Raw genomic sequence first — 57671 nt, 5'->3', positions numbered from 1 at the left:
CCTTTTTTACGCATGAGCCCTATCACCGCGGCGATGACCGCGCCGACGTAGCCTGCGAGAAGTACATGTGTCCAGTTCATCGGTATTGGTATTCCTTGCCCTGAAAAAGAGACATTTTTCACTGCCCACGTCGGGATGTCACCTTGCGGCGGGCAGAACTACCGAAATTAAGAGGCGACGGGGACACCGCTGTGAAAGCGAAACTCGTTGTCCGGCGAGACGATCAGCGCCGCTTCCACGTCGCCAAAATAGCGGACGCGGGGAGAAATATCTTCCTGCGAAACCTGTTGCGCCAGCGCCAGATAGTCCTGATAGTGGCGCGCTTCGGATCGCAGCAGCGACAGATAGAACTTTTGCAGATCGTCATCGAGAAACGGAGCCAGCGCGGCGAAGCGTTCACAGGAGCGCGCTTCGATGTAAGCACCGCAAATCAGCTTATCAATCAGCGTCAGCGGCTCGTGCGTGCGTACCGCTTTCAGCATCCCTTTCGCGTAGCGACTGGCTGTGGTCTTCACGTAAGGAATGTTGCGGGCCTGCATCGCTTCGCGCACCTGCCAGAAATGGTGCAATTCTTCCTTTATCAACAACACCATGCTGTCGATAAGCTGGCGGCCCCACGGATCGTCCGTTTCCGGCATTACGCTTTTACCAATCTGTTTATGGAGCGCAACAAAGTCCGGTTCCGGCCCTTCCCGGAAGGCAAAGGCTTCATACGGCTGTAGCCAGGCGAGCAGCGCATCCGCACCCGGTTTATCCGCTACATACTTACGCACCAATAGCATCGCCGTTTGTGCCGCCTTGAGTTCGCATATCAGATGATCGGTGAGCAGCAGAGGGAGGTTTTGCGGATCGCGCGCCTGGTCAATCCATGCCTGCGGGGTCGGACAGTGCAGAAAGTTAAGCACCGGAGAAAGTATTTGCGGGTAGTTCATGAGTAACCTGTTGGAAGAGTACGACAGCAGGCGCTGCCGTACTTTTTAACGCCTGGTAATCTTAGTGGCGCACGCCGTCGTCATCTTCGTCGACGTAGTCTTCGTCGTCGCCCTCTTCACCGTCTTCACCGTTCGGATCTTCAAAGTAGGTGCCCCAGCCATCGTATTCGACGTCATATTTCTCGGCCAGGTTCATCAACTGTTCAACCTGCGCGTCGATAAGGTCAGCTTTCAGCGCACATTCACTGAGGATATCGCAGCAAATCACAGTGTCGCCTTCTTCAACTTCCAGCTCTTCTGGCTCAGTGACTTCGTAGCCGAGTTTAAACGCTTCTACCGCCGCTTTTTCCAGGGTTTCGAAATCGTCTGCGGAAAGGTGATGTTCGATGGTGTACAGCGCGTCCGGGTCGCTACCATCATCCAGTAATTCTTCAATAATCAGGCGCGTCTCTTCACGCTGCTCTTCCAGTAGTTCCGGGTTTGCCATGGCTCGTTCCTCATAATGTCCTGCCGATACTCTTATTGTCACATACCGCCGTCATTGCCTCCACCTTTCCAGAAAAGATTTGTGAAACGGGGTTGCAAATGCATAATCATCCATATAAATTGAATTTTAATTCAATAGATGGCATTCGCCATAGGAGGGAACTATGTCAGGTTTTTATCAGAAGCATTTTTTAAAGTTACTCGATTTCACCCCTGCTGAACTCACCGCACTCGTCCAACTTGCCGCAAAACTGAAAGCTGATAAGAAAAATGGCAAAGAAAAACAAAAGCTTACCGGCAAAAACATCGCGCTCATCTTCGAAAAAGACTCGACCCGTACACGATGCTCTTTCGAAGTTGCCGCTTACGACCAGGGGGCTCGCGTCACTTATCTCGGTTCCAGCGGCAGCCAGATTGGGCATAAAGAGTCAATTAAAGACACCGCGCGCGTGTTGGGCCGGATGTATGACGGCATTCAGTATCGCGGTTACGGTCAGGAAGTAGTCGAAACGCTGGCCGAATATGCCGGTGTACCGGTATGGAATGGGTTGACCAACGAGTTCCATCCTACGCAATTACTGGCTGACCTGCTGACGATGCAGGAACATCTACCAGGTAAGGCGTTTAACGAGATGACGCTGGTTTACGCGGGCGATGCGCGCAATAACATGGGTAACTCAATGCTGGAAGCCGCCGCGCTCACCGGGCTGGACCTGCGTCTGGTGGCCCCCAAAAGCTGCTGGCCGGAAGCGTCGCTGGTCGCAGAATGCAGCGCAATGGCGAAGAAAAATGGCGGTAACATTACGCTTACCGAAGATATCGCGGCGGGCGTGAAAGGGGCGGACTTTATCTACACCGATGTCTGGGTGTCGATGGGCGAACCGAAAGAGATGTGGGCGGAACGTATCGCCATGCTGCGCGACTATCAGGTCAACAGCCAAATGATGGCGCTTTCCGGGAATCCGCAGGTGAAGTTTCTGCACTGCCTGCCCGCATTTCATGACGATCAGACCACGCTCGGTAAAAAAATGGCGGAGGAATTTGGTCTGCACGGCGGAATGGAAGTCACCGATGAGGTGTTTGAATCCCCGGCCAGTATTGTGTTTGACCAGGCTGAAAACCGGATGCACACCATTAAAGCAGTGATGGTGGCGACGCTGGCGCAGTAATATTGTTCGCAAACAAAAACCCCACATAACACTGTGGGGTTCATCACCTGTCTGAGGCGAAAATCACCGTTTTCGCCCAGTATTACAACCGTGAATTATGCGCCCATTGGCGGCGTAAATGCGGTAAGTTCCAGCTCCGGTCCGGTGTATTTCTCCGCCATCACCAGCGCAGTGTTGCCCGCGCAGCCATTCGCCAGACGCGAGGTCGGGATGTCTTTGGTAAGCACGTTAGCTCCACCGTTTTTACAGATCCCGGTACCTGCGTAATCCAGATCCGGCCATGCGCCTTCATGGATACATACCACACCTTGCTTGATGCCATCAGTAACCTTCGCGCCGGTTAACACCTGGCCACGCGTGTTCCAGACACGCACCAAATCGCCGTCGGCAATGCCACGTTTTTTCGCATCTTCTGGATGGATGTATAACGGCTCGCGGTTGGCCACCGCATACTGTTTGCGTAGCGACGCATAGTTAAGCTGACTGTGTAAACGGTGCGCCGGGTGCGCGGTCAGCAGCTGCAGTTCACCCTCTTTAGCGTTGCCAGCCCATTCGTCTGGTTCCAGCCAGGTCGGATGCGCAGGGCAATCTTTATAGTTGAAGCCTTCGATGGTTTTCGAGTAAATCTCGATTTTACCGCTCGGCGTACCCAGTGGGTTCATCACCGGGTCCTTGCGGAAATCGGCATAGCGCACGAAAACTTCTTCTTTCGGGTTCTTACGCATTTCGATCAGCTTGTTCGCTTCCCAGAAGGCGGTGAACTGCGGCATATTGACGCGCTGCTGACGCGCGCCTTTCTGTGCCACGTCGTAGAACTCGCGCAGCCAGTCCATTTCGCTCTTGCCTTCGGTATAAACGGCTTTACCGCCTGGTTTCAGCAGCTCAGCCATATCCGCGAACACGTCAAAATCATTGCGTGCTTCGAACTGTGGCGGGATGGCTTGTTTCATCGGCACCAGATGCTGGTTGCTGTAGTCGCCGGTCATGGTCAGATCGTTACGTTCAAACGATGTGGTGATTGGCAGAACAATATCCGCGTGCTTGGCGGCAGCCGTCCAGTAGCACTCGGAGATCACCACCAGTTCCGGTTTTTGCCAGGCTTTTACCAGGCGGTTGGTATCCTGATGATGAGTGAAGTTGCCACCGCCTGCCCACCAGATCATGCGCAGATCGGGAAAGGTTTGCTCCTTACCGTTATGTTGATATTTTCCGCCGGGGTTTTCCAGGGCTTCAACAATACGCGCAACCGGGAACGCTTCAACCGCATCGGAGGTTGCCCAGTCGTTGCCAGCAGACGAGCCGCCTGCGATTGTCGCTGAAATGGCCGACAGCACTCCGCCACTGCGAGTTGGGTTGCCGCCGTTAGAGTAATGGTAAGAGAAACCAAAACCGCCGCCCTCGGTACCAATCTGGCCGAGCATCGCCGCCAGGGTAACCAGCATCCAGTGGCGCTGTTCACCATACTGCTGACGCTGAATGCCCCAACCCGCCATCAGCATGGTTTTATTCTTGGCAAAGATTTCCGCCAGAATTTCCATTTGCTTCGCCGGAACGCCGCAAATCTTCTCGGCCCAGGCCGGATTTTTCGGCGTGTTGTCGTTTTTACCCGTCAGATACGCTTCGAATTCGCCATAGCCAGTGGTGTATTTATCGAGGAAGGCTTTGTCATGCAGTCCTTTTTCTACCAGCGCGGACGCAATACCTAACATCAGCGCCACGTCGGTACCCATATTCGGCGCAATCCACTGTGCTTTATCACCGAAGAAATCGATAGTTTCTGAGCGTTGCGGATCGATGGCGATAACAGTTTTGCCGGAAGCTTTCAGTTTATTGAAGTACTCGAGGCCTTGCTCATCCGTACTGGTCCAGGCAATTTTCAGGGTGTTCAGTGGGTTAAGACCCCACAGGACCACCACCTGACTATGTTCGAGGATCAGCGGCCATGCCGTTTGCTGTTCGTAAACTTCTACCGAGCCGACGACGTGCGGCATGATCACCTGCGCCGCGCCAGTGGAGTAGTCGCCGGTATGCCCGGTATAGCCGCCCGCCATGCTCATGTAACGCTGCAGCAGCGTCTGCGCTTTATGCAGCACACCACTGGAGCGCCAGCCATAAGATCCCGCAAAAATGGAAGATGGGCCATGCTCGGCACGGATACGGGCGTGCTGCTCGTGGATGAGCTTCAGAGCGTCTTCCCATGACACTTTGACGAATTCGTCTTTACCACGATTGCCATCCGGTTTGCCCGGCGCATTGAGGAAGCCTTTACGCACCATCGGAGATTGAATACGGCACGGGGTATGCGCCTGATCGGGTGCGGTAGTTTGCAGATCGTTGGGAATCGTTTTCGCCAGCGCACCGCGCGACGACACAATTTTGCCGTCTTTAACGTCGATGTACATCGCCCCCCAACGTCCTGCGGTCAGGATGGCATTACCCGGCGCGTCTGCTGCCCACGCTGGCATCGGGATTGCCGAGGTAATCATCATCGCGCCAGCGGAACCGCCAGCATACTTAATAAAGTTACGTCGTGTAAGGTTCATAGGTTTTCCTTTAATCGTAATTGTTAGTTATTCCTTAGAGGTAAAATCTTTGGCGTGATACTGGAACCAGCGAGTCAGGGGTAATGACTCCAACTTACTGATAGTGTTTTATGTTCAGATAATGCCCGATGACTTTGTCATGCAGCTCCACCGATTTTGAGAACGACAGTGACTTCCTGCCCAGCCTTGCCAGATGTTGCCTCAGATTCAGGTTATGCCGCTCAATGCGCTGCGTATATCGCTTGCTGATAACGTGCAGTTCTCCCTTCAGGCGTGATTCATAAAGCGGCCAGCCATCCGTCATCCATACCACGACCTCAAAGGCCGACAGCAGGCCCAGAAGACGCTCCAGCGTGGACAACGTGCGTTCACCGAATACGTGCGCCACAACCGTCCTCCGTATCCTGTCATACGCGTAAAACAACCAGCGCTGGCGTGATTTAGCGCCGACATAACCCCACTGTTCGTCCATTTCCGCGCAAACAATGACGTCACTGCCCGGTTGTATGCGTGAGGTTACCGACTGCGGTCTGAGTTTTTTAAGTGACGTAAAATCGTGTTGAGGCCAACGCCCATAATGCGTGCACTGGCGCGACATCCGACGCCATTCATGGCCATATCAATGATTTTCTGATGCGTACCGGGTTGAGAAGCGGTGTAAGTGAACTGTAGCTGCCATGTTTTACGGCAGTGAGAGCAGAGATAGCGCTGATGTCCGGCAGTACTTTTACCGTTACGCACCACGCCTTCAGTAGCTGAACAGGAGGGACAGCTGATAGAAACAGAAGCCACTGGAGCACCTCAAAAACACCATCATACACTAAATCAGTAAGTTGGCACCATTACCCGGACTCACCTACGGTGAAATTCCCGCCTCAATTAAAAATATGGTGGTGGATACCCACGATATTAATGACTTTATTATGAAGCCATTGCCAAACCATTTATTTACCCGCGATACCTCCTGCTGGATATATAACGGCGTATCCATTAACCCAATGGCCAAACCGGCTCGCCAGCGTGAAACGAATAATCTGCGGGCCATCTATCGCTGGCATCCGCAATTTTCTGACGGCGATTTTATTAAATATTTCGGCGACGAGAATATCAATTACGACCATGCCACCTTAGAAGGCGGCGATGTGCTGGTCATCGGGCGCGGTGCGGTGCTAATCGGCATGTCTGAACGCACGACGCCGCAGGGAATTGAGTTCCTTGCCCAGTCGCTTTTTAACCATCGTCAGGCCGAACGGGTGATTGCCGTTGAGCTTCCCAAACACCGCTCCTGTATGCACCTCGACACCGTCATGACCCACATCGATATCGACACCTTCTCCGTCTACCCGGAAGTGGTGCGCCAGGACGTGCAGTGCTGGACCTTAACGCCAGACGGGCGCGGTGGCCTGAAACGTACCGAAGAACGCACGTTGATTAACGCCATTGAGAAAGCGCTCGACATCGATCAGGTGCGTCTGATTACCACCGGCGGCGACGCCTTTGAAGCCGAGCGTGAGCAGTGGAACGACGCCAACAACGTCCTCACGCTGCGCCCCGGCGTCGTCGTGGGCTACGAGCGCAACATCTGGACCAACGAGAAATATGACAAAGCCGGCATCACCGTGCTGCCAATCCCTGGCGATGAACTGGGGCGCGGACGCGGCGGCGCACGCTGCATGAGTTGCCCACTGGAACGCGATGGCATTTAAGGAACCCACCATGCAAAACAAACCGACTCTGGTTGTTGCCCTCGGCGGCAATGCGTTGCTCAAGCGCGGCGAACCGCTGGAAGCCAACATCCAGCGCAAGAACATCGTCCTGGCGGCGAAAACCATCGCCCAACTCACACAGCAATGGCGGGTGGTGCTGGTTCACGGCAACGGGCCGCAGGTGGGCCTGCTGGCATTGCAAAACAGCGCCTACGACCGCGTCACCCCCTACCCGCTGGACATTCTCGGGGCAGAAAGCCAGGGAATGATCGGCTACATGCTGCAACAGGCGCTGAAGAACCAACTGCCGCAGCGCGAAATCAGTGTCCTGCTCACGCAGGTGGAAGTGGACCCTGACGATCCGGCCTTTCATAACCCGACCAAGTATATCGGTCCGGTTTATGACCCTGCCCAGGCCGACGCGTTGCAGGCTGAAAAAGGTTGGGTCTTCAAAGCGGATGGCAAAGCGTTCCGCCGTGTGGTGCCTTCACCACAGCCAAAACGCATCGTAGAGAGCGACGCCATCCAGGCGCTGATCGCCCGCGATCATCTGGTCATCTGTAACGGTGGCGGCGGTGTGCCGGTCGTCGAGAAAGCAGACGGTTACCACGGCCTGGAAGCGGTGATCGACAAAGACCTTTCCGCCGCGCTGCTCGCCAGCCAGATCCACGCTGACGCGCTGCTGATCCTGACCGACGCCGACGCGGTGTACCTCGACTGGGGCAAACCGACCCAACGTCCGCTGGCACAGGTGACGCCGGAACGCTTAAGCGAAATGCAATTTGACGCCGGTTCGATGGGGCCAAAAGTCAGCGCCTGCGCCGACTTTGTCAGCCGCTGCCACGGCATTGCGGGCATCGGTTCGCTGGCCGATGGCCCGGCCATTCTCGCCGGCGATAAAGGCACCCTGATTCGGCGCGAAACCGCCGATGTTGACGCTTAAGGCTTTTTTGCCGGATGGCGGCCTCGCCTTATCCGGCCTACACCGATTCACGTCCGTAGGCCTGATAAGCGCAGCGTCATCAGGCAGTTCATTTTAACAAGGATACATTGATGGCTATTTCACTGAAAAATAGAAACTTTTTGAAACTTCTCGACTTTACGCCAGCGGAGATCCAGTTCCTTATCGATCTGGCGATTGAACTGAAAGCGGCGAAAAAAGCCGGTCGCGAACAGCAAACGCTGATCGGGAAAAACATTGCGCTGATATTCGAAAAAACCTCCACCCGCACCCGCTGTGCCTTTGAAGTTGGGGCATTCGACCAGGGCGCGCAGGTCACTTACCTCGGCCCAAGCGGCTCGCAGATCGGTCATAAAGAGTCGATGAAAGATACCGCTCGTGTACTGGGCCGGATGTACGACGGCATCGAATACCGCGGGTTCGGTCAGCAGATCGTTGAGGAACTGGGGCAATACGCCGGAGTGCCGGTGTGGAACGGTCTGACCGACGAATTCCATCCCACGCAGATCCTCGCGGATCTGATGACCATGCTGGAGCACGCGCCGGGGAAAACGCTGCCCGAACTGAGCTTCGCCTACCTTGGTGATGCGCGCAACAACATGGGCAATTCCCTGATGGTCGGCGCCGCGAAGATGGGCATGGATATTCGCCTCGTCGCGCCAAAATCCTTCTGGCCAGATGAAGCGCTGGTTGCGCAATGCCGCAGCATCGCCAGCACCACCGGGGCACGCATCACGCTGACGGACGATGTGGAAGAAGGCGTCTACGACGTTGATTTTCTGTACACCGACGTCTGGGTCTCCATGGGTGAACCGAAAGAGGCCTGGGCTGAGCGCGTCAGCCTGATGACGCCGTACCAGATCAACCAGAAGGTCATCGACGCCACCGGCAACCCCAACGTGAAGTTCATGCACTGCCTGCCCGCCTTCCATAACGAACACACCAAAGTGGGTCGTGAAATTGAAGCCGCCTACGGCCTGAAAGGGCTAGAAGTGACGGAAGACGTTTTCGAATCCGCACACTCCATCGTGTTCGACGAAGCGGAAAACCGCATGCACACCATCAAAGCGGTGATGGTGGCGACGCTCGGCGACTCACTCACACGATAGCGACTGGACCGAATGCACCGGGTGCGGGTGCCTTCCTGACCCGCGCCCACGTTAGGAGACCCATTATGCGAAATCAGGACTTTCCCTGCCTCTTCGTTAATCTTTCGGTCATTCGTGACAACACCCGGACACTGATTGCGCTATGTCGCCAGCACGGGGTAGAGCCTGTCGGCGTCAATAAGCTGAGCTGCGAAGCGGCAAATGTCGCCAGAGCCATGATTGATGCAGGAATCAGCACGATTGCAGATTCCCGCATCCAGAATCTCAAAAAAATCGCCGATCTGCCCGTCGACAAACTGCTGCTGCGTCTGCCGCAGATAAGCCTTGCGCACGACATCGTGGCCTATGCGGATATCTCGCTGAACTCCGAAGAACATACGTTGCAGGCGCTCTCTGCGGCAGCCATAGCGCAGAACAAAACGCACCGGGTCATTCTGATGCATGACCTGGGCGATCTGCGCGAAGGCTGCGTGGATCCGCTGGAGACACGACGCCTTGCGCGTCTGGTACACAAAGAACTGCCGGGGCTGACGCTGGAAGGACTGGGCGCCAATCTTGCCTGCTACGGCGGAGTGGAACCCACCACCGAAAACCAACAGGCGCTGGTCGATCTCGCCCATCAGATCGAAGACGAGTTGGGTATTGCACTGCGCACGATTTCCGGCGCCAGCTCCGCCGCCCTGTTCCTGCTGATCAACGGTGGGCTGCCGACGGGCGTCAACCAGTTGCGGCTTGGCGCGTCGCTGATCATGGGGTTCGGCCTGAATGACGAGCCGATCCCCGACACCCGCCAGGACGCTATCAAGCTCGGCGTGGAGATCATCGAGCTGAAAGACAAGCCCTCCGTTCCGCAACACTCCACGGCGCTGGATGCCATGGGGAGAAAGCCGGTATTCGAAGATCTTGGCGTACATCACCGGGCGCTGGCCGCGCTCGGCGAACAGGACGTCTCCTTCTCCCAGCTCCGGCCATTTGATCCCGGCGTCAAAGTGCTCGGCGCCAGTTCCGATCACCTGATCCTCGACGTCACCCACGCCGCATCGGGATATCAGGTGGGCGACATCGTCTATTTCTCCCTGGGATACAGCGGCGTCTTGCAGTGCATGACCTCCGAATACGTCGGCAAACAATACAGCTACTTCTAAAAAATCACTTTCTGTCAGATTGAGGACTCTCTTCATGACTACTCTTGATACCAGCAAACCGGCTGCGGACGCTTCGACCTCCCAGTCCGAAGGTAAGCTCAAACTTCCGGCGCTAACGGCGCTTGTGGTCAGCGCGCTGATCGCCGCCGGGGTATTCTCTCTGCCGCAGAACATGGCGGCCAAAGCAGGCGCTGGCGCGATCCTGATCGGCTGGGGAATTACCTTTATCGGCATGTTAACCCTCGCCTTTGTCTTCCAGACCCTGGCGCACCGTAAAAGCGAAGTGGAAGGCGGCGTGTATGGTTATGCCCGCGCGGGTTTTGGCGAGTACATCGGTTTTAACTCCGCCTGGGGTTACTGGATCTCGGCGTGGATCGGCAACGTTTCATACTATGTGGTGATCTGTTCCGCACTCGGCTCCTTCAGCGCGCTCGGTTTCTTTGGCGACGGCACCACCCTTTCTGCGCTGATTGTGGGATCAATTCTGCTCTGGAGTCTGCATTTCCTGATCTGTCGCGGCGTACAGGGTGCCGCCCTGCTCAATCTGATCGGCACGGTCGCGAAAGTGGTTCCTCTGATCATGTTTGTTGTGCTGGTCAGCGTCGCCTTTCAGGTTCGCACCTTTAAGATTGAATTCTGGGGCAATGAACAGCTTGGCTCTGTTATGGACCAGGTGAAAAACATCATGCTGGTCACCACCTGGGTTTTCATCGGTATTGAAGGCGCCGCCATGTACTCGGGCCGGGCGATGAAAAAATCAGACGTGGGTAAAGCCACCATGATTGGATTTTTCATCTCAATCCTGCTGTTTGTCGCCGTCTCGGTGCTGTCGCTCGGCGTTCTGTCTCAGCCAGAACTCGCACAGTTGAAGAACCCTTCTACTGCAGGCGTACTGGCAGCGGCGGTCGGGCCGTGGGGCGCAGCCCTGATGAATATCGGTCTTATCGTTTCCGTCGGCGCCGCGCTGCTGGCCTGGACGTTATTGTCTGCGGAAACGGCGTATATGGCCGGTAAAGACGGCACCATGCCCAAATTCCTGGGCAAAGAAAACGCCAACAAAGCGCCGGTCAATGCGCTGCTGCTGACCAATGGGCTGACCCAACTGTTCCTGATCATCGCCCATTTTCAACAGGCGGGGTATCTTGCGCTGCTGCTGCTGGCCACCTCAATGATCCTGATCCCCTATTTTCTCAGCGGTTTGTATGCCCTGAAAGTGGCGTGGCAGAAGGACGGTTATAACCGTGATGAACAGCATTCCATCACCCGCGACATCATCATCGGCGCGCTGGCAACACTCTATGGTGCCTGGCTGGTCTATGCCGCCGGGATGGAATATCTGCTGCTGTCGATGATCCTCTACGCACTCGGTATCGTTTTTTATGTCTGGGCGCGGAAGGAGAAAAATGGAAGACTTTTCAATCCAATAGAGATCGTTCTGGCTATTATGGTGGTGGTCGCAGGGATCTACGCGGTCTATCTGTTGGCGACCGGCGTGCTCACGCTCAGTTGATGCACGTCAACACAGGGAAGACGAAGCGGCAAAACTCCGCCTTCCCTTAGACGACTAAGTGGAATATTTTTTCATGCAGATGCCATCCGTCAGGATGCTGAAGCGCGCTCCAGTCAAATTTCAATAAGCCGATCAAACACATCCCGGTTGAAATGGAGAACATTTGCTTAGTGCGTCATCAAATAAAAATAGAAACATTGGGCAGATCTACTGGTTGTTATCTTCGGCTGATTACACTGGACTAACTGATGATGAAACTTTACCAACCCGCTTCAGAAAAAGAAGAACTACAACTCTCTGTTTGTCAGCGCCTGATTGGCGAAAAAAGCTATCTCTCACAGGAGGAGATCCGCCGCGATCTGCAAAACTACGGCTTTGAAACCATCAGCCAGTCAACGGTTTCCCGCCTGCTGAAAATTCTTGGCGTCATAAAAATTAGAAATACGAAAGGACAAAAAATTTATTCCGTCAATCCGCAATTGCGTCCAGCCCCCGACGCCGCCCGTTCCATTTCTGAAATGGTGGTGAGCGTGGAGCATAACAGCGAATTTATCCTTATCCATACGGCGGCAGGCTATGGCCGCGCCGTCGCCCGGATCCTCGATTATCATGCCCTGCCGGAAATCCTGGGTGTGGTAGCGGGTAGCAGTATTGTCTGGGTTGCGCCACGGGTGGTGCAGCGCACTGGCCTTGTCCACAAACAGATTAACTACTTACTAAAAATGAATTAATATTCATTAAAACCGTTTGCGTTGAATAAAAACGGCATTTTTTGCTTGATCCACAAACGGAGCTGAGTATAATCGCGGACAATTTGCCGGGAGGAAGTATGGTCCAGTGTGTACGACATTCTGTCTTACCGCGTCTGAAAACAGACGCTGGCCTGCCGTTTTTCTTTCCGTTGCTCACCTATTCCCAGCCCCTCAAATGAGGGGCTTTTTTTTTGCCCTGGCGTCAGGAGATAAACATGGCTAACCCGCTATATCAAAAACACATCATTTCCATAAACGACCTCAGTCGCGACGACCTCAATCTGGTGCTGGCGACGGCGGCGAAATTAAAAGCGAACCCTCAACCGGAGCTGCTCAAACACAAGGTCATCGCCAGTTGCTTCTTTGAAGCCTCGACCCGTACCCGCCTGTCGTTTGAAACCTCCATGCACCGCCTGGGCGCCAGCGTGGTCGGCTTTTCCGACAGCGCCAACACGTCGCTGGGTAAGAAAGGTGAGACGCTGGCAGATACCATCTCTGTGATCAGCACTTATGTTGACGCGATCGTGATGCGTCACCCACAGGAAGGCGCGGCGCGTCTGGCGACCGAATTCTCCGGTAAGGTGCCGGTACTGAACGCGGGTGACGGTTCAAATCAACATCCGACCCAAACGCTGCTGGATCTGTTCACCATTCAGGAAACGCAGGGGCGTCTGAACAACCTGCATGTGGCGATGGTCGGCGACCTGAAATATGGCCGTACCGTGCATTCCCTGACGCAGGCGCTGGCGAAGTTTGACGGCAACCGCTTCTACTTCATCGCCCCGGATGCGCTGGCAATGCCGCAGTACATTCTTGATATGCTGGACGAAAAAGGCATTGCCTGGAGCCTGCACGCCTCTATCGAAGAGGTGATGGCGGAGGTGGATATTCTGTATATGACCCGCGTACAGAAAGAGCGTCTGGACCCTTCAGAATACGCCAACGTGAAGGCCCAGTTTGTCCTGCGCGCCAGCGACCTGGTGGGAGCGCGGGAAAACATGAAGGTACTGCATCCGCTGCCGCGTATAGATGAAATCGCCACGGACGTGGATAAAACGCCTCACGCCTGGTATTTCCAGCAGGCAGGCAACGGGATTTTCGCGCGCCAGGCGTTACTGGCACTGGTTCTGACTAGCGATTTGGCACTGTAAGGGGAGATAACGAGATGACACACGATAATAAACTGCAGGTTGAAGCGATCAAATGCGGCACCGTAATCGACCATATTCCCGCGCAAATCGGCTTTAAATTGCTGACTCTGTTCAAGCTGACCGAAACCGACCAGCGCATCACTATCGGCCTTAATCTGCCTTCCGGTGAAATGGGACGTAAAGACCTGATTAAGATCGAGAACACCTTCCTGACCGCCGAACAGGTTAATCAACTGTCACTGTATGCGCCACAGGCTACTGTCAACCGTATCGACAACTACGACGTGGTGGGTAAATCACGTCCAAGCCTGCCGGACCACATCGACAGCGTGCTGGTCTGCCCGAACAGTAACTGCATCAGCCACGCTGAACCGGTTTCTTCCAGTTTTTCAGTGAAAAAACGCGCGGATGACATCGCGCTTAAATGCAAATACTGCGAAAAAGAGTTTTCTCATTATGTGGTGCTGGCCAACTAATTGCAGTTGGTTAAAAATTCGTGGCTCCCTATAATGCCAGAGAAATTTCATTAACCGCTGTACTTCAGGAGAAATCATGAGCAAAACTATCGCGACGGAAAATGCACCCGCAGCAATCGGTCCATATGTTCAGGGCGTAGATCTGGGCAGCATGATCATCACTTCCGGTCAGATCCCGGTTGACCCGAAAACCGGCAGCGTGTCGGACGACGTCTCCGCGCAGGCGCGTCAGTCGCTGGAAAACGTGAAAGCTATCGTTGAAGCCGCTGGCCTGAAAGTAGGCGACATCGTGAAAACAACCGTATTTGTCAAAGATCTGAACGATTTCGCGACCGTCAACGCCACTTACGAAGCGTTCTTCACCGAACACAACGCTACCTTCCCGGCACGTTCCTGCGTGGAAGTCGCGCGTCTGCCAAAAGACGTGAAGATCGAGATCGAAGCGATCGCCGTTCGTCGTTAAGCGATAAAAAAATCCGGGCATACCCGCCCGGATTTTCGTTACTGCACCACTATCACATCACGCCAAAGAATTTCGGCAGGAACAGCGAAATCGCCGGGATATAAGTCACCAGCAAGAGCACAAGGAACAGTACCGCGTAGAACGGTAGCATCGCCTTCACCACCTGCTCGATCCTCTGTTTACTCACCGCACTGGCAACAAACAGCACCGACCCTACCGGCGGTGTGATCAGGCCAATTCCCAGGTTCACCAGCATAATCATCCCGAAATGTACCGGATCAATGCCGAGGGCGTTGGTGACCGGCAGCAGCACAGGGGTCAGGATCAGAATCAACGGCGCCATGTCCATCAGCGTACCAATCAGCAACAGCATGATGTTAATACACATCAGAATGACATACTTGTTATCCGAGATACTGGTAAACGCTTCGGTAATGCGCATCGGCAGTTGCATATAGGTCATGATGGCGCCAAACGCTGCCGCGAAACCGATCAGGATCATCACGATGGTCACGGTCTTCACAGTGCGATACATCAGTTTCGGCAGTTCAGACCACTTATAGTCGCGGTAGATAAACATGGTGACGAAAAACGCCCACAGGCAGGCGATCGCCGCCGATTCCGTCGCGGTAAAAATACCGGAAAGGATCCCGCCCATAATGATGACGACCGTCATCAGCCCCCACAGCGTATCGAGAAAGATCTTCAATGCCTGTCGGAACGGCACGCGCTCCCCTTTCGGGTAGCCGCGCTTATGCGCAAAGCCCACGCACATTACCATCAGGGTAAAACTCAGCAATAGCCCAGGCAGGATCCCGGCAATAAACAGCGCGGCAATCGACACCGTACCGCCCGTCGCCAGCGAGTAGATCACCGAGTTATGGCTGGGCGGCGTCAGGATTGCCTGCACGGAACCGCTGGCGGTGACCGCTGCGGCAAAGTCTCGCGGATAACCTTTCTTATCCATTTCAGGGATCATCACTGAACCGATCGATGCGGTATCCGCCACCGACGATCCTGAGATCGCGCCAAAAAAGGTTGATGCGACAATGTTCACCAGCGACAGACCACCGCGAATGAAGCCAACAAAGATATAAGCAAAGTTCACTAACCGGCGCGCAATGCCTCCTTCCGCCATAATGGCCCCGGCCAGAATAAAGAACGGGATCGCCAACAGTGAGAATTTGTTCACGCCGTTGGTCAACTGGATCATCACCGCTTCCAGCGGGATATCGATATACCACGCCCCGACGATCGCGCTGATCCCCACCGCGTACGCCACCGGCACCCCAATCGCCAGCATGATGCCGAGCGTAAAAACGAGAATAAATGCATCCATTTGCTTTCCCCTATGAAGTCGGTTCGGTCATCAACTGGTTGAACCCAGCATGACCACAGGACGTTGATACTGAGCGCCACGGCAGATCTTCTCGATGATGAAAAGCAGCATGATCGCCGAACCGATAGGGAGCGGAAGATAGTTTTCCCCGGCAGTCAAAATTGGGAATTCTGCCACGGGTTGTTGCCACAACTCATAACAGAGCGTCGAACCGTACCAAAGAATAAAAATACTGATCGCCAGCAACATCAAATCGGCACCGATAAAACAGATCCGGCGCCCCATTTCACCAAGACGATCGGTTACCATGCTGACCGCAATATGCGAACCCGCACGATAGCTAACCGCCGCGCCAATAAAAGTGAACGTCACCATGCACAATATGGCGATCGGCTCGGGCCAGGACAGCGCGCTGTTCATCACGTAGCGCGCGAATATCCCCACGGGAATAACCGCCACCATCACCAATAAAGCCAGCCCGGCAATCCACATTGAAATTCGATACAGCACATCCATTACCGATGAATAACCTTCACCCATAATCATCACCTCGAACGAATAACCGATTCAGGCAGATGACCTCCGTCATCCGCCTGATGAATTACTTCACATCCTGAATTCGCTTGATCAAATCCTGGTGGTCTTTACCGTATTGATCCCGGACGGGCTGTGTGGCTTTATAAAAATAATCCGTATCGATGTCATGGAAATTCACCCCATTTGCTTTCATGGTTTCCAGTGATTTCGCATTATAGGCTTCCCAGAGTTGACGTTGTTCTATTTGCGCTTCTTTTGCCAGTTTAATAATTAATTCCTGATCTTCTTTTTTCAGCTTGTCCCACTTGGCTTTTGAAAACAGGAACAGTTCAGGAATAATGAAATGCTTACTCCAGGTGTAATTTTTGGCGACCGGCAGATAGTTATGCGCGACAAAGGTCGGCGGGTTATTTTCTGTGCCATCAATAACCCCGGTCTGCATCCCGCTGAACACCTCACTGGTTCCCATGGCGATCGCATTCGCGCCCATCGCTTTTAAGGTATCGAGCGAGACCGGGCTGGTCTGAACACGGATTTTCATCCCTTTCAGGTCTTCCGGTTTCACCACCGGAGCCTTGGTAATCAGGTTACGCGTTCCGGCATCCATCCAGCCGAGAAACACCAGTCGGGACTGGCTGTTGGCGGTCAGCCGGTCACCAATTTCCTGACCAATTGCCCCATCCAGAACCTTATGCAGGTGATCTTCATCGCGGAAGATATAGGGCAGCGTAAAGACGTTAATCTCAGGCAATATGGCAGCAACCGGAGACATCGACACGCGAATAATATCAATCGCACCCAGTTGCGCCTGTTCAATCATCTGCTTTTCATCCCCCAGTACGCCGCCCGGGAAGGTTTTAATATCCAGACGTCCGTCGGTAGCGGCGCTGAGTTTTTCGCCCATATGCTTCACAGCAACTACGTTCGGATAATCCGCCGGATGGACATCTGCCGCACGCAGCGTTTGTGCAGACGCCGCCTGCGCTGCCAGCACTAAAGCAGTCCCCACGCACAGGTTTAACAAGGTTTTGGTCAGTTTCATTTTTCCATCTCCAGAGGTTTATAATTTTCATTAATACAAACGACTTGCAGGATAGAGGGCCGCCTTAATTAAAAGGGACAGTAAGGAATGACATTGCCCAGGCAGACTCGTCGGTGTAACAAAGTATTACGATGATTATGTTCATAAAATGACGATGGATGGAATTTTTTTTAGCACGCTGTTTCATTTTTGCAATGAAGGTCTTTTTCCTGGAAAAAAGATGTCCTGAAGCGGGCTTAAATTGTGATCGACCACACCTCTTTGGTTTTTCAAAAAAAATAAAACACGACGGAGGGAAAGAATATATTCTTGCGCGATAAAAAAGAGAATGGCTGCCGAAGCAGCCATTATTTTGTTTACTGCCAGCCGTAGCGGCGGCTATAGAAGCCTTTAACCCATTGCGTTAACGTCATATATCCCACCAGAATCGCCACTAACCAAGGGAAATAACTCAGCGGTAACGCCTGCAATTGCAGATAACCTGCCAGCGGTGAGAACGGTAGCGCAATTCCCACAATCATTACCACCAGCGTCATCAGCATCAGCGGCCAGGCAGCGCGACTCTGAATAAACGGCACGCGGCGCGTACGAATCATATGCACAATCAGCGTTTGCGACAGCAGCCCCACCACAAACCAGCCAGACTGGAACAGCGTTTGCGCTTCCGGCACATTGGCGTGGAATACCCACCACATCAGGCAGAATGTCAGAATGTCGAAGATGGAGCTGATCGGGCCAAAAAAGAGCATAAAACGGCCCAGATCCGCCGGATTCCAGCGCTGCGGTTTCTGGATCTGCTCATCATCAACGTTATCAAACGGGATCGCCACCTGAGATACATCGTACAACAGGTTCTGAATCAGCAAGTGCAGCGGCAACATGGGCAGGAACGGTAAAAAGGCGCTCGCCACCAGCACGCTAAAGACGTTACCAAAGTTAGAACTGGCGGTCATTTTGATATACTTCAGCATATTGGAGAACGTACGACGCCCTTCAATTACGCCTTCTTCCAGCACCATCAGGTTCTTTTCCAGCAGAATAATATCGGCCGCTTCACGGGCGATATCGACCGCGCCATCCACCGAAATACCAATATCCGCCGCACGTAGCGCTGGCGCGTCGTTAATTCCGTCGCCCATAAAGCCCACCACGTGCCCTTCACGTCTGAGGAGGCGGACGATCCGCTCTTTATGCATCGGCGTCAGGCGTGCGAACAGCGTAGTATGCTGAGCCAACGCGGCCAGCGCGTCGTCGCTCATGTCTTCGATATCATTTCCGACAATCACCTCTCCGGCATCCAGACCTACCTCATGGCATACCTTCGCGGCGACCAGTTCGCTGTCGCCGGTCAGGATCTTCACGGTAATGCCACTGGCTTTCAGCGCTTTCAGCGCCGGTGCGGTCGTTTCCTTCGGCGGATCGAGGAAGGCGATGTAACCTTCAAGGATCAGATCGGATTCATCAATACGCTGGTAATCCCCTTCCCGCGCTGGCAGGTATTTGGTCGCCACGGCGACCACGCGCAGCCCCTGACGGTTCAGCGTATCAGTCACGCGCTTCACTCGACGCAGCATGTTGTCATCCAGCGGCACAATTTCGCCGTTATGACGTACTTGCGTACAGACGCTGACGATCTCCTGCAACGCGCCTTTGCACACCAGTTGATGCACATCCGTCTCTTCTGCCACCACCACCGACATCCGGCGGCGCTCAAAATCAAACGGAATCTCATCAATTTTCTGCCAGCGGGTAGACAACGTGCGCGCAGCGCCTTCATCCACACCTTCCAGCACGGCGGTATCCAGCAGATTTTTCAGTCCGGTCTGGTAATGGCTGTTCAGCCATGCCGCGTGCAGAACGCGTTCACTGGGCTTACCGGAGATATCCGTATGATTCTCCAGCACGATTTTATCCTGGGTCAGCGTGCCGGTTTTATCGGTGCACAGAACGTCCATCGCGCCGAAGTTCTGAATGGCATCCAGATGTTTGACGATCACTTTTTGCTTCGACAGTTTCACCGCGCCGCGTGCCAGCGTCGAAGTAACAATCATCGGCAGCATTTCCGGCGTCAGGCCTACGGCGACGGAGAGCGCAAACAGCGCCGCTTCCCACCAGTCACCTTTGGTATAACCGTTAATGAGCAGCACCACTGGCGCCATCACCAGCATAAAGCGAATCAACAGCATACTGACACGACTGATCCCCTTCTGGAACGCGTTTTGCTCGCTTTCCTGTTCGCTGACGCGCCCCGCCAGTTGACCAAACCAGGTATGGGCGCCGGTGGCGATAACCATCGCCTGCGCCGTGCCGCTCACCACGTTAGTGCCCATAAAGCACAGGGTATCGCGCTCAAGCGGGTTGCTTTGGCTGGCGTCGCGGGTGTGCGCCACTTTCTCCACTGGCAGCGATTCGCCGGTTAATGACGCCTGAGCAACAAACAGGTCTCGCGCCTGAATCACCCGCAGATCGGCCGGGATCATGTCCCCCGCCGACAGCTTGATGATGTCGCCGGGCACCAGTTGATCGCCAGGCAGCTCCACCCAGCCGTTTTCCCCTTTCTCATTGATGACCCGCAGCACCGTCGCGGTGTTGCTGACCATCGCTTTCAGCGCGTCTACCGCTTTGGTGGAGCGCGCTTCCTGGACAAAGTTAAGCAGCGTGGAAATCACCACCATCAGAGCGATCACCCCGGCGGCGAACAGATCTTCCGTGGCATACGAGATCGCGCCCAGAAGAGTCAGCAACATATTGAACGGGTTGCGATAACAGGTCCACAGATGCTTCCACCACGGTGACGGTTTCTGGGTTGGCAGAAGGTTTTCACCGTGTTGTTCGCGGGCGGCGTTCACCTCTGCCACATTGAGTCCTTCCGGATGCGCATGAAACGTTTTCCATAGCGTCTTTTCATCCATCACGGCCACTTTCAGGCAGTGTTCACTCAGTGAAGAAGGTATCGGGGTGCTGGCAATCGACTGTGCATTAGGTAATGGATCGCGGTGCACCAGGCGATCGGGCAAATGGCGGCCAAGCCGGGCAAACAGCTGGCGAGTGATATTTTTAAACATAGGAAGCCCCTCCGCGCCAATAAGACAGGCGCAGAAATATCCTTCAGGCGTGGCAAAACCTTACCTGACAGGTAACATCATTTTTAAACAGGGACGTTAATGCGTCACTGTCTTACATCACCGGTAAGACAGCGAAAGGCAGGCTTACCGGAAAGCGCGTGTTCTCCAGGTCGGGAGAGGGGTGGGATCGGGATCCATAAAGCCTCCGGTAATTGAATGAGTTAGCTCACAGATAATAAGTTGTAGATCATAATATTTGTGGCATTTATGGCGTTATAATAACCCCCGGCAATTAAACAAAACATATACGCAAAATCATTCGGTTCGCATCCCGGCAGAAAATGAACGACGCCAACGCAAAAGCAGCGTGAAGGATGACGTGTATAAACCAGACTTTGCCCATTGTGGTTTCTATAAGTAAAGTTACCCTCTTATCATCTTTTGTTGCGTACCACGGGAAAACAGGATGCAAAATCGGCTGACTATCAAAGACATCGCCCGCTTAAGCGGCGTGGGGAAATCCACCGTTTCCCGTGTGCTGAACAACGAAAGCGGCGTCAGTGAACGGACTCGCGAGCGTGTCGAAGCCGTGATGAATCAGCACGGATTTTCTCCTTCCCGTTCAGCCCGCGCCATGCGGGGCCAGAGCGATAAAGTCGTCGCCATCATTGTGACCCGTCTCGACTCCCTGTCGGAAAACCTTGCCGTACAGACGATGCTGCCGGTGTTTTATGAGCAGGGTTACGATCCGATCATGATGGAAAGTCAGTTTTCCCCGGAAAAAGTGGAAGAACACTTAGGTATGCTGAAACGCCGCAATATCGACGGCGTGGTGCTGTTCGGTTTTACCGGCATCACGGACACGATGATCGCCCCGTGGCAGGCATCGCTGGTGCTGCTGGCTCGTGATGCGAAAGGCTTTGCCTCCGTCTGCTACGACGACGACGGGGCGATTAAAATCCTGATGCAACGCCTGTACGATCAGGGGCATCGCCACATCAGCTTTCTCGGTGTGCCGCACAGCGACGTCACCACCGGGAAGCGCCGCCATGACGCCTATCTCGCGTTTTGCAAACAACATAAGTTACATCCCGTCGCGGCCCTGCCGGGTCTGGCGATGAAGCAAGGCTATGAGCATGCCGCGAGCGTCATTACACCAGACACTACCGCGCTGGTCTGTGCCACGGATACTCTCGCGCTCGGTGCCAGTAAGTATTTGCAAGAACAGCGGGTCGATAATCTGCAACTGGCGAGCGTCGGTAATACGCCGCTGATGAAATTCCTGCATCCGGAGATCGTCACGGTCGATCCCGGTTATGCCGAAGCCGGACGCCAGGCGGCCTCCCAGTTGATCGAGCAGATCAACGGACGCAGCGAGCTGCGCCAGATCGTCATTCCTTCCACCCTTTCCTGAAGCATTGCTGATCGCTTTCTGAACGATAATTTGTGATCTTCGCTGCGTTTCGGGAACGTTCCCATTTTTAATTTTTTATCCCGGATATACTCTGTGGCCATCGCATAACCCCCCCTTTTCACTGTCATCGCCACGAGGCTTCATGATGAGCAAAGTTAAACAAGTGGATATTGACCGGCTGATAGAGCTGGTAGGCGGGCGAGAGAATATCGCCACCGTGAGTCACTGTATTACGCGCCTGCGCTTTGTGCTGAATCAGCCAGCAAACGCCAGACCGAAAGAAATTGAAGCCTTACCGATGGTCAAAGGCTGCTTTACCAACGCCGGTCAGTTCCAGGTGGTGATTGGCACCGAGGTTGGCGATTATTACAAGGCGCTGCTGGCCACCACCGGGCAGGCGCACGCCGATAAAGAGCAGGCGAAAAAAGCGGCTCGTCAGAACATGAAATGGCATGAGCAACTCATCTCCCATTTCGCTGAAATCTTCTTCCCGCTGCTGCCGGCGCTGATTAGCGGAGGCTTGATCTTAGGTTTCCGCAACGTCATTGGCGACCTGCCAATGAGCAACGGCCAGACGCTGGCGCAGATGTATCCAGCGCTGAAAACGATCTATGACTTCTTGTGGCTGATTGGCGAAGCCATCTTTTTCTATCTGCCAGTGGGCATCTGCTGGTCGGCGGTGAAAAAAATGGGCGGTACGCCGATCCTCGGCATCGTGCTTGGCGTTACGCTGGTATCGCCACAGTTGATGAACGCGTATCTGCTGGGGCAGCAGGTACCGGAAGTATGGAACTTCGGCCTGTTCACCATCGCGAAAGTAGGCTATCAGGCGCAGGTCATTCCGGCGCTGCTGGCTGGCCTGGCGCTGGGCGTGATTGAAACGCGCCTGAAACGCATCGTGCCGGATTATCTGTATCTCGTGGTGGTGCCGGTGTGTTCATTGATCCTCGCGGTCTTCCTCGCTCATGCGCTGATCGGTCCGTTTGGCCGCTTGATTGGCGACGGTGTGGCCTTTGCGGTTCGCCATCTGATGACCGGCAGCTTCGCGCCGATTGGTGCCGCGCTGTTTGGCTTCCTGTACGCCCCACTGGTGATTACCGGCGTGCACCAGACCACGCTCGCCATCGACATGCAGATGATCCAGAGCATGGGAGGAACGCCGGTATGGCCGCTGATTGCCCTTTCCAACATCGCACAGGCGTCTGCGGTGGTCGGCATTATTATCGCCAGCCGTAAACAGAACGAACGCGAGATCTCCGTTCCTGCCGCGATCTCCGCCTATCTTGGGGTCACTGAACCAGCAATGTACGGTATCAACCTGAAATACCGCTTCCCGATGCTCTGCGCAATGATCGGCTCCGGTCTCGCCGGTCTGCTCTGCGGCCTGTACGGGGTGATGGCGAACGGTATCGGCGTTGGCGGCCTGCCGGGCATCCTTTCTATCCAACCGACTTACTGGCAGGTCTACGCCGTCGCGATAGCCATCGCCATTGTCATCCCGATCGTGCTGACTTCTATGGTTTACCAGCGCAAATTCCGTCAGGGCACGTTACAGATTGTCTGATTTTATTCGGGGCGCACTTGCGCCCCTCGCATAACCAGGAATTGACTATGAATACCCTTCCCCACTGGTGGCAAAACGGCGTCATCTACCAGATCTATCCCAAAAGCTTTCAGGATACGACCGGCAGCGGCACCGGCGATTTACGCGGCGTGACGCAGCGCCTCGATTACCTGCATAAACTGGGCGTAGATGCCCTCTGGCTGACCCCGTTCTATATCTCACCGCAAGTGGATAATGGCTACGATGTCGCTAACTACACTGCTATCGATCCCGCTTACGGTACGCTGGATGACTTCGATGAACTGGTCGTCCAGGCGAAAGCACGCGGCATCCGCATTATTCTCGACATGGTGTTTAACCACACCTCCACGCAGCACGCCTGGTTTCGTGAGGCGCTCGACAAAGACAGCCCGTATCGCGAGTTTTACATCTGGCGCGACGGCACGCCTGATGCGCTGCCCAATAACTGGCACTCCAAGTTTGGCGGCAACGCCTGGCAATGGCATGCCCAGAGCGAACAGTATTATCTGCACCTCTTCGCCCCGGAACAGGCGGACCTGAACTGGGAAAACCCTGCCGTCCGCGCCGAGCTGAAAAAAGTCTGCGAATTCTGGGCCGATCGCGGCGTGGATGGCCTGCGCCTGGACGTCGTCAACCTGATCTCCAAAGATCAGCGCTTCCCCAATGACCTGGACGGCGACGGTCGCCGTTTTTATACCGATGGGCCGCGAGTGCATGAATTTTTGCATGAGATGAACCGCGACGTCTTTACGCCGCGCAAGTTGATGACGGTCGGTGAAATGTCCTCCACCACGCTGGAACATTGCCAGCGCTACGCCGCGCTGGACGGTAGCGAACTGTCGATGACCTTCAATTTTCATCACCTGAAGGTCGATTATCCCAATGGAGAGAAATGGACGCTGGCGAAGCCCGATTTTGTCGCACTGAAGACCCTGTTCCGCCACTGGCAGCAAGGAATGCACAACGTCGCGTGGAATGCGCTGTTCTGGTGTAACCACGATCAGCCGCGCATTGTGTCGCGCTTTGGTGACGAAGGCGAATATCGGGTGCCGGCCGCGAAAATGCTGGCGATGGTGCTGCACGGTATGCAGGGCACACCGTACATCTATCAAGGGGAAGAGATCGGCATGACCAATCCTCACTTCACCCGGATCACCGACTACCGCGATGTGGAAAGCCATAACATGTTTGCCGGGCTGCGGGCGGAGGGTCGCGATGCCAATGAACTGCTGGCAATCCTGGCCAGTAAATCCCGTGACAACAGCCGTACGCCAATGCAGTGGAATAACCGCAAGAACGCGGGTTTCAGCCAGGGTGAACCGTGGATCTCCCTGTGCGATAACTACGCGGACATCAACGTGGAGAACGCGCTCGGCGATAATTCGTCGGTGTTTTATACCTATCAACGGCTGATTGCGCTGCGTAAATCCGAACCTGTGTTGACCTGGGGTGACTATCAGGATCTGTTACCAGACAGCCCACACGTATGGTGTTATCAGCGCGAGTGGCAAGGACAGCGGCTGCTGGTCATTGCCAATCTGAGCGGTGAATGTCAGGCCTGGTTCCCGGAATCGTACCGGGGTAACTGGCAGGTGTTGATGCACAACTATGATGAAGTTTCACCACTGCCAATGGCGATGACGCTGCGTCCTTTCGAAGCGATCTGGTGGTTGCAGAAGTCATAAACTGAACACATTTTGCCCGGCAAACTCTCGATGCCGGGCAAAAAGGTCGCCCCGCGTTAGCTTACTGTTTTTGTTGAATAAATAATCAGATTTTTCTATATCACAATTTACAATCGCTATAACGCCCGCCAACTGTACGCTCTGCTTTTTACCTTGCGCTACATCAAAAAAATCGTAAACATCCTTGATGCAAATCACTATATATAGAACTTAAAATGCAATCCGCCCCAACATGTTGTATTAATCAACTACATTTACAACAACAATGATGTCCACAGTCAAGGTGACTTTGTGGATAACATGGGACTGGATTGCGGGAAGTGATTGGATAGAGAGATGAATAACCATATCAACGCCTCCCGAGCCTCTGTGGATAACCTGTTCTTATACATTATGGAGTGATCATGACACCGCATGTGATGAAACGAGATGGCTGTAAAGTGCCGTTTAAATCAGAGCGCATCAAAGAAGCCATTCTGCGTGCAGCTAAAGCAGCGGGAGTCGATGACGCAGATTACTGCGCCACCGTCGCAGAAGTCGTTAGCAGTCAGATGGACGCGCGTAGCCAGGTCGATATTAATGAGATCCAGACGGCGGTTGAAAACCAACTGATGTCAGGCCCTTACAAGCAGCTGGCGCGCGCCTACATTGAATATCGCCATGACCGTGATATTCAGCGAGAGAAACGCGGTCGTCTGAACCAGGAAATTCGCGGCCTGGTAGAACAGACCAATTCCGCGTTGCTCAATGAAAACGCCAATAAAGACAGTAAAGTCATCCCGACCCAGCGCGACCTGCTGGCCGGTATCGTCGCCAAACACTACGCCCGTCAGCATCTGCTGCCGCGTGATGTGGTACAGGCGCACGAGCGCGGTGATATTCACTACCATGATCTCGACTATTCCCCGTTCTTCCCGATGTTCAACTGCATGCTTATCGATCTCAAAGGGATGCTGACGCAGGGCTTTAAGATGGGTAACGCAGAAATCGAGCCGCCAAAATCCATCTCTACCGCCACCGCCGTGACCGCGCAAATCATCGCGCAGGTCGCCAGCCATATTTACGGCGGCACCACCATTAACCGTATTGATGAAGTACTGGCGCCATTCGTGACTGCCAGCTTTAACAAGCACCGTAAGACGGCGGAAGAGTGGCAAATTCCGGATGCCGACGGCTACGCGCATTCCCGTACCGAGAAAGAGTGCTACGACGCCTTCCAGTCTCTGGAATATGAGGTCAATACGCTGCATACCGCCAACGGCCAGACGCCATTTGTGACCTTTGGTTTCGGCCTGGGTACCAGTTGGGAATCGCGCCTGATTCAGCAGTCCATTCTGCGTAACCGTATCGCCGGTCTGGGCAAAAATCGCAAAACCGCCGTGTTCCCGAAACTGGTGTTTGCGATTCGTGACGGCCTGAACCACAAATTTGGCGATCCGAACTACGACATCAAACAACTGGCGCTGGAGTGTGCCAGCAAGCGCATGTATCCGGACATCCTGAACTACGATCAGGTCGTGAAAGTCACCGGTTCGTTCAAAACCCCGATGGGCTGCCGCAGCTTCCTCGGCGTGTGGGAAAACGAGAAAGGCGAACAGGTTCACGATGGGCGTAACAACCTCGGCGTGATCAGCCTTAACCTGCCGCGTATCGCGCTGGAAGCAGGTGGTGATGAGCCGACGTTCTGGAAACTGCTGGACGATCGTCTGACGCTGGCGCGTAAAGCGCTAATGACCCGTATTGCCCGTCTGGAAGGCGTTAAGGCTCGCGTCGCGCCGATCCTCTATATGGAAGGCGCCTGCGGCGTACGTCTGAAAGCCGATGATGATATCGCGGAAATCTTCAAAAACGGTCGTGCATCGATTTCACTGGGCTACATTGGTATCCACGAAACCATCAACGCGCTGTTTGGTGATACGCATGTCTACGACAGCGAAGCGCTGCGCGCGAAAGCGGTTGCCATTGTTGAGCATCTGCGTCAGGCCGTCGATAAATGGAAAGAAGAGACCGGCTACGGCTTTAGCCTGTACAGCACGCCGAGTGAAAACCTGTGTGACCGCTTCTGCCGTCTGGATACCGCCGAGTTTGGCGTCGTGCCGGGCGTCACCGATAAAGGATACTACACCAACAGTTTCCACCTCGATGTGGAGAAGAAGGTGAACCCGTACGACAAAATCGATTTTGAAGCGCCTTACCCGCCGTTGGCGAGCGGTGGCTTCATTTGCTATGGCGAATACCCGAACATCCAGCACAACCTGAAAGCGCTGGAAGATGTCTGGGACTACAGCTATCAGCATGTGCCGTATTACGGCACCAATACGCCAATCGATGAATGCTACGAGTGCGGCTTTACCGGTGAGTTCGAATGCACCAGCAAAGGCTTCACCTGTCCGAAATGCGGTAATCACGACGCGGCACGCGTGTCGGTAACCCGCCGCGTCTGCGGTTATTTAGGCAGCCCGGACGCACGTCCGTTTAACGCCGGTAAACAAGAAGAAGTGAAGCGTCGCGTTAAACATTTAGGGAATGGGCAGATCGGTTAATTTCCGTTTGCAAAGGCCGTAGACCTGATAAGACGCCATCGCGTCGCCATCAGGCATCACAATGTTGCCGGATGGCGGTGCAAGCACCTTATCTGGCCTACTACCGCTAACTACAGTTCCAATGTCGTGGTTTTCCTCTAAGCAGTTGGTGTTGTAGCAAGGCGGCAAACGAACGAATCCCGGGGAGCTTACATCAGTAAGTGACCCGGGTGAGTGAGAGCGGCCAACACAGCTACAGCGCCAAATGCAACGAGGAAAAATGAATTATCACCAGTATTATCCCGTCGATATCGTTAACGGCCCCGGTACCCGCTGCACCCTGTTTGTTTCAGGGTGCGTGCACGAATGCCCTGGCTGCTACAACAAAAGCACCTGGCGGCTGAATTCCGGTCAGCCATTCACAAAAGCAATGGAAGACCAGATCATCCGCGATCTGAACGATACGCGGATCCACCGCCAGGGGATCTCCCTTTCCGGCGGCGATCCGCTTCATCCGCAGAACGTACCGGATATCCTGAAGCTGGTGCAGCGCATTCGTGCTGAATGTGCAGGTAAAGATATCTGGGTGTGGACCGGCTATAAGCTGGATGAACTCAACGCCACGCAAATGCAGGTTGTGGACCTCATTAACGTGCTGGTGGACGGCAAATTTGTGCAGGATCTGAAAGACCCGGCGCTGATCTGGCGCGGCAGCAGCAACCAGGTTGTCCATCATTTACGGTAAACACTATGGCGGACAGCATCTGCTTTCCGTCTTTCCTGCCCCTCCCATCAAAAACGACTCACACACTCCATTGCCACCGCTTTAAACTCGGCGAAGTTTTGGCTGCCGCACAGTCGCGTCATAGCGCGTTCACGCAGGAAAGTGACAAAGATATCGTAGATGGCCATTGCCTCTTCGTACTCGCTTTTACTGATAGCGAGTAAAAAGATCACATGTGCGGTTTCGTCCCCCCAGGCGATACCCTGCGGGGCGAGCACCGTATAGACCACCGTTTTTTTCGCCAGCAGTCCGAGGGCGTGCGGCAGCGCAATGCTGTCACCGAGCATCGTGCTGACAATCGCCTCACGTTCCACCACCGAATCGAGGAATTCCGCGTCGACAAACCCTTCACGCTGCAACTGATCGCACAAGGTTTTAAACAGCGTCTGCTGGTCCATCTCGCCTTCGATAATACGAAAATGCGCGGCATCGAAGTATTTGTTCAGCATCCACGGACGGGTTCTGTCTACCAGCACTAACTTACCGATCTGCTCCAGTTGATAGTCGGTAGGAAACGGGGCGATCTGCACGACCGGCTTGTCTTTCTCACCGATCCGCGCCGTGGCGATCACAAAGTCCTCCGCGATACTCTCGCGCTGTTCGTAATCACGCAGCGTCAGCGTGTTTACAATCTCGATCTGCGGATATTTGCGCGCCAGTACCGCTTCAATCATCCGCACCATCGCATTTCCCGTGTCGCAGACCAGCAGAACTTTTGGCTGCCGCTGGTAACCGATGTTGTAACTACGTTCAAGCCCAACGCCGATGTGTAACACCAGAAAGCCGATCTCGTTTTCGCTGATGGCGTAAGGGGTGTATTTACCCCAACTGGAGACTGCCGCCAGGGTCATATCCCATGCCATGGGATAGTGTTGCTTGATGTTCTCCAGCAGCGGGTTCGGGATCATGATCTGATAGCGCACCCGGGTGATCATCGTTTTGATGTGAGTGAGTAAATCCGCATGAAGCTGGTTATCATTCAACAGGTTATAGTTGTACTGGCTGTTGATAAACCGCAGGATGTAATTGACCAGCGCTTCCTCGTCGTCGGCATTGATCGCACTGGGCGCAATCTCCTGCACCTGCCGCGCCGCGATATGTACCTTCAGCCAGTTCTCTTCCGACACCGACAGCGGATGATTTGCCAGATGCTGCACGACAGCGGCAATCTCACGCGCCGCCAGGCACACGTTCTCTTCCACCTCTTCGTTGGTGAATTCCGACAACGGATACCCTTCGCTGATACGGCGTACCGCGACCGCGCAGTACAGACGTAAAAACAGCTCGCCTTCGTCAGTAAGGCGAATATGGAAGCGATTGAAAATCTCCTCAAGCAGCGGTTGAAGCTGCGATGGCACCCCGGCATACAGCGCCTCTTCGGTCACCAGCGGATTAGCGGGATCCTGCTGCGCCAGCGTCCAGAGAAGGTCGGTCAGGCAGGCGCGGATCGCCATCTCGCTGCCGAACAGTTTCATGCCATGGCGCGGACGCGTTTCCAGCGTCAAATGATAGCGTTGCAGCCATTCACGCACTTCTGCCATGTCGTTTTGTAGCGTCGCCCGACTGACAAACCATTCATCAGCTAAATCTTCGAGTTTGAGAGAAAAGGCGGATGTCAGAAAACGTACCATCAGGTAATGTACGCGTTCCTGACTGGTGCGCGGAATTCGCAGCGCGCTGGGCTGCTGCGATTGCAGGGACTGATAGCTTGCCGGGTCATCGATCCTGAGCTGATAACCGTTGCCCCGGCTGAGGATAAACTGCGCGCCGTGCTGAGTCAGCAGGGCGTTGAGCGCTGTAATATCAGCACGAACAGTTCGTGTGGAAACCGACAACCGCTGCGCCAGCTCATCCTGCGGCAGCGTCTCGTTTTGCAACATCGTAAACAGTTGCGCCAAACGTTGGTTGGGGAATCGCACATCACTCTCCTCGTTTTTAACCTACACACGCCCTGGTCAGCGCCAGCAACTGGCGCACATCGTCCGGACGGGTGTTTCCGCTTACCTTATCAATAATAGAACTATAAATGTGAGGAATGATTTTACTGACGCCCGCGTCGAGGGCAATTTGCAGAATCTCAGAGTAGTTTTCCAGATCGATCCCGCCGGTTGGCTCCAGCCAGAAATCATGACACGCACAGGCTTCAGCCACCGCGTTAAACTCGTCACGGCATTTCAGACCGCCCATCGGGAAGTATTTGATCGAGCTACCGCCCATATCTTTCAGCAGCGCGATAGCCGTTTCGACCGGGACAATGCCGTCCGCCGCTTTGCTACTCAGCGGCCCGGTGGAAATTTTGACCAGACCAGGCGTACCAGTCGGCGATACCAGACCGTTGACCACCGTCTCACTCTGCCCGAGCAGGGCGCGGCTGGTTGCCACGCCGGTGAACACCTGGTTGACGTGTTGCGGCTGAACCTGGCGAGAGATTTCACTGACCATCGCCGACTGGTTCGGATCGCCCGCCCCCAGCCCTACGGAGAGCGCATTGTGGATAAGTGCCGCGTAGTCACGCATATCCGCCACCGCGCTTTCGACATCCGGGTAATTTTTGGAGAGTACACCCACCAGCACATGACCTTCCGCCGCGTCGTAAATGTCACGCGCGTTCTCTTTCGAGCCGGCCAGTACATTCAGGCAGACGCGATCGCGATAAAAGTTCGGGGTCAATTTCATGCTTGTTTCTCCTGATTAATCACGTCGCCAATCCGGCGCGCCACAATGTCCAACTGTGCACGATCAACACTGCGCACATCTGCTTCAATAATCCCTTCGTTGGCTTTGTAACCACGGAAGTAAATCGCGTATTCACCCTGCTTGAGCGCTTCCACCAGTTCGCCTGTCGCGATGCCGGTAACAGCTTCATCAAACTTAATTTCTGCGCGGGCGATATCCCGTCCCGCGCTGTCCCACACCACGCGAGCGGTCACACCGTTGAGCGCATTCAGCGCATCAATAAACGGCGTCATTTTTTCCACCATCTCCGCGCCGCTCTCTTTCTGCGCATTCAAATAGAGTTCAATGGCACAGGTCAGGCCGAGAATCCCCTCTTTGCCGACCTTCATCGCCCGACCAATACCCGCCGTCTGGCGTTTCACCCACTCGACGTACTGGGTTTTGCCGATGACCAGTCCGCTGGTAGGGCCTTCGATCGCCTTCGCGCCGCTGTAGATCACCAGATCGGCCCCCGAACGGTAGTAGCACTGCAGATCTTCTTCCGCCGCCGCATCAACAATCAGCGGCAGATTGTGTTTACGCGCCACGACGACGGCCTGCTCAACGCTGAGCATGCTTTTTTGTACGCAGTGGTGGGATTTGATGTAAAGAATCGCCGCCGTGCGCGGGGTGATTGCCGCCGCCAGCTGTGCGGCAGAGCATTCATTGGCATATCCGGCTTCCACCAGCTTGCCACCGCCCAGCGCCACCATCGTGCCAACCGGCGCACCAAAGTTAACGTTGTGCCCTTTCGGCAGCACGATTTCGTTATTCTCAATCGGTGTGATGTGCAGGTTCTCCAGCAGCCAGTCGCTGTCCTGGACCAACACGGCGGCCACCGACTGAGCAATGCCCGCAGACGCACAGGAAACCACCGTCGCCCCTTCCACATCCAGCAGCTTCGCAATGTATTCCCCGGTTTTATTCACCAGATCTTTCATCTCAAAGTACTGGTTCATACCGGCCATCGCCGCTTCCACCACTTCCGGGCGCGGCGTGGACACGCCCAGCGCCGTCATTCGTCCGGAGGTATTAATTACCTGCTTTAAATGGTATTTTTCAAAAATCGAAGGCATGTTCCGCGCTCCCTTGTTCGGTCATATAGCCCTTGCCCGCACGTATTGCGGCAAGCGGCACCAGCAGTTTTTCAGCCTGTAAGCTGTCATTTTCGGCATCGATCAGCACGGTTGGCTGACGCTTCAGCGTAAAGAGGGTTAAGTCAGCGTCCAGACCTGGCTGGAGACGACCTTTGGATTTCAGACGCAAGCCGTCGGCGGCATTCGCCGTCACACAGTTGATGACCTGCGGCAGCGACATCCCGATGGCGAGGAATTTCGACATCACATTCGCCAGCGAATGCACCGGGCCGCTGATACGGTTGCGGCAATAGATATCAGAACTGATGGTGTGCGGCAGAATGCCTAAGCTGATGGCACGTTTCGCCACCGCAAAACTCAGGCTGGCCGTGCCGTGCCCGACGTCCAGACGCACGCCTCGCTGAATCGCCCGGGTGACCGAGGCGCGCAGTTCGCCCTCCGGCGTCAGAATGCGATTGGGTTTTCCGTTGTAGCAGTGGGTGATGATATTGCCCGCCGTCAGGCGCTCTGCGATCTCATCCAGATCCGGCGGGTTATTGCCAATGTGGACCATCAGGGGCAAATCACCGTTCGCTTGCTGCATCGCTTTGGCGCGTTCCAGCGGCGTGATGCCATTTTCACCCACCACGCTGCTGCTCATACGCGCTTTCAGGCCGACGATGAAATCAGGGTAGCGTTTCACCGCCTGCTGTACCGCGTCGGCATCGATGTTGGCCATATTCGCCAGTTCGTTTTGTGCAATCAGCCCGACGCGGGAGATATTCAGAAGTGCATAGACTTCCGTCGCGGCGTCGCGCGTGAGGGCATAGAAATCATCAATATCATCGGCACCGGTACTGCCCGCATCCACAACGGTCGTCACGCCGGTGGCAATGCCTACGCTGTCCGGTTCGTCGTGATAAATCGGGGAATTTGGATAACAGTGAACGTGGGAATCAATCCATCCGGCGCTGACGTAGTACTCGCCGTTGAGCTCAACGGTTTTCACCGCCGGGTCGTTTATCTCGCCTAACGCGGCGATTTTGCCGTCCTTCAGGGCGATATCACAGACCGTATCGTCAACCAGACGCGCACGGCGAAGGAGTAAATCAAACATGTCTCTCTCCTTTTGCCGGATAGCGGCGTAACCACCCTATCCGGCCAACAAAGACGCGCTTATCCGTAGGCCTGATAAGCGCTTTGCCATCAGGTAATTAGCTAATCGCAATCGGGAAGATTGAACCTAAAATCATGGCGCCAAGGATAGCGCCCCCGGTGATCGGTTTCTGCCAGATGTAAAACAGCAGTGCGCCGACCAAAGAACCCACGCCGATAGGGATCGACGCCGTCATCGCGCTGAGGATGATCAAGGGGCCGAGGAAACGCCCCGAGGCGTTACCGGCCCCCATCATCACGTCCGCCCCGTAGGTCGAGTCACTCTGATTGATGGTGAACTTACGCGCCAGGATAATGACGTAACCAATCGCCAGGCCAATCGCCAGCCCCGTAGCGAGAGAAGCGATAAAGTTCTCAACCGGGAACACAATGCCTGCGCCCAACAACAGCGCCGGAACCCCCAGACCAACGCCGGTCTGAATCGCACCGCCGATATCCAGAATCCCCACCAGGGAGCCTTCGATAATGCGGGCGAACAGGAAGCTGGCACCAAACGCGGCCACTGCGCCGTACGATCCGGTATCAATCCCCGCTTTCAGCATGGCCACGAACGCCACTTCGTTAAACGCGCCAATCCCGTACAGGTAGTACATGTGCGTCCCGGCAAACACACCGGAGGAGAGCAGGCCAACGAAGATCGGGAACGACCAGTCGGCAAACCAAAAACCTTTATTCTGTTCCATTGTGGCCTCCGTTATTTGCCGCTAAGCGAGTTGTGGATCAGTTCGAGCCAGTTCGGCACGGTCATGTGGAAGGATTCGATCATCTTCATGTCGAAGCCACGGAAGAAGCCGCTCAGGACGAACAGCAGGACGATGGCCGCCATCATCACTTTGGTCACATGGTTCCAGCCGCTCTCTTCAACGCCTTTACCAATCAGGATGCCGAGGACCAGACCCGGTACGGCGTTACCCATGATCAACTGTGCCGCGCCGCCGAAAACGGTTGCCCAGAAGCCTGATTTCTTACCGGCATCGATCGCCGCCAGCCAGAAGATCACCGGCATCACGGTGTTGACCAGCAGGTTTGCCGCAGGGACCAGCACCTTAACGGCGGTCACCTGCAACGCTTCCGGTACGGAAGAAGCCGTGAGGTTCAGGAAGGTCACGACGATCATGCCGATGACGCCGCAGGCAATCGCCATTTTTTTCGGGTCATGCAGCGTTTCACCGACGTTACGGTTTTTGATCATCAGCGCTGCCGCGCCCCAGTTAGGAATGATGCGGTGATCCACGTCCTGTGTGAACGAGCCCGCCGCAACGGATGAGGCCCAGGCGTTGAAGAAAAAGCCCAGACCAAACGAGAAGTGAGAAGCCGGATCCCCTTCGCAGGAATTCAGTTCCCCCAGAGTTCGAAACGCACCCATCCCCTGTGTGGTAGGCGCATGAAACATGCGTGCAGCCCCGGCCCCCACACCCACGCCGACGAGGGCACCGATGATGAGCGATTTTATTAAAATTATCAGGAACATAATTATGCCTTCTTAACAAGAATCAGCGTTGCGAGACAAAATCCACCTTGTCCAGATTGATGGCTGTCACGTTGACGGTCACATCCAGCTCCACGCTGTAAGTGCGTCGTTCCCGGCGCAGAAAGAAGAACAAAAACGCTTCTTTGCGCACCGCTTCACGCGCTTGAACAACCTGCACATCCTGTGGCTCAATACGCAGTAAAATGTGCGGCGATGCCTTCATGACCGCGGCCTGAACGTGGTTCAGGGCATCGGCAAAGGCGCGCGCTTTGGCTTCGCCTTTACCGGTGACTCTCACCGTTGTGGTGAATTGTTCTTTCATACTTACGCGCCGTATTTTTTCTGCCACGCCTGGACCAGGCGCTCGCCAAGCTCTTCTTTATCCATAAAGCCGAACCCCAGCACGTTGCAGCCTTCGTTAATCGCCGTTACGCCTTCATCCACAGAGCGCATCCCATATTTGGCTTTGTAACCGTATTTGTTCTGTGCAGTGATGGCGCCCGCGCCGCCGCTGCCGCAAAAAGAGATGCCGAACGTGGCGTTTTCCGCTTTCATCACGTCCCCCAGTTTCATATCTGCGGCAACGCCCGGTACTACCACCGCACGACCACCGGCTTTCTCGACGCCTGCCGCCACTTTCTGGCCTTTACCCAGACGATCGCCAATCACGACTGTAATCTGTTCCATGTTGTTGCTCCTTAAAGGTTGTCTTTCGCGACTTCAAAGTGGACGGACAGCAGCCAGGCTTCTTCCTCGGGAAGGTTGCCAAACGCTGCGACCACGTCGCGGGCAAGCGCCATTGAGTCGGCTGAAATTTCATCAAACAAACTGGCTTCCACTTCCGGCAAAGGCTCGCCGGTCACCGACCGGTGCGCCATGGCGCGAACGTGAGACGTCAGCATTTGTTCCTGTACGGCGTTGGGAATGATGTGATGTTCACGCAGCAAGGCATACACTTGCGCCAGCATGCGATCGGCCAGTTCACCAATCTGCGCCACCTGTTCCCCCATGTCGTTCATTACTGCTCCGTTATTCACTCGTCTTACCCCGTTAATGGCTCTGAGTTAAAACTAGCGGTGGGGGTAAAAAGTTTGTAGCGAGTTGTTTTCCACTTCGAAGTGGAAAGGCGAGTGGCAATAGTGATCTGTTCCACAGAAAAGGGGGTTTTGATGATTTATCGCTGGAAAAGTGTGATTTTATTCACAGATATCAACGGCGTTTCGTTGCGACGCCAGCAGAGAAGAAAGTCTGAAACTGTGAGCAAAGAGCGATTTTCAACCATAGTATCCAAAAGACTTATGACGAATCTCTGCGAGGCGCTACGCATAGGCTAAACCCCACGCTGGCGCGGAATTTGTGATTACAAGAAAATACGGTGATGGCTATGCGTCCCCATCATAAAGAGGAAACACCTAAATTAGCCTATAAGCTAATTTAGCTTTTATGCTAATATTTTATCAGGGAGAGATGCCGTGTTTACCGTCATGCTGCATGTCGATGTTGCCAGCGAGTTGGCAAGTTTACCGCCCACCGTCAGGGCAAAAATGATTCGCTTGATTGATAAGTTAAAAATCAATGCGACTGCATTACGGGAACCCGACAGCAAACCTCTCGGTGCTGGTCTGTTTGAGATTCGCACAATGGGAACCGAGCCAGGCCGTGGTCTGTATGTCTATCAGAAAGGCAAAACCATCTATCTGTTACGCGTGTTCATTAAGAAAACGCAGAAAACGCCCAAACAAGAAATGATGCTAGCCTTCGAAAGGCTGGAGGAGATGCTCAATGAGCAAGAAAACTAAAAGCGTCGCCTGGGACGACGTCAGAGCAGACCTGATGTCCGATCCTGATGTACAAGCCGCAATGGAAGTGGAAGAGCGGAAGGCACGTCTACAAGCTATGCTCGCACAATGGCGTAAACACGCGGGATTAACTCGCGCGCAAGTTGCTGAAAGAATGGGGGTTACGCCGCCAACAGTCTCCAGGATGGAAGCGAATATTATCAAGGCCAGTCTGGAAACTATTGTCCGTTACGCCAGAGCCTGCGGAATTAAACATCCGCAAATCATCCTGTGACGGTCACCTGATGTCCCTCTGGAGACATCAGGTGAGCAAGACAATTAACGATACTTCTTGTGATACGCGTTGCGGGTGGTTTTGAATTCTTCCGCCGCGGCCTGCGCTTCTTTGACCTTCCCTTCGTTTGCCAGCTTCAGCGCACCGTCGATCTGGCCGACCAGAATGTCGAAACCATGACGGAAATCTTTCATTTCCGGGCTATCTGAGGCCTTGCTTTCCAGTTTTGGCGGCGTCGCTTTTTGCGCGTCCAGCGCAGCGGCGCGCATTTTGGTTAACGCATCGGTCACTTGCGTCGCGTTATCCGCTTTTTCGATTACCTTCAGGTTATCGTTAAGCGTTTCCATATTATCTTCCAGATCAGCGGCGAACACGGAAGAGCCCAAAACTAACGTTGAAGCTGCGATGATTGCTAACAGATGTTTACGCATTGCTCACTTCCTTTTTTTTATTGTTATGGCGCGGCAGGTCGCGCCATGGATGTTTACTGCCCGGCGATTTTCATCTCCGGCAACAGTACTGAACCACACTGTATATTGCTACGTGTTTCAATATCGTTACCAATCGTCACAATATTGCGCCACATCTCTTTTAAATTTCCGGCGATGGTAATTTCGCTCACAGGGTATTGAATTTCCCCGTTTTCAACCCAGAAACCGGCTGCGCCGCGGGAATAATCCCCGGTAATGCCGCTCACGCCCTGGCCCATCAGTTCAGTGACCACCAGACCGGTGCCCATCTCTTTAAGCATCTGCTCAAAGTTCAGTCCTTGTCCGGCAATACGCCAGTTATGAATGCCGCCAGCATGACCGGTGCTTTTCAGCCCCAGCTTACGTGCGGAGTAGTTGGTCAGCAGCCATTGAGTCAGAACGCCGTCTTTCACAATGTCACGACGTTCCGTGCGCACGCCTTCGCTGTCAAACGGTGAGGAGGCCAGTCCTTTCAGCAGGTGCGGATGCTCCTCAATGGTCAGCCATTCAGGCAGAATTTGTTTGCCCAGCGAATCCAGCAGGAATGTGGATTTGCGGTACACCGAACCGCCCGCAATTGCGCCAACCAGATGTCCAATCAGCCCGGTCGCCACTTCGTTAGCAAAAATCACCGGCGCTTTCATGGTCGAGAGTTTACGCGGAGACAGGCGGGATAACGTGCGGCGAGCACAGTCTGCGCCTACCCATTCCGGCGTTTGTAGATCGCCCATCGCGCGACCAATGGTGTAGGCGTAATCGCGCTCCATATCGCCGTTTTCTTCGGCAATTACGCAACTGGACAGCGAATGGCGGGTGGAGCAATAGCCCTGCAACATACCGTGGCTGTTGCCAAACACTTTAATGCCATAGTGGCTGTTAAAGCTGCCGCCTTCCGTATTGGTGATGCGTTTGTCGGCCTGCAAAGAGGCCTGTTCAGCACGCGCTGCCAGTTCGATGGCTTCGTCCGGGGAAATGTCAGCCGGGTGGAACAGGTCCAGATCCGGCGCGTCAAAAGCCAGCAGTTCTTTGTCGGCCACACCGGCGCACGGATCCGGTGAAGTGTAGCGCGCGATATCCAGCGCCGCCTGGACGGTACGGGCAATAGCCTGTGGGCTTAAATCGGTCGATGAGGCGCTGCCTTTACGGTTCTGATGGTAGACGGTAATCCCCAGCGCACCATCGCTATTGAATTCGACATTCTCCACTTCACCATAACGGGTGCTGACACTGATGCCGGTCGTTTTGCTTACGGCGACTTCCGCCCCGTCCGATTTGCCTGAGGCTAACTCCAGCGCTGTCGAAACTGCTTCTTCCAGAATCTTACGCTGCGCTTCAACTTGTGAGATTACTTTCATCGCAAATGCCATAATGTAGAGAGAGTTTCTTTGAAGTCTAACAGAGAACCGTTTTTCAGTGCGCATCTTAACTGGTAACATTAGCCTCTTTTTTTAAGGAGCCTGACATGACAAAGCAGCCCGAAGACTGGCTCGACGACGTTCCCGGTGATGACATCGAAGACGAAGACGATGAAATTATCTGGGTCAGCAAAAGTGAAATTAAACGCGACGCCGAGGAGCTAAAACGCCTGGGCGCGGAACTGGTGGATCTGGGGAAAAACGCGCTGGACAAAATCCCGCTTGATGCGGACCTGCGTGCCGCCATTGAGCTGGCCCAGCGTATCAAGATGGAAGGTCGCCGCCGTCAGTTGCAGTTGATTGGTAAATTGCTGCGCCAACGCGAGGTGGATCCTATCCGTCAGGCGCTGGATAAGTTGAAAAACCGCCACAACCAGCAGGTGGTGTTGTTTCACAAGCTTGAGCATCTGCGTGATCGTCTGATCGATGAAGGCGATGACGCGGTAGAAGAGGTGCTGAATCTGTGGCCGCACGCCGATCGTCAGCAGTTACGCTCGCTGATCCGCAATGCGAAGAAAGAGAAAGAAGGGAATAAGCCGCCGAAGTCCGCACGTCAGATCTTCCAGTATCTGCGCGAACTGGCGGAAAACGAAGAGTAATCCCGTACGCTAAATAGGCCCGGTAAGCGTCAGCGCCACCGGGCATTTTTATTACTCTTCAGCTTCCGCTTCGGCTTTCTTCGCCAGACCATCCAGCAGTTTCTGGTGAATTCCACCAAATCCGCCGTTACTCATCACCAGAATGTGATCGCCCGGCTGCGCCGTTTTCACGATCATCTCTGCCAGCGTATCCACATCCCCGCTCCAGTGAGCAGGCTGAATGCAGGCGTCCGCCACTTCCGCGACTTGCCACGGAATATGCGGCGGCTGCAGGAGATACACTTCATCCGCGCGGCCCAATGACGGCGCCAGGTCGTCTTTGCACAGCCCCATCTTCATGGTGTTGGAACGCGGTTCCAGCACGGCGATGATGCGCGCCGTGCCGCCTACTTTTCCGCGCAGCGCCGCAAGCGTTGCCAGAATCGCCGTTGGGTGATGGGCAAAATCGTCGTACACCGTGACGCCGTTTGCTTCACCGCGCAGTTCCAGGCGGCGACGGGCATTAATAAATGATCCCAGCGCCTGAGCCGCATCCGCCGGTTGTACGCCAACATGACGGGCTGCGGCGATTGCCATCAGACCGTTGTGCATGTTGTGCTCACCGACCAGCGACCACTTCACAACGCCGACCTTTTCACCGTCCAGCCACACTTCCCATTCAGAAGCATCGACGTTCAGCTTTTTCGCCTGCCAGTGGCCCTGCTCGCCCACCAGCTCCTGTTCGCTCCAGCAGCCCATCGCCATCGTCTGCTTCAGGTTAATGTCGTGCTCAGGATAGATGATCCGCCCCTGCCCCGGCACAATGCGGACCAGATGGTGGAACTGCTTCTGGATCGCTTTCAGATCGTCAAAGATATCCGCATGATCAAACTCAAGGTTATTGAGGATCAGCGTACGCGGGCAGTAATGTACGAATTTGGATCGTTTATCAAAGAAGGCGCAGTCGTACTCATCCGCTTCAATCACGAAAAAGTTGCTTTCGCCCAGACGCGCAGAAACGTCAAAGTTCCCCGGCACACCGCCAATCACAAAACCGGGTTTGTAACCGCAAGCGTCCAGAATCCAGGTCGCCATGCCGGCGGTCGTGGTTTTACCGTGCGTTCCCGCAACGGCCAGCACCCAACGATCGCGCAACACAAAATCATGCAGCCACTGCGGGCCGGACATGAACGGAATGTTTTTCTCCAGCACCGCCTCAACGCACGGATTCCCACGGGTCATGGCATTGCCGATGATCACCAAATCCGGCTGCGGGTCGAGTTGACTGGGGTCATAACCCTGAATCAAATCAATGCCCTGATTCTCAAGCAAGGTACTCATCGGCGGATACACATTGGCGTCCGAACCCGTTACTTCATGACCGAGCGAGCGCGCCAGCATCGCCAGACCGCCCATGAACGTGCCACAAATTCCCAAAATATGAATGCGCATACGTCACTATCCTAATTTAACCCAGGGGGCATTTTACGCATATGTCAGCCAAGTGAGAAACGCATTTCAGGATAATCCGTAGTTTGCTGGCGCGATTCACCTGAGCGCAGCCACTGAAATATTTGTTAAGATTGTTACGGTCGCTTTACTCCATATTAATTGCAGGGAAAGTGTTATGAAAACGTTAGGTGAATTTATTGTCGAGAAGCAGCACGAGTTCTCTCATGCTACAGGTGAGCTCACTGCGTTGTTGTCGGCAATAAAGCTGGGCGCCAAGATCATCCACCGCGATATCAACAAGGCCGGTCTGGTCGATATCCTGGGTGCCAGCGGTGCTGAGAACGTACAGGGTGAGGTTCAGCAGAAACTCGACCTGTTCGCGAACGAAAAACTGAAAGCTGCACTCAAGGCGCGTGATATTGTCGCGGGTATTGCCTCTGAAGAAGAAGATGAAATCGTCGTTTTCGAAGGCTGTGAACACGCGAAATACGTGGTGCTGATGGATCCGCTGGATGGATCGTCCAACATCGATGTTAACGTCTCTGTCGGGACCATTTTCTCTATCTACCGCCGCGTGACGCCTGTCGGCACGCCGGTCACGGAAGAAGATTTCCTGCAACCAGGCAACAAGCAGGTTGCTGCAGGTTACGTGGTTTACGGCTCTTCCACCATGCTGGTTTACACCACCGGCTGCGGCGTCCACGCCTTTACCTACGATCCGTCGCTGGGTGTGTTCTGCCTGTGTCAGGAGCGGATGCGCTTCCCGGAGAAAGGCAACACCTACTCCATTAACGAAGGCAACTACATCAAATTCCCGAACGGCGTGAAGAAGTACATCAAGTTCTGCCAGGAAGAGGATAAATCCACGCAGCGCCCGTATACCTCGCGCTACATCGGCTCACTGGTTGCTGACTTCCATCGTAACCTGCTGAAAGGCGGGATCTACCTTTATCCAAGCACCGCCAGCCACCCGGACGGTAAACTGCGTCTGCTGTACGAGTGCAACCCAATGGCATTCCTTGCGGAGCAAGCGGGCGGCAAGGCGAGCGACGGGAAAGAGCGTATTCTGGATATCACGCCGGAAAGCCTGCACCAGCGTCGTTCGTTCTTCGTCGGCAACAACCATATGGTTGAAGATGTAGAACGCTTTATCCGGGAATTCCCGGACGCGTAAAACTCTTGCCGGATGGGCTGACGCTTTATCCAGCCTACACACTAAGCGCCTCTCCCCGGAGAGGCGTTTTTTTGTCAGGCGGTCTGCAATTTAAACGACGCCATCGCTTCAATCAGCGCATGCGATTGCTCTTCCAGGGAACGGGTTGCCGCAGAAGACTGTTGTACCAGCGCCGCATTCTGCTGCGCCGTTTCATCCATCTGACTCACCGCGATATTCACCTGTTCGATACCGCGACTCTGCTCCTGCGACGCACTGGCGATTTCCCGCATCAGTTTGGTCATCCGCATGACTTCGCTGGCAATCTCATCCATCGTTTCGCCTGCCTGCATCGCCAGATCGCTGCCCTCTCCCACCTGTGACTGCGAGTCGCCAATCAGCGTACGAATCTCTTTTGCGGCCTCCGCGCTACGGCTGGCCAGATTGCGCACTTCGCCCGCCACCACGGCAAAACCGCGTCCCTGCTCTCCCGCGCGCGCCGCTTCAACCGAGGCGTTCAGCGCCAGAATATTGGTCTGGAACGCAATCCCGTCGATCACGCCAAGAATATCGGCGATACGATTAGCACTCCCGGAAATGTCGCGCATTTTTTCAATGACATAACAGACCATTTCACTGCCGCGATCGGCGGTATCAGAAACCGATTTCGCCAGTTGATGCGCCTGATCGGCGTTTTCCGCATTCTGTTTCACCGTTGCGGTAAGCTCCTCCATGCTGGCGGCAGTTTGTTCCAGCGAGGTCGCCGTCGATTCGGTGCGTGTCGCCAGATGAATATTGCCCGCCGTCAGTTCACGACTGCCGGTGTCTATCTGCGAACTGGCATCGCGAACGCGTCTGACAGATTCACTCAGCGCCATGCGCATCCCTTCAAGCGCGGCCTGCAGGCGATTAAACTCGGCGCTGGCATAACGGCTTTCTGCCGCCGACAAATCTCCCGTTGCCAGGCGTTCCAGTTGTTCAACCACATTATCGAGCGGTTTCAGCAGCTTATTACGCAATAACAGCCAGACCACTGCCAACAGGGCGATGGCCGTCAGCGTCGTCGCGGTCATCACTCCGTAATAAATCCATGAGGTAATGATTCGCGTGGAGGCGTAAATCCCCATGCCGCCTGTTAGCAGCAATAACAGGGTAATAAGCGACAATAAAACCAACAGGGTATTTCGTAGGGAGAGGGATTTTGGCATCGTTATTTTCCGGTTGTAAGATATACAGAAACTATCGACAACAACCGGAAAAAGTTTAGGTGTTTAAGTAAAATCTGTGTCTCACTTCGGCGTCGCTGCCGGGCCGACTCGTGTTACCGGCGAGCTCTGTCGATTTTCCCAAAGCACCGTCAGACCGCGCTGCAACGCAATGAAAATAAATAACAAAACGCCAATGGCAATTTTCGTCCACCATGAACTGAGCGTACCGTCGAAGTTAATGTAGGTCTGGATCAGCCCCTGAATCGCCACGCCAAACAGCGTTCCAAGAACCGTACCGACCCCACCGCTCAGCAACGTACCACCGATCACCACCGAAGCGATCGCATCCAGCTCTACGCCCACTCCCGCCAGCGCGTAGCCAGCCTGGGTGTAAACAGAAAAGACAATCCCGGCCAGCGTCGCCAGCCCGGTTGACAGCATATAAATGCGGATCGTGGTGCTACGGGTGGAAATCCCCATCAGGTTCGCCGATGTCGCATTCCCGCCAATGGCATACACCTGATTGCCAAACCGGGTGCGATGCGCGAGGAAAATCCCAATGACCACCACCGCCAGCATCAGCAGGCCCATCGCGCTCAGACGCCCACCGCCGGGGATTTTCCACGCCAGGCTGGAAAGCGTGTCATAGATGGGATGGTTAATCGGGATCGACTCTTCCGATACCAGGTAACTGACCCCGCGCAGGAAAAACATACCGGCAAGCGTGATGATAAACGCCGGGATCTTCAGCGCATCAATCAGCAATCCCATGAACGCGCCAAACGCGCAGCCCATCGCCAACACCAGCGGAAACGCCAGTAACGGCGAGATCCCCCAGTAGCCGATAGCCTTCGCCAGGAATACGCCGGTGAAGGCGATTACCGATCCCACGGAGAGATCGATCCCGCCGGAGAGGATCACAAAGGTCATCCCCACGGCGATGATCCCCAGGAAGGCATTATCGGTCAGAATGTTGCAGATCACGCGCGTGGAGGCAAAGCCGGGAAACTGCGTCAGACAATAGAGATAGCCCAGCACGAAAACCCCGAGGGTGATCATTAACGGTAAATTACGTTTTATCACGACCACGCACTCCTTTTAGCAAACTGATAAAGCGCTGTGACTGCACAATCAGTACGCACAGCACCACGATGGCTTTGACCACCTGGTTCATCTCCGGCGGAAACCCGGACAGCAGGATCCCGGTGTTCATCCCCTGAATGATCAGCGCGCCCACCACTGACAGCAGCAGATTAAAGCGCCCGCCCATCAGGGAACCGCCGCCGATCACCACCGCCAGAATGGCGTCCAGCTCCAGCCACAATCCGGCGTTGTTGGCATCGGCACCGCGAATATCCGCCGTGACGATAATCCCGGCAATTGCTGCGCACAGCCCGCTCAACACATAGGTGAGCATAACGATGACTCGTGTGTTGACGCCGGCATTTTTCGCTGCCCGGATGTTAATCCCCACCGCTTCAATAAACATCCCGAGCGCCGTTCGCCGGGTCAACAGCCAGAACAGCAGCAGCGTGATCAGCGCGATAATCACCGGCGTGGGAAACAGCAGCAGCGAGCCGCTGCCGAACCAGGAGAGCGTGGGCGAGTTGAAGGTGACAATCTGTCCAGAGGTGATCAGTTGCGCAACGCCGCGACCCGCCACCATCAGGATTAGCGTGGCGACAAACGGCTGAATTTTGAGGATCGCCACCAGGACGCCGTTCCACAGGCCAGCCAACACACCGGTCCCCAACGCGGCAAGCAGGACCACTGGCAGGCTGTGACCGGCGACGGTCATCGCCGCGGTCGTGGCGCCGGCAATCGCCATCACCGCGCCAACGGAAAGGTCAATGCCCCCGGTGGCAATAACCAGCGTCATCCCTATCGCCAACAGCGCGACGGGAGCGGCGCGATTCAGGATATCGATCGGGCTGCCGAACAGACGACCGTCCTGCAAGATAATCTGGTAAAAGTGGGGGGCGACGAGGCTGTCCACCAACAGCACCAGCAGCAGCGCAATCAGCTGCGGCATACCGGTCGGCCAGCGAAAGCGTCGCTTTGGCGGCGTGGTTTGCGGGAGAGATTGGGGCATCACAAGAGTCTCCTTACGCCGCGATGGCGTTCATGATCGCCGGAACGGACAGTTCAGCCAGCGGGATCTCCGCCACCTGTTTGCGGTCACGCATGATGATCACCCGATCCGCATAGCCTACCAGTTCCTCCAGCTCCGAGGAGATCACCAGCAGCGCCAGACCATCGGCGCACAGCGTTTCGATCAGGCGGATGATCTCGGCATGCGCGCCTACGTCGATCCCTCGCGTCGGTTCATCGAGGATCAGAAACTGTGGTTTAGTCAGCAGCCAGCGCGATAGCAGCACTTTTTGCTGGTTGCCGCCGGAGAGAAACTCGATCGGCTGTTCTGCGCTGGGGGTGCGAATGCCAAGCTGACGGATAAACCGCTCGGCAATGTCGTTTTGTTCTTTGCGTGCAATCGGCCGCAACCAGCCGCGCTGGGCCTGCAATGCCAGGATGATGTTTTCGCGCACCGAGGCGGCGGCAATAATACCGTCCGTTTTGCGATCCTCCGGACAAAAACCGATCCCCAGGCATGATGCCTGATGAGGGGATCGCAGCGTCTGCGGTTTTCCTCTGATCAGCGCGCTGCCGCTGTCCGCCGGTTTGATACCGAAAATCACCTCGGCCGTTTCGGTGCGCCCGGATCCAAGCAGTCCCGCCAGACCGACGATCTCACCAGGTCGTACTTCGAGATCGAACGGGGAGATCGTCCCTTTCTTACCGAAACCTTTGAACGCGGCCACCGGTTTATCGCTCAATAAGGTACGTCCCGCACGCTGTAGCGCATGAGTGTCCAGCTCGCGTCCCAGCATCATTTTGACCAGTTCAATCTGCGGCAGCTCGCGGGTTTCCCGGCAGCCGACAAAACTGCCGTTACGCAGGACGGTGATCCGATCGCTGACCTGATAAACCTGATCAAGAAAATGAGTGACGAAGATCAGACTCACGCCGCGATCGCGCAGATGCCGCATTAAGCCGAACAGCATCTCAACCTCTTGCGTATCGAGACTGGCGGTAGGTTCATCAAGGATCAGAACTTTGGCGGAAAGATCGATAGCCCGGCAGATCGCGACGATCTGTTGCATCGCCACCGAATAGCGGTTCAGCGGTTCGCGCACGTCGAGGGAAAAACCGTAAGACGCCATTAGCGCCGTAGCGCGCTTTTCCATCTCTTTGCGCCGTAGCAGGCCAAATCGACGCGGTTCACGACCAATAAACAGGTTATCCGCCACCGACATATTCGGCAGCAGGTTCACTTCCTGATACACCGTGCCAATGCCCAGCTGTTGGGCATGTGCGGTATTTCTGGGGGAGATGGCACTGCCTTCCAGCCAGATACTACCGCGATCGGCATGATAGACGCCGGTCAGTGCTTTGATGAGCGTGGATTTTCCGGCCCCGTTCTCGCCGAGCAGCGCCATAATTTCGCCGCGACGCAGACTGAAATCGACGTTATCCAGCGCTTTGACGCCAGGAAAGAATTTACTTAATCCCTCTGTACGGAGGATCTCCTGGTGTTGTTCCGCGATCATAATAGCCCTCCGCGACAAGAGTGTGGCTCTGGAGGCCCGTAGGCCGGATAAGGCGGTTACGTTGCCATCCGGCAGAACCTTTGCCTGATGGCGCTTCGCTTATCAGGCCTACGGTGTTAGGTATGCCCCCAGAAAGGGTCTGAACTTAGTAGCCCATGTTTTTCTTCTTCTCTAACTCTTCTTTCGCGGTATCCGGCAGATACAGCGTCGACTTGGTGATCGTGACCTTCTCAGGCATCGTGCCATCTTTCTTGAACTTCTCGAGCGCGTCGAAGGCCGGGCCTGCCATGTTCGGCGTCAGTTCAACGCTGGCATTCGCTTCACCGTCGATCATCGCTTTGTAGATGTCCGGTACGCCGTCAATAGAACCGGTCAGAATATCTTTGCCCGGTTTCAGCCCCGCTTCTTTGATCGCCTGAATAGCCCCGATCACCATGTCATCGTTATGGGCATAAACCATGCAGATGTTCTTGCCGTTGTTCTCGGCTTTGATAAAGCTCTCCATCACCTCTTTACCTTTACTACGGGTAAAGTCGCCGGACTGAGAGCGGATAATTTTGATGTTTGGTGCTTTGGCGATGGCTTCAGCAAATCCTTTCTTACGGTCAATCGCCACGCTGGCCCCGACGGTACCCTGCAGCTCAACCACATTACACGGCTTGCCGTTCACCTCTTTGATCAGCCAGTCGCCGATCAGTTGACCTTCCAGCACGTTGTTAGCGGTGACGGTGGTCATATAGAGAGATTTGTCTTTGACATCGATGGAACGATCGAGCAAGAAGACCGGGATCTCAGCATCTTTCGCTTCCTTCAGCACCGGCTCCCACCCTGTTGCCACTACCGGCGCAATAAATATGGCATCGACGCCCTGAGCGACAAAGGAACGCACGGCTTTAATCTGGTTTTCCTGCTTTTGCTGACCGTCAGCGATTTTCAGCGTGATGCCGCGCTTCTCGGCCTCGCTTTTCGCCACGTTGGTCTCTGCGGCGCGCCAGCCGGACTCAGAGCCGACCTGCGAAAATCCTACGGTTAATGGGGCGGCCATGGCCATAGACGACATGGCTGCCGAAACTGCTGTGACGATAAGTAAGCGCTTCCACATAACTGTGTCCTCGTAGGGTAGGTTATTGTTGGTTAAGAAACAGTCGCGAAAAAACTATAGACAATCGAGCATGTAACGGATTGCGTTACATCACACTTCAAAAAAGTAAATAGAACGTTAATCACAAGTTTGTAATCGCTTTCATTTACCTATGAAAAAAGCGGCTGAAGATATGGATTTTTCTGTCATGCGAGTGGTCTGAAAAGACCAGCGGGAGACGAGTGAAAACGAAATCAGGCGGAGACATTCGGCGCGAGATAGCTATAATACTCGCCACTTGTTTACGACACAGTTAAAGGAAACAGACATGAGCTTACTCAACGTCCCTGCGGGCAAAGACCTGCCGGAAGATATCTACGTTGTTATCGAGATCCCGGCTAACGCCGATCCGATCAAATACGAAGTCGACAAAGAGAGCGGCGCACTGTTCGTTGACCGCTTCATGTCCACCGCGATGTTCTATCCGTGCAACTACGGTTACATCAACCACACCCTGTCCCTGGACGGTGACCCAGTTGACGTACTGGTCCCGACCCCGTATCCGCTGCAGCCAGGCTCCGTTATCCGTTGCCGTCCGGTTGGCGTACTGAAAATGACCGACGAATCCGGTGAAGATGCGAAACTGGTTGCTGTACCGCACACCAAGCTGAGCAAAGAGTACGATCACATCAACGATGTGAACGACCTGCCGGAACTGCTGAAAGCGCAGATCACGCACTTCTTCGAGCACTATAAAGATCTCGAAAAAGGCAAATGGGTGAAAGTCGACGGTTGGGACAACGCTGAAGCGGCGAAAGCTGAAATCGTTGCCTCCTTCGAGCGTGCGGCGAAGAAGTAATTCGTCCTGTCGAGCGAAGCCCCGCATGTCGGGGCTTTTTTGTGTCCGTAAACGCGAGTCACCGACACAAAAAACTACGCCACCCGAAGGTGGCGTGGTAAAAGTGCTGGCAAACAAGGAAATGCCTGATGACGCTACGCTTATCAGGCCTACCCTGCGCGCTACTCAGTACTGGTCTCTGTCTAACCAGTTACCGCTTTCGATCAGTGTTAATCCCTCCACCGGGCGCTGGTACACGTACATCCATGCACTGCCATACGGCGTCTGGATCAACTGGCGTGCGTATTCACCGCCGCGGGTGCGCAGCGCATCCAGTTCGGCCAGAGTGGCGTTATCAATACGATAAACCTCACCGTGTACCGTTCCGTTCCCCGGAACTGCGCCTGGATAGTGGCCCAGGCTATACAACTGGTAGTTATCGATACTGTAATCGCCCAGCAACTGGGCGTTGGTCATCCAGTGGCTGTTGCCTTGTTTGGTTCGTAAACTGCCGTAGACAAATATTCGCATTGCTAAAACTCAAACTGATAGAGCAAATCCAGTGCCTGATCTACGCCAGACACGGCTTCCAGATATAGCTTAGGCATCAGGCGATAACGTAACGTGAGTGTCGCCAGTGAGTCAAATATACCCACACCATATTTCACCTGCAGACCTGGCAGTACGTATCCGCTGACGACCACCTGGGAGGAGTCGCCCACCCCCTGAGTATCCAGTGCCAGATTGCTTACGCCAAATGTCTCCCCGATTTTACCCACAACCTGACCACTTTGTGCAACCCCCAGGCCAATAAGCATTGAGGTCATCGCCGCGCTGTCGCTCTGATCGCTGCTCAGACCCTGGCCGCGCAACAGATAAGAGAGCGCTTCCTGCTGCGACATTGCCGGATCAGAGAAGATCTCAGCCTTCGGTTCATCTGCCGTTCCGGTGACGCGAACACCCGCGATCACGTCATCTTCGGTGGCTTCCGGGTTACGAATAGCTTCGATATTCAGCAACGGTTGGTCCGGCGGTCCAGAGAACAACAGTTCGCCTTTCCGCACAATCAGATCCTGACCGTAGGCGTGGAAACGGCCTTCCGGAATGTTGATCTGTCCGTTCAGCCCCAGCCCTTGCTTATCCTGCACCACGTTCAGATCGCCTGTCAGACGGGCTTTCAGACCAAACGCATTCATCCGCACGTTGTTACCCACATGCACAATCAGATTGCTGTTGATCGGGATCCCGGCGCTCTGCGGCTTCTCAGGCTGCAGGTCGTTATTGAGCATCACTTCATCGCTGGAGACGCCCACCGCGCTCTCTGGCAAGTCATGAACCACAATACGCGCCCACGGCACGTCCACCCGGCCATCGAGAGTGAACAGACTCGGCGTCGCTTCAAACACGACATCCGGAGAAACATCCAGTCGCACCATCGGCGGTACGGTGATACGTACCCTGCTGCCTTTCGCCGCCACACGCGCACGCCAGTTGTCGATCTGACTCCAGTCCGCGTCGCCGCTTAAGTTGATCTGCCCCTGCTGGGTTCGTATCACCCCGGCAAGCGTCGAGCGGGTACCGTTGAAATTCATCGCCAGTTGGCTCGGCTGCATATCAAACGGCATAAAGTTGCCGTCGATATCCAGCCCGCTTAGTTGCAGTTGCCCAAACATTTGCGGGCTCTGTACATCGCCGCCCAGACGCAGATTGGCGCTCAGCATCCCCGCCGCCTTTTCGCCGCGCGCGAAGATCGGGTTGACCATCGCCAGATTCACGTTGCGAATGTTGACGTTGCCGCCCAGGTTACGACGCCCTTGCGGATCGGTCACCTGCACCTGTCCGTCAAGCTGACCATTATTGGTCAGGCGGATCAGCCAGCCCAGTTCTGCACGATTGTTGCGCAGATCGGCTGTCACGTTCAGGGTATCGAACGCCAGCGGCAGCGGCGCATCGTTCACCGTCTGCGTCACCTTCACGTTACGCCCGGAGAGCGTAACATTACCCTGCGGCAGCCCTTCTTTGGTGGTGTCCCACGAAACGTCCGCTTTGCCAGTAAATACACCACTGGCCTGCGTCGCCTCCGGCATAAACGGTTTCAGCATCGCCAGATCAAAGCGGTTAAGATTCACTACCGCCCGCCCTTCGGCACCCGCATCGATGGTTTGCGGCACGCACAGTTCAGCATTCGGATTTGCCCAGCAGTGCGGCCCGATACTGATTTTCTGCTCTTTGTTACGATAGTCCAGCGCGATGGGGCGCGTCAGGGTCAGCGGCCCAACCGGCGTCTGGAAACGGGTATTGCTCAGCGATCCTTTCCAGCGCTCTTCTTTACGATCAAAACTCCCCGCCAGATCGAGCTGGCCGGAGACCGGCTCGCCCTGAACACGTAATTGCAACTCGTGCTGCTTCTCGCTGCCTTTGGCGTTCAGGGTCACAAGGTTGATGTTCACGTCGGGCTGCGAAATACGTTCAACCCGTACACTGAGGTTACCGGCAATCTGATCCGTCGATTTGATATCGCCTTCCACGCGCACCTGCGCCACGGACAGTTCCTGCCAGCGCAGCCCGCGGGCGGTGATATCCGCCAGCAGTTGCGGAGCGTCGACGGTACCGCGCACCTTGACCAACCCTTTTGCCGTACCACCGAGTCCCGGCAGCGCGTTGTCCAGTCCCGGCGCGTCGATAGTCGCATCCAGATTGAGATCTTTCACGCCCAGCTCGCCTTTCACATCGGCGCTGTTTGGTCCCAGTTCCAGATGCAGGCCCGGAATGGCCCACTGCAAATAGCTGTTGCCTTTCAGCGATCCGTTGACGTTAACCTTGTTCTGCTTAACGTTCCCGGTCAGTTTCAGCTCCGGCACGTCCATCTGCCAGGTGCCGCCATACAGGCTGCCCCGGGTTTTGATCAGGCCATTGAGCTTCGACGGCCAGTCCGGAATCTCTTTCGCGGTGTTGATGCCGTCCAGCGTCAACTCGCCTCGCCAGCTGATCGCCTGTTGCCAGTCCACCAGCGCTTTCAGCTCGGTTTTCCCTTCCAGCGCCGCCACGCTGAGTTTATCGAGATTAATTTGCTGTTCGTTGCCTTTCGCATCAAGGGTAATGGTCGCCGACGGGATATCCTGCCCTTTCACCGCCGTACGCATCGACAGCGTGTAGTCCGTCATCTTGCCGGTGAGCTTGAGCTTGATATCGTCGGCCTGGAACTGTTTGTCGCCGGTAAAGGGCCAGTAAATCTGCTTACTGACCACCTCCAGATTCAGCGGTAGCCCGGCTTCCGCCAGACGCGTCTGGGCACGCAGATCCATGTCCACCGGCCCGGAAAGGTTAACACCCACTTCCAGTTGTTCACGCAGCGCCCCACCCACCTTCAGCTTCACCTTCTCGCCTTTCAGCGGATCGACGTTCAGCGTGCTGTTCAGGGTGATGTCTACCGGCCAGTTATTGGTCAACTGGGCCGTACCGCTGGCATTCACCGTACCCTGACTGGAGTCGATATCGAGCGCATCGAGCTTCATGTTGCCGTCGATGCTGCTTACTTTCAGCAGCAGGTTATACACCGTCAGGTCAGTATCACCGGTGATACGCAGTTGTTCGCCTTTAAACGCTTCAATATTGAGATTGAGCGGCAGATGAACGTCCGTCATCTCCGGCAGAACCGGCTGCGAAAACAGATCTTTCAGCGTTTCACCAAGCGGTTTTTCATCCGGCTGCGGGTTCTGGATCTTCGGCTCGACCACTTCTTCCTGAGCCACCTCCGCCACTTTCGGCAGCGCGATCAGCAATCCCTGTAACGACGTGGGTTTCAGGGTCAGATCCTTCTCTTGCCAGTGCAAGCCGGAGGTAAAATCCATCACCGACACGATGGTGTCATCGATTTTAATATTGACGTTATTGAGCGCCACGCGAGAAAGCGTGATCGGATACGGCGTGGAGAGATTCAGCGGCCCGTTGTCCTCTTCTTCCTCTACCTGCTCAGAAGGCGGCATTTTTTTACTGTCGATCGCCACATTGATGTCTTTGAGCGACAGATCGTTCACGCACAGGCTGCTGTTCCACAGGCAATTCAGCCCGACCGCCAGATGCACTTCCCCGGCGTTAACCGCTACACCAGGCTGGTCAAAGCGGATATTTTTCAGCGACAAATCACGCCAGCCGCCGGTGACCTGACCAATTTCCAGCCCCGGTACCCAGCGATTCGCCGCATTGAAGATCAAATGCAGGCCGGTTGTTGTTCCGACCAGAAACGCCACCGTTCCCAGCAACAGCAGGATAAAAATCAGGATGCCGAGGCTTATCTTCTTCCATAAACTCATAATTCAGGCCCCAGACCGATGTAAAACTGTAAACCGTGTTCCTCTTTGTCGCCGACCGGCACGGCAAAATCGAGCTTGATCGGCCCGACCGGAGACTGCCAGCGTACCCCCACCCCGGCGCCGGTTTTGAAATCGCTTTTGCGGATATCACTGACCGCTTCACCGCTATCGACAAACATCGCCCCCCACCATTTACCGGTCACGTTGTACTGGTATTCCAGCGATCCGGTCACCAGCTTCGAGGCCCCTTTCAGATCGCCGTTGCTGTACTCTGGTGAGATGGATTTATATTTGTAGCCACGAATACTGCGGTCGCCCCCGGCGAAGAAACGCAGATCCGGCGGCACTTTGTCGAAATCACCGGTTTCGATCCAGCCAAGATTGCCGCGCATCACGAAGCGATGACGATCGTACAGGGAACGGATCCAGACGTTTTGCGCCTGAAAGACCGAGAAGTCGACATCAGAGCCCCAGGCGGTGTTGGAATAATCAATAGAGTAACGCTGGGAATCGCCCCAGGTGGGCATCAGTCCGCCGCGCGAACGGGTTCGGCTGATCATCACGCCGGGATAGAGCAGCATGGTAGTGTTCGTCACCTGCCCCTGCGTAAAGTGGTCGAGACTCCAGCGCAGGTTAATGGCGCGCTGCCAGCCGCTGGAAAGGTCCCAGTAGCGGGAAACCGCAAGCGTGGTGGAGTCCTGTTCGGTATCGTTGAGATCGGTACGCTTAAAGCCGCCTTGTACCAGATAGTACTGCTCCAGCGGGTTCTTCAGCAGCGGCATTTTGTAGCTGAAATCCAGTTGCTGTTCAGGCGATGAGATACTGGCGCTGGTCGTCAGGCTGTGACCGTAGGAGTTCATCCACGGTTTTTTCCACGTGGTCTTCACGCGCGGCCCCACGTCGGTGGAATACCCCACCCCGGTCTCAATGGTGTTTTCCGTTCGCGGTGAAACCACACCCTTCAGCGGCAGTACTTTGGTTTTTCGCGCTTTGTCGAATTCGGGCGCCACAACCACGGAATTAAACCAGCCAGTCGCCGAGAGTCGACGGTTCAGCTCGCCGAGATCTTTTGACTCGTATGCATCCCCTTCTTTAAAGGGCACCAGATTTTGCAGATACTCCTCGCGGATCTGCGAACCTTCAAAGGAGACGTGACCAAAGCGATAACGTTCACCACTGTCGTAATCGATATCCCAGAACGCCTGATGGCGATCAAGCGCAATACCCAACTGGCTCTTATTAAATTCGCTGTCGAAATACCCTTTACGTAGCGCCACGCTGGTGAGGGATTTTTTAAAGCTGTCATAATCCCCATGATCGAGCACCGTACCGATTGCCGGACGCGTTTTCAGCAGATCCAGGTAATCTCTGTCGGTACGCGCGCCGCCGCGTAAAATGACTTCTGTTCCGCCAATGCGCACCGGTTCACCGGGTGTCACTTTGGCTACCAGTACCTGACGCCCTTTCGCCGGAGGCGGACGCAGATCGAAATCGATGGTCGGTTCATAATAACCGAGCGCCTTCAGCCCTTCGCGGATAGCGTCATCCACGCGCGCGCGAAAACGCCGATCCGGCGTGACTTCATCACTCTGGATAGTTGAGAGTTGTGCCCGGACGTTTTTCTCCAGTTCTCCTGATAGCCCTTCGACCTGTAGACGGACGTTCGCGGCAAAAGCAGAACTACTCAAACACAGCAGGCTCACCCAACATAACTGACGGATATGTGGCACTTTTTCTCCTGAAATCCCTTATTTCCACCCCTGGAAAAAAACATAACGCCGCTCCACGGCTTAACAAAAACCCAACAATTGGGGTTGAAAAACAGACGACACCCCAAATATTTCTTATGTTTACTGTAGACGTATTCGTAACGGTTATTGTGTGCAAATACGCGTCTTGTTACAACCTTAACCCCAATTACTGATTTTCGGGAGAACGGCACCATGAGTTTATTTGATAAAAAGCATCTGATTTCACCGTCAGATGCCCTCCCTGGGCGCAATACCCCGATGCCCGTGGCGACGCTGCATGCCGTCAACGAACACTCGATGACAAATGTCCCCGAAGGGATGGAAATCGCCATTTTCGCCATGGGCTGTTTCTGGGGCGTAGAGCGGTTGTTCTGGCAATTGCCTGGCGTTTACAGCACTGCGGCAGGATACACCGGTGGCTATACGCCCAACCCCACCTACCGGGAAGTCTGCTCCGGTGAAACGGGCCACGCCGAAGCGGTGCGCGTGGTGTACGACCCGGCGGTCATCAGTTATGACCAATTGCTGCAGGTGTTCTGGGAAAACCACGATCCGGCACAGGGCATGCAGCAGGGCAATGACCACGGCACTCAGTATCGTTCGGCTATCTATCCGCTGACGCCGGAACAGGACAGCGCCGCGCGCGCAAGCCTGGAGCGTTTCCAGGCCGCCATGCGCGCAGCGGGCGACGACCGTCCTATCACCACCGAAATCAGCAACGCGACGCCGTTCTATTACGCTGAGGAAGACCATCAGCAGTATCTGCACAAAAACCCGTACGGCTACTGCGGTATCGGCGGGATTGGCGTCTGTTTACCGCCTGGAACAAAATAGAGATTATCAGGGTCCTGAGGGACCCTTTCTTTTTCATCAGCCCCGTAAGCGATAATTAATGGCATTCTCTCCATGAGCCATCGCCAGCCGCGTTTCAGATAAACAAATAGACAAAACTAATAGTTAATAACTATTTTCAATACTCTACATACCATTTGAACCAACAGATTGTTCACTTCCCCTACAAAGCAATAACTAAAAAATAACTATATATTTATTAGCTATTGCAATTAATCATTCGTTGCCATCATGCCTCGTGCACCAGGCCCGATTACCCCTTGAACGTCTGTATGATGGGCTCATCCAACATCGTAGATAACAAATATAAAATTTTAACACCTCGCTGCAAAATTGTAATAATCAAGTAAACCAACCATATAGCAATAATAATTTCATCCAAAATTAGATTATAATCTCCTTGAATGGTTTACATAGAATGTCATAATTTAATTTTCAAACAGAAACACTTAATTACAAAACTTCAAGTGAGCATGGGATTTTTTCCATATTGCCACCCATAGATACACCATATGGAAATAACATACGATCACGATATCACTTATATATTATTCTATGGAGCCAGGCTATGAATAGAAAATTAAAATTAATATCAGCAATGGTATTATCATCAGTTGCCATCGGTAATGCGCATGCTGCGTTGACGGATGATCAGGGAACTGTACATTTCCAGGGGAAAATTATTAATCCGCCCTGTGAAGTATCAACAGATTCAAAGACGGTAAACGTGACTTTCACGCCTATGGTCGCAACTACCTTTGCCGCTATCGGCTCTGAAAATCCGCAAACCCAGGACGTAGTGATTAATCTGAAATCCTGTCCAGCCGATACCACCATCAACCTGACGTTCTCTGGTGCGACTGCCACGACCAGCGATCAGCTGAAAGCAATGACAGGTTCGGATGCCACGGGTGTCGGTATTGTCATGTATGGAACTGGCAGTGCAGCTAGTACAAAAGTTGTTTTTGACAACAAGCCGGATGCGGCCTTTGCACAAACTACGCCAGCCGGTGAAGCCAGTGACCTGGCGTTTAATTATAAGGCTAAAGTTGTTGCAACTGTCACGCCAGCGGATATCAAAGGTGGTGATTTCACGGCAGATACAACCTATACCATTTCCTATCCTTAATGATAAAAGCGTAGAGAAGGCATATTGAATGATATGCCTTTCTGGCTTGCCTTATGATTTGTGAATGATGAAAAAATTAATACGTAATTCCTTTTTGTTAACATCTATATTAACGTGCGCGCCAGCGATGTCAGGTGTGCAGGTTGGCGCAACCCGTATTGTGTACCCATCCAATAGTGATGAGGTTCAGTTGACTGTTCAAAGTAAAAACACATCAACGAATCATCTGGTTCAGGCATGGGTAAGTAATATAGACGATCAAGGTGATGCGCCTTTTATTGCTACCCCCCCTCTTATGAAGCTTGGAGCAGGCCAGGAAACTATTTTCCATTTTATTTATGCCAAAAAAGGAGCTGAACTTCCTAAAGACAGGGAGTCCGTATTCTGGGCTAATATTAAATTTATCGCCAGCACGCCTGAAAACATGCGCGATCAGAGTAAATTGCAGATTGCATCCAGAACGCGCATTAAGCTTTTTTATCGCCCGACATCTCTTAAGGATAACGAGGCTTTTAGCGCCTACGAAAAAATTAATTTTTCAAGGCAGGGTAATGCACTGAATATAACCAATCCAACCCCTTTTTATGTGACATTTAATTCTATTACTGTTGATGGCAAACCTGTCACTGCCCCAAAAGATACCTTAACAGCCATGACAATGATGGTGGCACCGTATGGGCATATTTCACTGCCAGCAGCATTAAAAGCGAATTCAGTGATCAAATGGAACGCTATTAGCGATTACGGCAGCGCCACACCGAGTAAAGAATCTGTATTAAAATAAGGTTGAATAGAATGGCCAGAGGCGATATAAGCAGTCAAAATCGTTCGGAAAGGTTTGCTTATTCTGCATTAGCCTTAGGGAAGGTGCGAATAAGCAGGTCATTTCTTCCCAAGCTGACTCGCTGATTAAAATTTCGCGGATCTGGGCCGATT

General features: G+C 54.3%; 53 protein-coding genes and 2 pseudogenes (1 of these 55 running past the window's edge). 25 read left to right on the top strand and 30 right to left on the bottom strand.

The window, feature by feature from the left end:
- The 3 genes from OGW13_RS11190 to rraB all read right to left on the bottom strand — a co-directional run.
- A protein-coding gene (locus OGW13_RS11190; RefSeq protein ID WP_044253257.1) for a hypothetical protein crosses the window boundary here: on the bottom strand, window positions 1–80 show its 5' portion. Its footprint begins 751 nt before the window's first position; only the first 80 of its 831 coding nucleotides appear in the window; the start codon lies at window positions 78–80; its stop codon lies beyond the left edge, outside the window.
- Window positions 81–167: 87 nt separating this feature from the next.
- A complete protein-coding gene (gene miaE, locus OGW13_RS11185) occupies window positions 168–932 on the bottom strand; it encodes a tRNA isopentenyl-2-thiomethyl-A-37 hydroxylase MiaE (protein ID WP_287116085.1) in 765 nt (254 codons plus the stop codon).
- A gap of 61 nt (window positions 933–993) precedes the next feature.
- Complete coding sequence (rraB, locus tag OGW13_RS11180; RefSeq protein ID WP_042999249.1) at window positions 994–1419, bottom strand: ribonuclease E inhibitor RraB; 426 nt, start codon at window positions 1417–1419, stop codon at window positions 994–996.
- A gap of 98 nt (window positions 1420–1517) precedes the next feature.
- On the opposite strand from rraB, the gene argL reads away from it, so the two are divergent.
- Together argL and argF (OGW13_RS11175) are read left to right on the top strand one after the other, a co-directional pair.
- Window positions 1518–1613: a putative translational regulatory protein ArgL gene (gene argL / locus OGW13_RS25860; RefSeq protein WP_371192323.1), complete on the top strand. Its 96-nt coding sequence runs from the start codon at window positions 1518–1520 to the stop codon at window positions 1611–1613.
- Complete coding sequence (gene argF / locus OGW13_RS11175; RefSeq protein WP_287116084.1) at window positions 1583–2587, top strand: ornithine carbamoyltransferase; 1005 nt, start codon at window positions 1583–1585, stop codon at window positions 2585–2587. The genes argL and argF (OGW13_RS11175) overlap by 31 nt, the downstream gene beginning before the upstream one ends.
- Before the next feature lie 95 nt (window positions 2588–2682).
- Here the strand turns inward: argF (OGW13_RS11175) and OGW13_RS11170 are convergent, their stop codons facing one another.
- On the bottom strand, window positions 2683–5130 hold the full coding sequence (locus OGW13_RS11170; RefSeq protein ID WP_046401402.1) for a molybdopterin guanine dinucleotide-containing S/N-oxide reductase: 2448 nt from the start codon (window positions 5128–5130) through the stop codon (window positions 2683–2685).
- Between the two features lie 94 nt (window positions 5131–5224).
- A protein-coding gene (locus OGW13_RS11165; protein WP_223433957.1) for an IS1 family transposase occupies window positions 5225–5922 on the bottom strand; the annotation gives its coding sequence in 2 pieces (ribosomal slippage) (window positions 5225–5673 and window positions 5673–5922; 699 coding nt in all).
- A 56-nt stretch (window positions 5923–5978) separates the two neighbouring features.
- Between OGW13_RS11165 and OGW13_RS11160 the strand changes: the two are divergent.
- The 10 genes and pseudogenes from OGW13_RS11160 to ridA all read left to right on the top strand — a co-directional run.
- Window positions 5979–6836, top strand: a pseudogene (locus OGW13_RS11160) (arginine deiminase); the annotation flags it as partial.
- 10 nt (window positions 6837–6846) lie between these two features.
- Window positions 6847–7779, top strand: a complete 933-nt coding sequence (gene arcC / locus OGW13_RS11155; RefSeq protein WP_042999244.1) for a carbamate kinase — start codon at window positions 6847–6849, stop codon at window positions 7777–7779.
- A gap of 110 nt (window positions 7780–7889) precedes the next feature.
- On the top strand, window positions 7890–8906 hold the full coding sequence (argF, locus tag OGW13_RS11150) for an ornithine carbamoyltransferase (RefSeq protein WP_044264666.1): 1017 nt from the start codon (window positions 7890–7892) through the stop codon (window positions 8904–8906).
- 65 nt (window positions 8907–8971) lie between these two features.
- Entirely contained in the window at window positions 8972–10051 is a 1080-nt protein-coding gene (locus OGW13_RS11145; protein WP_042999242.1) for an alanine/ornithine racemase family PLP-dependent enzyme, read from the top strand.
- Window positions 10052–10085: 34 nt separating this feature from the next.
- Window positions 10086–11561 carry an arginine-ornithine antiporter gene (arcD, locus tag OGW13_RS11140; RefSeq protein ID WP_042999241.1) on the top strand — a complete coding sequence of 492 codons (1476 nt, stop codon included), beginning with the start codon at window positions 10086–10088 and terminating at the stop codon, window positions 11559–11561.
- Window positions 11562–11812: 251 nt separating this feature from the next.
- Window positions 11813–12292 carry an arginine repressor gene (locus tag OGW13_RS11135; protein WP_043001817.1) on the top strand — a complete coding sequence of 160 codons (480 nt, stop codon included), beginning with the start codon at window positions 11813–11815 and terminating at the stop codon, window positions 12290–12292.
- Window positions 12293–12390: 98 nt separating this feature from the next.
- A pseudogene (gene pyrL, locus OGW13_RS25715) lies at window positions 12391–12526 on the top strand (pyr operon leader peptide).
- A gap of 2 nt (window positions 12527–12528) precedes the next feature.
- Complete coding sequence (gene pyrB, locus OGW13_RS11120; RefSeq protein ID WP_042999240.1) at window positions 12529–13464, top strand: aspartate carbamoyltransferase; 936 nt, start codon at window positions 12529–12531, stop codon at window positions 13462–13464.
- Between the two features lie 14 nt (window positions 13465–13478).
- Window positions 13479–13940, top strand: a complete 462-nt coding sequence (gene pyrI, locus OGW13_RS11115) for an aspartate carbamoyltransferase regulatory subunit (RefSeq protein ID WP_042999239.1) — start codon at window positions 13479–13481, stop codon at window positions 13938–13940.
- A 76-nt stretch (window positions 13941–14016) separates the two neighbouring features.
- On the top strand, window positions 14017–14403 hold the full coding sequence (gene ridA, locus OGW13_RS11110; RefSeq protein ID WP_042999238.1) for a 2-iminobutanoate/2-iminopropanoate deaminase: 387 nt from the start codon (window positions 14017–14019) through the stop codon (window positions 14401–14403).
- Between the two features lie 52 nt (window positions 14404–14455).
- Here ridA and OGW13_RS11105 read toward each other — a convergent pair whose 3' ends face one another.
- From OGW13_RS11105 to mgtA, 5 genes are all read right to left on the bottom strand, one after another.
- On the bottom strand, window positions 14456–15742 hold the full coding sequence (locus OGW13_RS11105; RefSeq protein WP_287116083.1) for a TRAP transporter large permease: 1287 nt from the start codon (window positions 15740–15742) through the stop codon (window positions 14456–14458).
- A gap of 30 nt (window positions 15743–15772) precedes the next feature.
- The gene (locus OGW13_RS11100) at window positions 15773–16282 is read right to left on the bottom strand and encodes a TRAP transporter small permease (RefSeq protein WP_042999235.1); all 510 of its coding nucleotides are present in this window, start codon (window positions 16280–16282) and stop codon (window positions 15773–15775) included.
- 61 nt (window positions 16283–16343) lie between these two features.
- Window positions 16344–17321 (bottom strand): TRAP transporter substrate-binding protein, encoded by a 978-nt coding sequence (locus tag OGW13_RS11095; RefSeq protein WP_042999234.1) that lies wholly within the window; start codon window positions 17319–17321, stop codon window positions 16344–16346.
- A gap of 183 nt (window positions 17322–17504) precedes the next feature.
- Window positions 17505–17669, bottom strand: coding sequence for a hypothetical protein (locus tag OGW13_RS11090; RefSeq protein WP_154299464.1), 165 nt, complete (start codon window positions 17667–17669; stop codon window positions 17505–17507).
- 8 nt (window positions 17670–17677) lie between these two features.
- Window positions 17678–20386, bottom strand: a complete 2709-nt coding sequence (mgtA, locus tag OGW13_RS11085) for a magnesium-translocating P-type ATPase (protein ID WP_044264668.1) — start codon at window positions 20384–20386, stop codon at window positions 17678–17680.
- A gap of 466 nt (window positions 20387–20852) precedes the next feature.
- Here mgtA and treR point away from each other — a divergent pair, with 466 nt between their 5' ends.
- The 5 genes from treR (at window position 20853) to nrdG (ending at window position 28337) form a co-directional block, all read left to right on the top strand.
- Window positions 20853–21800, top strand: coding sequence for a trehalose operon repressor TreR (gene treR / locus OGW13_RS11080; protein ID WP_042999232.1), 948 nt, complete (start codon window positions 20853–20855; stop codon window positions 21798–21800).
- Window positions 21801–21945: 145 nt separating this feature from the next.
- Entirely contained in the window at window positions 21946–23364 is a 1419-nt protein-coding gene (gene treB / locus OGW13_RS11075; protein WP_287116086.1) for a PTS trehalose transporter subunit IIBC, read from the top strand.
- A 47-nt stretch (window positions 23365–23411) separates the two neighbouring features.
- The gene (gene treC / locus OGW13_RS11070) at window positions 23412–25070 is read left to right on the top strand and encodes an alpha,alpha-phosphotrehalase (RefSeq protein ID WP_287116082.1); all 1659 of its coding nucleotides are present in this window, start codon (window positions 23412–23414) and stop codon (window positions 25068–25070) included.
- A gap of 404 nt (window positions 25071–25474) precedes the next feature.
- Window positions 25475–27613 carry an anaerobic ribonucleoside-triphosphate reductase gene (nrdD, locus tag OGW13_RS11065; RefSeq protein ID WP_042999228.1) on the top strand — a complete coding sequence of 713 codons (2139 nt, stop codon included), beginning with the start codon at window positions 25475–25477 and terminating at the stop codon, window positions 27611–27613.
- Between the two features lie 259 nt (window positions 27614–27872).
- Complete coding sequence (gene nrdG, locus OGW13_RS11060; RefSeq protein ID WP_287116081.1) at window positions 27873–28337, top strand: anaerobic ribonucleoside-triphosphate reductase-activating protein; 465 nt, start codon at window positions 27873–27875, stop codon at window positions 28335–28337.
- Window positions 28338–28384: 47 nt separating this feature from the next.
- On the opposite strand, the gene OGW13_RS11055 is transcribed toward nrdG, so the two are convergent.
- The 9 genes from OGW13_RS11055 to OGW13_RS11015 form a co-directional block, all read right to left on the bottom strand.
- Window positions 28385–30295 (bottom strand): BglG family transcription antiterminator, encoded by a 1911-nt coding sequence (locus OGW13_RS11055; protein WP_061069571.1) that lies wholly within the window; start codon window positions 30293–30295, stop codon window positions 28385–28387.
- Between the two features lie 16 nt (window positions 30296–30311).
- Window positions 30312–31052 (bottom strand): 2-dehydro-3-deoxy-phosphogluconate aldolase, encoded by a 741-nt coding sequence (gene dagF / locus OGW13_RS11050; protein WP_287116080.1) that lies wholly within the window; start codon window positions 31050–31052, stop codon window positions 30312–30314.
- Window positions 31049–32167, bottom strand: coding sequence for a DgaE family pyridoxal phosphate-dependent ammonia lyase (locus tag OGW13_RS11045; protein WP_042999224.1), 1119 nt, complete (start codon window positions 32165–32167; stop codon window positions 31049–31051). Before OGW13_RS11045 ends, dagF begins: the two co-directional genes overlap by 4 nt.
- Window positions 32151–33284: an amidohydrolase/deacetylase family metallohydrolase gene (locus OGW13_RS11040; protein WP_287116079.1), complete on the bottom strand. Its 1134-nt coding sequence runs from the start codon at window positions 33282–33284 to the stop codon at window positions 32151–32153. The genes OGW13_RS11045 and OGW13_RS11040 overlap by 17 nt, the downstream gene beginning before the upstream one ends.
- Window positions 33285–33381: 97 nt before the next feature.
- Window positions 33382–34026: a DUF4310 family protein gene (locus tag OGW13_RS11035; protein WP_042999222.1), complete on the bottom strand. Its 645-nt coding sequence runs from the start codon at window positions 34024–34026 to the stop codon at window positions 33382–33384.
- Between the two features lie 11 nt (window positions 34027–34037).
- Window positions 34038–34814 (bottom strand): DUF4311 domain-containing protein, encoded by a 777-nt coding sequence (locus tag OGW13_RS11030; protein ID WP_042999221.1) that lies wholly within the window; start codon window positions 34812–34814, stop codon window positions 34038–34040.
- Between the two features lie 22 nt (window positions 34815–34836).
- The gene (locus OGW13_RS11025) at window positions 34837–35136 is read right to left on the bottom strand and encodes a DUF4312 family protein (protein WP_042321633.1); all 300 of its coding nucleotides are present in this window, start codon (window positions 35134–35136) and stop codon (window positions 34837–34839) included.
- 2 nt (window positions 35137–35138) lie between these two features.
- Window positions 35139–35501, bottom strand: coding sequence for an SFCGS family glycine-rich protein (locus tag OGW13_RS11020; RefSeq protein ID WP_012134368.1), 363 nt, complete (start codon window positions 35499–35501; stop codon window positions 35139–35141).
- Between the two features lie 11 nt (window positions 35502–35512).
- Window positions 35513–35851 (bottom strand): glycine dehydrogenase, encoded by a 339-nt coding sequence (locus OGW13_RS11015; protein ID WP_061075410.1) that lies wholly within the window; start codon window positions 35849–35851, stop codon window positions 35513–35515.
- Window positions 35852–36286: 435 nt separating this feature from the next.
- On the opposite strand from OGW13_RS11015, the gene OGW13_RS11010 reads away from it, so the two are divergent.
- The gene (locus OGW13_RS11010) at window positions 36287–36613 is read left to right on the top strand and encodes a type II toxin-antitoxin system RelE/ParE family toxin (protein WP_042999220.1); all 327 of its coding nucleotides are present in this window, start codon (window positions 36287–36289) and stop codon (window positions 36611–36613) included.
- Window positions 36597–36887: a helix-turn-helix domain-containing protein gene (locus OGW13_RS11005; protein WP_172961308.1), complete on the top strand. Its 291-nt coding sequence runs from the start codon at window positions 36597–36599 to the stop codon at window positions 36885–36887. Before OGW13_RS11010 ends, OGW13_RS11005 begins: the two co-directional genes overlap by 17 nt.
- 44 nt (window positions 36888–36931) lie before the next feature.
- On the opposite strand, the gene cybC is transcribed toward OGW13_RS11005, so the two are convergent.
- Window positions 36932–37318 carry a cytochrome b562 gene (gene cybC, locus OGW13_RS11000; RefSeq protein ID WP_054177077.1) on the bottom strand — a complete coding sequence of 129 codons (387 nt, stop codon included), beginning with the start codon at window positions 37316–37318 and terminating at the stop codon, window positions 36932–36934.
- A 53-nt stretch (window positions 37319–37371) separates the two neighbouring features.
- On the bottom strand, window positions 37372–38724 hold the full coding sequence (pmbA, locus tag OGW13_RS10995) for a metalloprotease PmbA (RefSeq protein ID WP_044264679.1): 1353 nt from the start codon (window positions 38722–38724) through the stop codon (window positions 37372–37374).
- A 95-nt stretch (window positions 38725–38819) separates the two neighbouring features.
- Between pmbA and yjgA the strand changes: the two genes are divergently transcribed.
- The gene (gene yjgA / locus OGW13_RS10990; protein ID WP_042999217.1) at window positions 38820–39371 is read left to right on the top strand and encodes a ribosome biogenesis factor YjgA; all 552 of its coding nucleotides are present in this window, start codon (window positions 38820–38822) and stop codon (window positions 39369–39371) included.
- Window positions 39372–39422: 51 nt separating this feature from the next.
- Here the strand turns inward: yjgA and mpl are convergent, their stop codons facing one another.
- Window positions 39423–40802, bottom strand: coding sequence for a UDP-N-acetylmuramate:L-alanyl-gamma-D-glutamyl-meso-diaminopimelate ligase (gene mpl / locus OGW13_RS10985; RefSeq protein ID WP_099433533.1), 1380 nt, complete (start codon window positions 40800–40802; stop codon window positions 39423–39425).
- Window positions 40803–40977: 175 nt separating this feature from the next.
- Here mpl and fbp point away from each other — a divergent pair, with 175 nt between their 5' ends.
- Window positions 40978–41976, top strand: a complete 999-nt coding sequence (gene fbp / locus OGW13_RS10980; RefSeq protein WP_042999215.1) for a class 1 fructose-bisphosphatase — start codon at window positions 40978–40980, stop codon at window positions 41974–41976.
- Window positions 41977–42050: 74 nt separating this feature from the next.
- Here fbp and OGW13_RS10975 read toward each other — a convergent pair whose 3' ends face one another.
- The 5 genes from OGW13_RS10975 to ytfQ form a co-directional block, all read right to left on the bottom strand.
- The gene (locus OGW13_RS10975; protein ID WP_072185422.1) at window positions 42051–43163 is read right to left on the bottom strand and encodes a methyl-accepting chemotaxis protein; all 1113 of its coding nucleotides are present in this window, start codon (window positions 43161–43163) and stop codon (window positions 42051–42053) included.
- An 81-nt stretch (window positions 43164–43244) separates the two neighbouring features.
- The gene (gene yjfF / locus OGW13_RS10970; RefSeq protein WP_042999214.1) at window positions 43245–44246 is read right to left on the bottom strand and encodes a galactofuranose ABC transporter, permease protein YjfF; all 1002 of its coding nucleotides are present in this window, start codon (window positions 44244–44246) and stop codon (window positions 43245–43247) included.
- Window positions 44233–45255 carry a galactofuranose ABC transporter, ATP-binding protein YtfT gene (ytfT, locus tag OGW13_RS10965; protein ID WP_042999213.1) on the bottom strand — a complete coding sequence of 341 codons (1023 nt, stop codon included), beginning with the start codon at window positions 45253–45255 and terminating at the stop codon, window positions 44233–44235. Before ytfT ends, yjfF begins: the two co-directional genes overlap by 14 nt.
- Window positions 45256–45268: 13 nt before the next feature.
- Window positions 45269–46771 carry a galactofuranose ABC transporter, ATP-binding protein YtfR gene (gene ytfR / locus OGW13_RS10960; RefSeq protein ID WP_042999212.1) on the bottom strand — a complete coding sequence of 501 codons (1503 nt, stop codon included), beginning with the start codon at window positions 46769–46771 and terminating at the stop codon, window positions 45269–45271.
- Between the two features lie 145 nt (window positions 46772–46916).
- Window positions 46917–47873, bottom strand: coding sequence for a galactofuranose ABC transporter substrate-binding protein YtfQ (ytfQ, locus tag OGW13_RS10955; RefSeq protein ID WP_042999211.1), 957 nt, complete (start codon window positions 47871–47873; stop codon window positions 46917–46919).
- A 307-nt stretch (window positions 47874–48180) separates the two neighbouring features.
- On the opposite strand from ytfQ, the gene ppa reads away from it, so the two are divergent.
- A complete protein-coding gene (ppa, locus tag OGW13_RS10950) occupies window positions 48181–48711 on the top strand; it encodes an inorganic diphosphatase (RefSeq protein ID WP_042999210.1) in 531 nt (176 codons plus the stop codon).
- Window positions 48712–48876: 165 nt separating this feature from the next.
- Here the strand turns inward: ppa and OGW13_RS10945 are convergent, their stop codons facing one another.
- The 3 genes from OGW13_RS10945 to tamA are packed head-to-tail and all read right to left on the bottom strand — an operon-like array spanning window position 48877 to window position 54733.
- Window positions 48877–49221 (bottom strand): gamma-glutamylcyclotransferase family protein, encoded by a 345-nt coding sequence (locus OGW13_RS10945; RefSeq protein WP_042999209.1) that lies wholly within the window; start codon window positions 49219–49221, stop codon window positions 48877–48879.
- Window positions 49222–49223: 2 nt separating this feature from the next.
- On the bottom strand, window positions 49224–53003 hold the full coding sequence (gene tamB / locus OGW13_RS10940; RefSeq protein WP_287116078.1) for an autotransporter assembly complex protein TamB: 3780 nt from the start codon (window positions 53001–53003) through the stop codon (window positions 49224–49226).
- Entirely contained in the window at window positions 53000–54733 is a 1734-nt protein-coding gene (tamA, locus tag OGW13_RS10935; RefSeq protein WP_044257203.1) for an autotransporter assembly complex protein TamA, read from the bottom strand. Before tamA ends, tamB begins: the two co-directional genes overlap by 4 nt.
- 213 nt (window positions 54734–54946) lie before the next feature.
- Here tamA and msrA point away from each other — a divergent pair, with 213 nt between their 5' ends.
- The 3 genes from msrA to OGW13_RS10920 all read left to right on the top strand — a co-directional run bounded on the left by msrA (window position 54947) and on the right by OGW13_RS10920 (window position 57519).
- The gene (gene msrA, locus OGW13_RS10930) at window positions 54947–55588 is read left to right on the top strand and encodes a peptide-methionine (S)-S-oxide reductase MsrA (RefSeq protein ID WP_130097391.1); all 642 of its coding nucleotides are present in this window, start codon (window positions 54947–54949) and stop codon (window positions 55586–55588) included.
- 586 nt (window positions 55589–56174) lie between these two features.
- The gene (locus OGW13_RS10925) at window positions 56175–56735 is read left to right on the top strand and encodes a fimbrial protein (RefSeq protein ID WP_042999205.1); all 561 of its coding nucleotides are present in this window, start codon (window positions 56175–56177) and stop codon (window positions 56733–56735) included.
- A gap of 64 nt (window positions 56736–56799) precedes the next feature.
- A complete protein-coding gene (locus OGW13_RS10920; protein WP_130097392.1) occupies window positions 56800–57519 on the top strand; it encodes a fimbrial biogenesis chaperone in 720 nt (239 codons plus the stop codon).
- Window positions 57520–57671: the final 152 nt, after the last annotated feature.

The organism is Citrobacter sp. Ca225, assembly GCF_030337175.1.
GTDB classification, from domain to species: domain Bacteria; phylum Pseudomonadota; class Gammaproteobacteria; order Enterobacterales; family Enterobacteriaceae; genus Citrobacter_A; species Citrobacter_A amalonaticus.
The sequence above is the reverse complement of the archived record's forward strand: the minus strand, read 5'-3'. Positions and strand labels throughout refer to the sequence as shown.

Bases quoted from the DNA above. Each gene is read 5' to 3' on its own strand.
- miaE (WP_287116085.1), bottom strand. From the start codon at position 932: ATGAACTACCCGCAAATACTTTCTCCGGTGCTTAACTTTCTGCACTGT.
- rraB (WP_042999249.1), bottom strand. From the start codon at position 1,419: ATGGCAAACCCGGAACTACTGGAAGAGCAGCGTGAAGAGACGCGCCTG.
- argL (WP_371192323.1), top strand. From the start codon at position 1,518: ATGCATAATCATCCATATAAATTGAATTTTAATTCAATAGATGGCATT.
- argF (WP_287116084.1), top strand. From the start codon at position 1,583: ATGTCAGGTTTTTATCAGAAGCATTTTTTAAAGTTACTCGATTTCACC.
- OGW13_RS11170 (WP_046401402.1), bottom strand. From the start codon at position 5,130: ATGAACCTTACACGACGTAACTTTATTAAGTATGCTGGCGGTTCCGCT.
- arcC (WP_042999244.1), top strand. From the start codon at position 6,847: ATGCAAAACAAACCGACTCTGGTTGTTGCCCTCGGCGGCAATGCGTTG.
- argF (WP_044264666.1), top strand. From the start codon at position 7,890: ATGGCTATTTCACTGAAAAATAGAAACTTTTTGAAACTTCTCGACTTT.
- OGW13_RS11145 (WP_042999242.1), top strand. From the start codon at position 8,972: ATGCGAAATCAGGACTTTCCCTGCCTCTTCGTTAATCTTTCGGTCATT.
- arcD (WP_042999241.1), top strand. From the start codon at position 10,086: ATGACTACTCTTGATACCAGCAAACCGGCTGCGGACGCTTCGACCTCC.
- OGW13_RS11135 (WP_043001817.1), top strand. From the start codon at position 11,813: ATGAAACTTTACCAACCCGCTTCAGAAAAAGAAGAACTACAACTCTCT.
- pyrB (WP_042999240.1), top strand. From the start codon at position 12,529: ATGGCTAACCCGCTATATCAAAAACACATCATTTCCATAAACGACCTC.
- pyrI (WP_042999239.1), top strand. From the start codon at position 13,479: ATGACACACGATAATAAACTGCAGGTTGAAGCGATCAAATGCGGCACC.
- ridA (WP_042999238.1), top strand. From the start codon at position 14,017: ATGAGCAAAACTATCGCGACGGAAAATGCACCCGCAGCAATCGGTCCA.
- OGW13_RS11105 (WP_287116083.1), bottom strand. From the start codon at position 15,742: ATGGATGCATTTATTCTCGTTTTTACGCTCGGCATCATGCTGGCGATT.
- OGW13_RS11100 (WP_042999235.1), bottom strand. From the start codon at position 16,282: ATGGGTGAAGGTTATTCATCGGTAATGGATGTGCTGTATCGAATTTCA.
- OGW13_RS11095 (WP_042999234.1), bottom strand. From the start codon at position 17,321: ATGAAACTGACCAAAACCTTGTTAAACCTGTGCGTGGGGACTGCTTTA.
- OGW13_RS11090 (WP_154299464.1), bottom strand. From the start codon at position 17,669: ATGGCTGCTTCGGCAGCCATTCTCTTTTTTATCGCGCAAGAATATATT.
- mgtA (WP_044264668.1), bottom strand. From the start codon at position 20,386: ATGTTTAAAAATATCACTCGCCAGCTGTTTGCCCGGCTTGGCCGCCAT.
- treR (WP_042999232.1), top strand. From the start codon at position 20,853: ATGCAAAATCGGCTGACTATCAAAGACATCGCCCGCTTAAGCGGCGTG.
- treB (WP_287116086.1), top strand. From the start codon at position 21,946: ATGAGCAAAGTTAAACAAGTGGATATTGACCGGCTGATAGAGCTGGTA.
- treC (WP_287116082.1), top strand. From the start codon at position 23,412: ATGAATACCCTTCCCCACTGGTGGCAAAACGGCGTCATCTACCAGATC.
- nrdD (WP_042999228.1), top strand. From the start codon at position 25,475: ATGACACCGCATGTGATGAAACGAGATGGCTGTAAAGTGCCGTTTAAA.
- nrdG (WP_287116081.1), top strand. From the start codon at position 27,873: ATGAATTATCACCAGTATTATCCCGTCGATATCGTTAACGGCCCCGGT.
- dagF (WP_287116080.1), bottom strand. From the start codon at position 31,052: ATGAAATTGACCCCGAACTTTTATCGCGATCGCGTCTGCCTGAATGTA.
- OGW13_RS11045 (WP_042999224.1), bottom strand. From the start codon at position 32,167: ATGCCTTCGATTTTTGAAAAATACCATTTAAAGCAGGTAATTAATACC.
- OGW13_RS11040 (WP_287116079.1), bottom strand. From the start codon at position 33,284: ATGTTTGATTTACTCCTTCGCCGTGCGCGTCTGGTTGACGATACGGTC.
- OGW13_RS11035 (WP_042999222.1), bottom strand. From the start codon at position 34,026: ATGGAACAGAATAAAGGTTTTTGGTTTGCCGACTGGTCGTTCCCGATC.
- OGW13_RS11030 (WP_042999221.1), bottom strand. From the start codon at position 34,814: ATGTTCCTGATAATTTTAATAAAATCGCTCATCATCGGTGCCCTCGTC.
- OGW13_RS11025 (WP_042321633.1), bottom strand. From the start codon at position 35,136: ATGAAAGAACAATTCACCACAACGGTGAGAGTCACCGGTAAAGGCGAA.
- OGW13_RS11020 (WP_012134368.1), bottom strand. From the start codon at position 35,501: ATGGAACAGATTACAGTCGTGATTGGCGATCGTCTGGGTAAAGGCCAG.
- OGW13_RS11005 (WP_172961308.1), top strand. From the start codon at position 36,597: ATGAGCAAGAAAACTAAAAGCGTCGCCTGGGACGACGTCAGAGCAGAC.
- cybC (WP_054177077.1), bottom strand. From the start codon at position 37,318: ATGCGTAAACATCTGTTAGCAATCATCGCAGCTTCAACGTTAGTTTTG.
- pmbA (WP_044264679.1), bottom strand. From the start codon at position 38,724: ATGGCATTTGCGATGAAAGTAATCTCACAAGTTGAAGCGCAGCGTAAG.
- yjgA (WP_042999217.1), top strand. From the start codon at position 38,820: ATGACAAAGCAGCCCGAAGACTGGCTCGACGACGTTCCCGGTGATGAC.
- mpl (WP_099433533.1), bottom strand. From the start codon at position 40,802: ATGCGCATTCATATTTTGGGAATTTGTGGCACGTTCATGGGCGGTCTG.
- fbp (WP_042999215.1), top strand. From the start codon at position 40,978: ATGAAAACGTTAGGTGAATTTATTGTCGAGAAGCAGCACGAGTTCTCT.
- OGW13_RS10975 (WP_072185422.1), bottom strand. From the start codon at position 43,163: ATGCCAAAATCCCTCTCCCTACGAAATACCCTGTTGGTTTTATTGTCG.
- ytfT (WP_042999213.1), bottom strand. From the start codon at position 45,255: ATGCCCCAATCTCTCCCGCAAACCACGCCGCCAAAGCGACGCTTTCGC.
- ytfR (WP_042999212.1), bottom strand. From the start codon at position 46,771: ATGATCGCGGAACAACACCAGGAGATCCTCCGTACAGAGGGATTAAGT.
- ytfQ (WP_042999211.1), bottom strand. From the start codon at position 47,873: ATGTGGAAGCGCTTACTTATCGTCACAGCAGTTTCGGCAGCCATGTCG.
- ppa (WP_042999210.1), top strand. From the start codon at position 48,181: ATGAGCTTACTCAACGTCCCTGCGGGCAAAGACCTGCCGGAAGATATC.
- OGW13_RS10945 (WP_042999209.1), bottom strand. From the start codon at position 49,221: ATGCGAATATTTGTCTACGGCAGTTTACGAACCAAACAAGGCAACAGC.
- tamB (WP_287116078.1), bottom strand. From the start codon at position 53,003: ATGAGTTTATGGAAGAAGATAAGCCTCGGCATCCTGATTTTTATCCTG.
- msrA (WP_130097391.1), top strand. From the start codon at position 54,947: ATGAGTTTATTTGATAAAAAGCATCTGATTTCACCGTCAGATGCCCTC.
- OGW13_RS10925 (WP_042999205.1), top strand. From the start codon at position 56,175: ATGAATAGAAAATTAAAATTAATATCAGCAATGGTATTATCATCAGTT.
- OGW13_RS10920 (WP_130097392.1), top strand. From the start codon at position 56,800: ATGATGAAAAAATTAATACGTAATTCCTTTTTGTTAACATCTATATTA.